The 57,671-nt window shown below is 61.6% G+C and carries 50 protein-coding genes, 1 tRNA gene and 1 pseudogene (1 of these 52 only partly in view); 14 read left to right on the top strand and 38 right to left on the bottom strand.

What is annotated here, in order from left to right; genetic code table 11:
• Both HGSM_RS07140 and HGSM_RS07135 read left to right on the top strand, forming a co-directional pair.
• Positions 1 to 56: the 3' portion of an MFS transporter gene (locus tag HGSM_RS07140; protein ID WP_051009705.1), read on the top strand. It extends 1,285 nt beyond the left edge of the window; 56 of the gene's 1,341 nt are visible here — the last part of the coding sequence; its start codon lies off the left edge, out of view; the stop codon is at positions 54 to 56.
• Entirely contained in the window at positions 53 to 1,885 is a 1,833-nt protein-coding gene (locus HGSM_RS07135; protein ID WP_051009702.1) for a glycoside hydrolase family 2 protein, read from the top strand. The genes HGSM_RS07140 and HGSM_RS07135 overlap by 4 nt, the downstream gene beginning before the upstream one ends.
• A gap of 526 nt (positions 1,886 to 2,411) precedes the next feature.
• On the opposite strand, the gene HGSM_RS13705 is transcribed toward HGSM_RS07135, so the two are convergent.
• The 13 genes from HGSM_RS13705 to HGSM_RS07075 all read right to left on the bottom strand — a co-directional run bounded on the left by HGSM_RS13705 (position 2,412) and on the right by HGSM_RS07075 (position 13,496).
• The gene (locus tag HGSM_RS13705; RefSeq protein WP_195891357.1) at positions 2,412 to 3,194 is read right to left on the bottom strand and encodes a helix-turn-helix domain-containing protein; all 783 of its coding nucleotides are present in this window, start codon (positions 3,192 to 3,194) and stop codon (positions 2,412 to 2,414) included.
• Between the two features lie 151 nt (positions 3,195 to 3,345).
• Positions 3,346 to 3,419 (bottom strand) — tRNA-Pro (locus HGSM_RS07125).
• Between the two features lie 88 nt (positions 3,420 to 3,507).
• Positions 3,508 to 4,893 carry a UTP--glucose-1-phosphate uridylyltransferase gene (locus tag HGSM_RS07120; RefSeq protein ID WP_019148055.1) on the bottom strand — a complete coding sequence of 462 codons (1,386 nt, stop codon included), beginning with the start codon at positions 4,891 to 4,893 and terminating at the stop codon, positions 3,508 to 3,510.
• 17 nt (positions 4,894 to 4,910) lie between these two features.
• On the bottom strand, positions 4,911 to 6,380 hold the full coding sequence (gene der, locus HGSM_RS07115; RefSeq protein ID WP_019148054.1) for a ribosome biogenesis GTPase Der: 1,470 nt from the start codon (positions 6,378 to 6,380) through the stop codon (positions 4,911 to 4,913).
• Positions 6,381 to 6,579: 199 nt separating this feature from the next.
• Positions 6,580 to 7,299, bottom strand: a complete 720-nt coding sequence (locus HGSM_RS07110; RefSeq protein ID WP_154646272.1) for a lysophospholipid acyltransferase family protein — start codon at positions 7,297 to 7,299, stop codon at positions 6,580 to 6,582.
• A 22-nt stretch (positions 7,300 to 7,321) separates the two neighbouring features.
• Positions 7,322 to 8,026 (bottom strand): (d)CMP kinase, encoded by a 705-nt coding sequence (gene cmk, locus HGSM_RS07105; RefSeq protein WP_019148052.1) that lies wholly within the window; start codon positions 8,024 to 8,026, stop codon positions 7,322 to 7,324.
• Between the two features lie 92 nt (positions 8,027 to 8,118).
• Entirely contained in the window at positions 8,119 to 8,916 is a 798-nt protein-coding gene (locus HGSM_RS07100) for a pseudouridine synthase (protein ID WP_019148051.1), read from the bottom strand.
• A 36-nt stretch (positions 8,917 to 8,952) separates the two neighbouring features.
• Positions 8,953 to 9,585 carry an SMC-Scp complex subunit ScpB gene (gene scpB, locus HGSM_RS07095; RefSeq protein ID WP_019148050.1) on the bottom strand — a complete coding sequence of 211 codons (633 nt, stop codon included), beginning with the start codon at positions 9,583 to 9,585 and terminating at the stop codon, positions 8,953 to 8,955.
• Positions 9,582 to 10,538 (bottom strand): segregation and condensation protein A, encoded by a 957-nt coding sequence (locus HGSM_RS07090; RefSeq protein ID WP_230197509.1) that lies wholly within the window; start codon positions 10,536 to 10,538, stop codon positions 9,582 to 9,584. Before HGSM_RS07090 ends, scpB begins: the two co-directional genes overlap by 4 nt.
• 9 nt (positions 10,539 to 10,547) lie before the next feature.
• Positions 10,548 to 11,429 carry a ParA family protein gene (locus tag HGSM_RS07085; RefSeq protein WP_019148048.1) on the bottom strand — a complete coding sequence of 294 codons (882 nt, stop codon included), beginning with the start codon at positions 11,427 to 11,429 and terminating at the stop codon, positions 10,548 to 10,550.
• A 93-nt stretch (positions 11,430 to 11,522) separates the two neighbouring features.
• Entirely contained in the window at positions 11,523 to 12,215 is a 693-nt protein-coding gene (locus tag HGSM_RS07080; RefSeq protein ID WP_154646271.1) for a site-specific tyrosine recombinase XerD, read from the bottom strand.
• A complete protein-coding gene (locus HGSM_RS14380; RefSeq protein WP_154646270.1) occupies positions 12,178 to 12,474 on the bottom strand; it encodes a site-specific integrase in 297 nt (98 codons plus the stop codon). The genes HGSM_RS07080 and HGSM_RS14380 overlap by 38 nt, the downstream gene beginning before the upstream one ends.
• 23 nt (positions 12,475 to 12,497) lie before the next feature.
• Positions 12,498 to 13,496: a heme o synthase gene (locus HGSM_RS07075; RefSeq protein WP_019148046.1), complete on the bottom strand. Its 999-nt coding sequence runs from the start codon at positions 13,494 to 13,496 to the stop codon at positions 12,498 to 12,500.
• Positions 13,497 to 13,900: 404 nt separating this feature from the next.
• On the opposite strand from HGSM_RS07075, the gene tkt reads away from it, so the two are divergent.
• From tkt to pgl, 4 genes are all read left to right on the top strand, one after another.
• Positions 13,901 to 16,021: a transketolase gene (gene tkt / locus HGSM_RS07070; RefSeq protein WP_019148045.1), complete on the top strand. Its 2,121-nt coding sequence runs from the start codon at positions 13,901 to 13,903 to the stop codon at positions 16,019 to 16,021.
• Between the two features lie 342 nt (positions 16,022 to 16,363).
• A complete protein-coding gene (gene zwf, locus HGSM_RS07065; RefSeq protein WP_040594850.1) occupies positions 16,364 to 17,905 on the top strand; it encodes a glucose-6-phosphate dehydrogenase in 1,542 nt (513 codons plus the stop codon).
• Positions 17,906 to 17,927: 22 nt separating this feature from the next.
• Positions 17,928 to 18,851, top strand: coding sequence for a glucose-6-phosphate dehydrogenase assembly protein OpcA (locus HGSM_RS07060; RefSeq protein ID WP_019148043.1), 924 nt, complete (start codon positions 17,928 to 17,930; stop codon positions 18,849 to 18,851).
• Positions 18,848 to 19,600 carry a 6-phosphogluconolactonase gene (gene pgl / locus HGSM_RS07055; protein ID WP_019148042.1) on the top strand — a complete coding sequence of 251 codons (753 nt, stop codon included), beginning with the start codon at positions 18,848 to 18,850 and terminating at the stop codon, positions 19,598 to 19,600. Before HGSM_RS07060 ends, pgl begins: the two co-directional genes overlap by 4 nt.
• A gap of 100 nt (positions 19,601 to 19,700) precedes the next feature.
• On the opposite strand, the gene HGSM_RS14095 is transcribed toward pgl, so the two are convergent.
• The 6 genes from HGSM_RS14095 to whiA form a co-directional block, all read right to left on the bottom strand.
• Positions 19,701 to 20,057, bottom strand: coding sequence for an RNA polymerase-binding protein RbpA (locus HGSM_RS14095; RefSeq protein WP_081581365.1), 357 nt, complete (start codon positions 20,055 to 20,057; stop codon positions 19,701 to 19,703).
• 45 nt (positions 20,058 to 20,102) lie between these two features.
• The gene (gene secG, locus HGSM_RS07050) at positions 20,103 to 20,345 is read right to left on the bottom strand and encodes a preprotein translocase subunit SecG (RefSeq protein WP_019148040.1); all 243 of its coding nucleotides are present in this window, start codon (positions 20,343 to 20,345) and stop codon (positions 20,103 to 20,105) included.
• A gap of 164 nt (positions 20,346 to 20,509) precedes the next feature.
• Positions 20,510 to 21,292 (bottom strand): triose-phosphate isomerase, encoded by a 783-nt coding sequence (gene tpiA, locus HGSM_RS07045; RefSeq protein WP_019148039.1) that lies wholly within the window; start codon positions 21,290 to 21,292, stop codon positions 20,510 to 20,512.
• A 28-nt stretch (positions 21,293 to 21,320) separates the two neighbouring features.
• On the bottom strand, positions 21,321 to 22,520 hold the full coding sequence (locus tag HGSM_RS07040; protein ID WP_019148038.1) for a phosphoglycerate kinase: 1,200 nt from the start codon (positions 22,518 to 22,520) through the stop codon (positions 21,321 to 21,323).
• 139 nt (positions 22,521 to 22,659) lie between these two features.
• Entirely contained in the window at positions 22,660 to 23,664 is a 1,005-nt protein-coding gene (gene gap, locus HGSM_RS07035; RefSeq protein ID WP_019148037.1) for a type I glyceraldehyde-3-phosphate dehydrogenase, read from the bottom strand.
• Positions 23,665 to 24,222: 558 nt separating this feature from the next.
• Complete coding sequence (gene whiA, locus HGSM_RS07030; RefSeq protein ID WP_019148036.1) at positions 24,223 to 25,203, bottom strand: DNA-binding protein WhiA; 981 nt, start codon at positions 25,201 to 25,203, stop codon at positions 24,223 to 24,225.
• A gap of 1,163 nt (positions 25,204 to 26,366) precedes the next feature.
• On the opposite strand from whiA, the gene HGSM_RS07020 reads away from it, so the two are divergent.
• Entirely contained in the window at positions 26,367 to 27,578 is a 1,212-nt protein-coding gene (locus HGSM_RS07020; protein ID WP_154646269.1) for a chymotrypsin family serine protease, read from the top strand.
• A gap of 55 nt (positions 27,579 to 27,633) precedes the next feature.
• Here the strand turns inward: HGSM_RS07020 and HGSM_RS07015 are convergent, their stop codons facing one another.
• From HGSM_RS07015 to uvrA, 5 genes are all read right to left on the bottom strand, one after another.
• On the bottom strand, positions 27,634 to 27,963 hold the full coding sequence (locus tag HGSM_RS07015) for a hypothetical protein (protein WP_154646268.1): 330 nt from the start codon (positions 27,961 to 27,963) through the stop codon (positions 27,634 to 27,636).
• Positions 27,964 to 28,065: 102 nt separating this feature from the next.
• Positions 28,066 to 29,019, bottom strand: a complete 954-nt coding sequence (locus tag HGSM_RS07010) for a gluconeogenesis factor YvcK family protein (protein WP_019148032.1) — start codon at positions 29,017 to 29,019, stop codon at positions 28,066 to 28,068.
• A 2-nt stretch (positions 29,020 to 29,021) separates the two neighbouring features.
• Complete coding sequence (rapZ, locus tag HGSM_RS07005) at positions 29,022 to 29,960, bottom strand: RNase adapter RapZ (protein ID WP_019148031.1); 939 nt, start codon at positions 29,958 to 29,960, stop codon at positions 29,022 to 29,024.
• A 60-nt stretch (positions 29,961 to 30,020) separates the two neighbouring features.
• Positions 30,021 to 32,012: an excinuclease ABC subunit UvrC gene (gene uvrC, locus HGSM_RS07000; protein WP_019148030.1), complete on the bottom strand. Its 1,992-nt coding sequence runs from the start codon at positions 32,010 to 32,012 to the stop codon at positions 30,021 to 30,023.
• Positions 32,013 to 32,071: 59 nt separating this feature from the next.
• The gene (gene uvrA / locus HGSM_RS06995; protein ID WP_019148029.1) at positions 32,072 to 35,023 is read right to left on the bottom strand and encodes an excinuclease ABC subunit UvrA; all 2,952 of its coding nucleotides are present in this window, start codon (positions 35,021 to 35,023) and stop codon (positions 32,072 to 32,074) included.
• Positions 35,024 to 35,227: 204 nt separating this feature from the next.
• Here uvrA and HGSM_RS06990 point away from each other — a divergent pair, with 204 nt between their 5' ends.
• The gene (locus HGSM_RS06990; RefSeq protein ID WP_019148028.1) at positions 35,228 to 35,518 is read left to right on the top strand and encodes a YciI family protein; all 291 of its coding nucleotides are present in this window, start codon (positions 35,228 to 35,230) and stop codon (positions 35,516 to 35,518) included.
• Between the two features lie 176 nt (positions 35,519 to 35,694).
• Here HGSM_RS06990 and HGSM_RS06985 read toward each other — a convergent pair whose 3' ends face one another.
• From HGSM_RS06985 to uvrB, 3 genes are all read right to left on the bottom strand, one after another.
• On the bottom strand, positions 35,695 to 36,693 hold the full coding sequence (locus tag HGSM_RS06985) for a TerC family protein (protein WP_040594707.1): 999 nt from the start codon (positions 36,691 to 36,693) through the stop codon (positions 35,695 to 35,697).
• Between the two features lie 260 nt (positions 36,694 to 36,953).
• On the bottom strand, positions 36,954 to 37,856 hold the full coding sequence (locus HGSM_RS06980; protein WP_019148026.1) for a PfkB family carbohydrate kinase: 903 nt from the start codon (positions 37,854 to 37,856) through the stop codon (positions 36,954 to 36,956).
• Positions 37,857 to 37,858: 2 nt separating this feature from the next.
• Positions 37,859 to 39,937 (bottom strand): excinuclease ABC subunit UvrB, encoded by a 2,079-nt coding sequence (uvrB, locus tag HGSM_RS06975; protein WP_019148025.1) that lies wholly within the window; start codon positions 39,935 to 39,937, stop codon positions 37,859 to 37,861.
• Between the two features lie 108 nt (positions 39,938 to 40,045).
• Here uvrB and moeB point away from each other — a divergent pair, with 108 nt between their 5' ends.
• Genes moeB through HGSM_RS06955 form a run of 4 tightly spaced genes read left to right on the top strand, consistent with a single transcriptional unit; the run spans position 40,046 to position 42,524 of the window.
• On the top strand, positions 40,046 to 41,392 hold the full coding sequence (gene moeB / locus HGSM_RS06970) for a HesA/MoeB/ThiF family protein (protein WP_019148024.1): 1,347 nt from the start codon (positions 40,046 to 40,048) through the stop codon (positions 41,390 to 41,392).
• Positions 41,389 to 42,027 (top strand): molybdenum cofactor guanylyltransferase, encoded by a 639-nt coding sequence (gene mobA, locus HGSM_RS06965; RefSeq protein ID WP_019148023.1) that lies wholly within the window; start codon positions 41,389 to 41,391, stop codon positions 42,025 to 42,027. Before moeB ends, mobA begins: the two co-directional genes overlap by 4 nt.
• Positions 42,020 to 42,268, top strand: a complete 249-nt coding sequence (locus HGSM_RS06960; RefSeq protein WP_019148022.1) for a DUF6457 domain-containing protein — start codon at positions 42,020 to 42,022, stop codon at positions 42,266 to 42,268. The genes mobA and HGSM_RS06960 overlap by 8 nt, the downstream gene beginning before the upstream one ends.
• Position 42,269: 1 nt before the next feature.
• Entirely contained in the window at positions 42,270 to 42,524 is a 255-nt protein-coding gene (locus tag HGSM_RS06955) for a ubiquitin family protein (RefSeq protein WP_019148021.1), read from the top strand.
• Positions 42,525 to 42,644: 120 nt separating this feature from the next.
• Here HGSM_RS06955 and moaA read toward each other — a convergent pair whose 3' ends face one another.
• From moaA to moaCB, 3 genes are read right to left on the bottom strand one after another with little or no spacing between them, the layout of a single operon-like run.
• Positions 42,645 to 43,703, bottom strand: a complete 1,059-nt coding sequence (moaA, locus tag HGSM_RS06950) for a GTP 3',8-cyclase MoaA (RefSeq protein ID WP_019148020.1) — start codon at positions 43,701 to 43,703, stop codon at positions 42,645 to 42,647.
• Entirely contained in the window at positions 43,700 to 44,134 is a 435-nt protein-coding gene (locus HGSM_RS06945; RefSeq protein ID WP_019148019.1) for a molybdenum cofactor biosynthesis protein MoaE, read from the bottom strand. Before HGSM_RS06945 ends, moaA begins: the two co-directional genes overlap by 4 nt.
• Positions 44,131 to 45,207 carry a bifunctional molybdenum cofactor biosynthesis protein MoaC/MoaB gene (gene moaCB / locus HGSM_RS06940; protein WP_051009700.1) on the bottom strand — a complete coding sequence of 359 codons (1,077 nt, stop codon included), beginning with the start codon at positions 45,205 to 45,207 and terminating at the stop codon, positions 44,131 to 44,133. Before moaCB ends, HGSM_RS06945 begins: the two co-directional genes overlap by 4 nt.
• 36 nt (positions 45,208 to 45,243) lie before the next feature.
• Here moaCB and HGSM_RS06935 point away from each other — a divergent pair, with 36 nt between their 5' ends.
• Positions 45,244 to 46,449, top strand: coding sequence for a molybdopterin molybdotransferase MoeA (locus HGSM_RS06935; RefSeq protein ID WP_051009698.1), 1,206 nt, complete (start codon positions 45,244 to 45,246; stop codon positions 46,447 to 46,449).
• Between the two features lie 127 nt (positions 46,450 to 46,576).
• Here HGSM_RS06935 and narI read toward each other — a convergent pair whose 3' ends face one another.
• From narI to HGSM_RS06915, 4 genes are read right to left on the bottom strand one after another with little or no spacing between them, the layout of a single operon-like run.
• Positions 46,577 to 47,305: a respiratory nitrate reductase subunit gamma gene (gene narI / locus HGSM_RS06930; protein WP_019148016.1), complete on the bottom strand. Its 729-nt coding sequence runs from the start codon at positions 47,303 to 47,305 to the stop codon at positions 46,577 to 46,579.
• A gap of 2 nt (positions 47,306 to 47,307) precedes the next feature.
• Positions 47,308 to 48,063, bottom strand: coding sequence for a nitrate reductase molybdenum cofactor assembly chaperone (gene narJ, locus HGSM_RS06925; RefSeq protein WP_019148015.1), 756 nt, complete (start codon positions 48,061 to 48,063; stop codon positions 47,308 to 47,310).
• Positions 48,060 to 49,583, bottom strand: a complete 1,524-nt coding sequence (narH, locus tag HGSM_RS06920) for a nitrate reductase subunit beta (protein WP_019148014.1) — start codon at positions 49,581 to 49,583, stop codon at positions 48,060 to 48,062. The genes narJ and narH overlap by 4 nt, the downstream gene beginning before the upstream one ends.
• Positions 49,583 to 53,305 carry a nitrate reductase subunit alpha gene (locus HGSM_RS06915; protein WP_019148013.1) on the bottom strand — a complete coding sequence of 1,241 codons (3,723 nt, stop codon included), beginning with the start codon at positions 53,303 to 53,305 and terminating at the stop codon, positions 49,583 to 49,585. Before HGSM_RS06915 ends, narH begins: the two co-directional genes overlap by 1 nt.
• A 173-nt stretch (positions 53,306 to 53,478) precedes the next feature.
• Between HGSM_RS06915 and HGSM_RS06910 the strand changes: the two genes are divergently transcribed.
• Positions 53,479 to 54,285, top strand: a complete 807-nt coding sequence (locus tag HGSM_RS06910) for a helix-turn-helix transcriptional regulator (protein WP_195891356.1) — start codon at positions 53,479 to 53,481, stop codon at positions 54,283 to 54,285.
• Between the two features lie 61 nt (positions 54,286 to 54,346).
• Here the strand turns inward: HGSM_RS06910 and HGSM_RS06905 are convergent, their stop codons facing one another.
• The 4 genes and pseudogenes from HGSM_RS06905 to rpsA all read right to left on the bottom strand — a co-directional run.
• Positions 54,347 to 55,684 (bottom strand): MFS transporter, encoded by a 1,338-nt coding sequence (locus tag HGSM_RS06905; RefSeq protein ID WP_019148011.1) that lies wholly within the window; start codon positions 55,682 to 55,684, stop codon positions 54,347 to 54,349.
• A 313-nt stretch (positions 55,685 to 55,997) separates the two neighbouring features.
• Positions 55,998 to 56,633: a dephospho-CoA kinase gene (coaE, locus tag HGSM_RS06900; RefSeq protein ID WP_019148010.1), complete on the bottom strand. Its 636-nt coding sequence runs from the start codon at positions 56,631 to 56,633 to the stop codon at positions 55,998 to 56,000.
• Positions 56,634 to 56,772: 139 nt separating this feature from the next.
• Positions 56,773 to 57,399 carry a pyroglutamyl-peptidase I gene (gene pcp / locus HGSM_RS06895; RefSeq protein ID WP_019148009.1) on the bottom strand — a complete coding sequence of 209 codons (627 nt, stop codon included), beginning with the start codon at positions 57,397 to 57,399 and terminating at the stop codon, positions 56,773 to 56,775.
• A gap of 92 nt (positions 57,400 to 57,491) precedes the next feature.
• A pseudogene (rpsA, locus tag HGSM_RS06890) lies at positions 57,492 to 57,671 on the bottom strand (30S ribosomal protein S1); the annotation flags it as partial.

The raw sequence follows: 57,671 nt of genomic DNA, 5'->3' as shown, positions 1-57,671 counted from the left end.
GCCTCTACCCCGCCTTCCTTGCCCGCCCTGCACTCGAGGAGACCGAACCAGCATGAGCAGAATGACACGGTGGGGCCGCGCCCTCGACCCCGAAAACGTCCTGCCCGAATACCCACGCCCGCAGTTTGTCCGGGACAACTTCCAGATCCTGAACGGGACCTGGGACTTCGCCATCACAGATGGCGAACCCCCCACCACATTTTCGACGATCGTGGTCCCGTTCTCCCCCGAGGCGCCACTCTCGGGTGTGAACGCCACGCTGGAACCTCACCAGACCGCCTGGTATCGCCGGACCGTGACACTTGACTACGACGTGGCGCAACTGGTCGACGCGGGCCGCTCTATCGTCGTTAATTTTGGGGCCGTGGACCAGATCGCGCACGTGGCGATTAATGGCGCCGAGCGTGCCCATCACGTGGGCGGCTATCTGCCGTTCTCCGTGCAGGTACATGCGGACGATCTGCGCGAGGGCGCGGCCGGGCGCGAGTTCGACATCGAGGTGAGGGTGCGCGATTACACGGACACGTCCCACCACTCGCGCGGCAAGCAGAAGAGTAAGCGCGGCGGAATTTGGTACACGCCACAGTCGGGAATCTGGCAGACCGTGTGGCTCGAGGCGCTGCCCGCCGCGCACGTGAGTTCGGTGGAGTACGCGTGCGACGTCGATGCGGGGACGCTCACGGTGACGCCGCACGTGGCGGACGCTGGAACGGATAGCGCAGCAGACGGGGCGCTCGTGAGCGTGCGGGTCAGCCTCGGCGGCGCGCTGGTAGCGGACGGAACCGTGCCAGCGGGCAAGCCACTGACCCTCACCATCCCAGATCCGCAGCTGTGGAGCCCTGAATCTCCGACGCTGTACGACGTGGAGCTGGAACTGCCGGGCGCCGACACGATCGGTTCGTACACGGCGCTGCGCTCTTTTGGCATGGCACCCGACGCGCGCGGCGTCCCGCGCCTGCTGCTCAACGGCAAGCCGTACTTCCACATGGGCGTGCTCGACCAGGGTTACTGGCCCGACGGCCTCTACACGGCACCCTCCGACGAAGCATTTGTGTGGGACCTAGAGCAGATGAAGGCCGCCGGGTTCAACATGGTGCGCAAGCATATCAAGGTCGAACCCATGCGGTTCTACCACCACTGCGACCGGCTCGGGCTCATCGTGTGGCAAGACATGATCAACGGCGGAGGCGACTCCTACAGGTTCGACGTCATCACGCTGCCCGTGTTCGCCCGCTACTCGCGCCGGGACGACACCGAACGAGCGTATAGGGCGTTCGCGCGCGAGGACGCCGAGGGACGGGCGCAGTTCGAGCGGGAGCTCATCGAGATGATCTCGCACTTGAAGCAAGTTCCTTCGATCGGCGTGTGGGTGCCGTTCAACGAGGGCTGGGGGCAGTTCGACTCCGTGCGCATCACGGAGCTTGTCAGAAAACTCGACCCCACCCGGCTCATCGACCACGCGAGCGGCTGGCACGACCAGCAGGTTAGTGACATGCGCTCCCTGCACATCTACTTCAAGGCGTTCCGGATGCCGCGCAACGACGGCACGGGCCGCGCCCTGGTGGTCTCCGAGTACGGCGGTTACCTCTACGAGGTCCCGGGCACCAGACCTGAGGAAAAGAAGTTCGGCTACCGGACGCTCAAGTCCGCCGAGGCGCTGCTAGCGGACTTCACCTCGCTACACCGTGACCAGATGGTCCCGGCGGTTTCTAAGGGCCTCAGTGCGCTTGTGTACTCGCAGGTCAGCGACGTGGAGGGCGAGCTCAACGGGCTCGTGTCTTACGACCGCGATCACGTGAAGATGCCCGCTGAATCGGTGGCTGTCGTGCTGCGGGAGGTCCTCGACGAGTTCACCAAATCCACCCGCTCTGCACGTGGCGACTAGGACCTTGGGCCCGCTCGCTGATCTCAATTTCTGAGACAATTGAGGTACCTCCACACCCCCGGAGGTACGCATGGTCAACGGAGATCGTGAGAACGATGAACCGTTTGCCTAAGTGACACGATTGCTCAGGTAAAGCGAGGTTAAAGAGATGTTCCCCTGGATCCTAAAGGAAGACAAGACTCGGTCATGGCGCTTCGGACGTACACACGTCAGAAAAACCGCCTACCAGGAAGTCCACCCCATGTTCTTCTTCAGATAGGCCTCTAGCCGACCCTCAGTTGGCACGCCGCTAACCTCGCAGGATTAGCTCCCGCCGCCGGTGCGCACACTTCGTGCGCACCGGCTTTTTTGTGCCGCTTCTTTAGTCCTGCCCCTCAACCGAACCCGACCTGTTCGCGATTCTGGGCCGAGATTGGACCGTCCACTCCGCGAGTTGGGCGCCAGGACTGCGAGATCCCCGTGCGGACTGGCAATCTCGCAGTCCTCGCGCCCATCTCGGCGGGTACTTATTTACGACGATTGTGGCTCAGTTGCGTTTCTTGCCTCGCTTGAACAGCGTGGACGAGGAGATGCGTGCAATATCCCGCTCGATCGAGTACCCGGCGCTCGCGGGGCTGGACTTGGGTAGTTTGCGTGGACGTGGGGTGGCCGCTGGGTCTGTGGTTGTGGGGGTTGCTGGAGTGTCGGACTCGACGTTTGCGGTGGCTGCTAAGTCTGTGGTGGCGCCCGATGCGGGCTTGTGGCCAGATCCCCGCCCTTGGACGCTGGCCTCATCGTGCTCAGCCGCTGAGCGCGGGAGCCTGAGCCCGGCCAGGGCGTCGCGGGAGCGCAGCATGTTACGGCGGTCCCTGCCGGAGCCGGCCTTCTTCTTTGCCGCAGCCTTGGGCTCCCCAGTAGGCAGGCTGGGTGCGGGCTCAACCGATAGAGGAGTTGTCCCAATGGGGACCGGCTCGGGTTTTACGGCTTGCGATTCGACAGGGGCCGGATCGAGCAAAACTGACATGTTCTGCACCTCGACTGAATGCGCATCATCGGGTGTCGAGTGTTCCGCGGCGACAGTGATTTCGTTTCCCTCGCTCACCAAGGCGCCAGGCGCTGGAGCGTCGGTGCGCGCAGTGAGTTCGATGTCTAGTGCTGAGAGGATCTCAAAAACGATGGCTAGGGACACGTCGTTGTTACCCTGCTCGAACCGTGAGAGCCACTGTCGGGTTGTCCCCACCAGCTCCGCCAGATCACTCTGTGAGAGCCCGTACTCCACGCGCTTGGCGCGCACGATCGCCCCCAACTCGACCGCATTTGAAACAACCATGTGAAAGCCCTCCCCCGCGTGCGCCAACCGCACTCTGCGAGTGTAACGTTCGCGTTCCATCACCCGCACTGCCTCCTCGGCGTGTTGGCGCCTTCACCCCACAGAAAGCACAGAAGGCGACACCGTTACGGTGTCGCCTTCTGCATTATTGTCGGGCTAGCGGGATTTGAACCCACGGCCTTCCGCCCCCCAGACGGACGCGCTACCAAGCTGCGCCATAGCCCGATGTTGCGCTTCACATGCGTGAACGCAACTCCTCAATACTACCTCAAGAGGTAGCAGATTGAAAAAACAGCGACGCCCTGTGGCGTACCTATTCCCCTACCACCGTGCCGTCAGCAACGGTGCGTTCCTGGCCATCCTGGCCGTCGAGAGCCGCATCCCCGCGCACAGAAATGTCCGCACCAAACGTCCACGGCCCGGTGACGGTGAGGGATTTCGCATGGACCAACGAGGGCGCACCGGCAGGGAAACGGCCCTCAAAATCGTCGATAAGCCCGAAATGCGCTGGGTCAAGAGTGATCAGCGGCTCCTCGGCCAGCGCCTCCAAGCGGAAGCGGTCCGTGAGGTCGTACACGTCCGAGCGGACCAGCAGGAGGTCGTTCGTGGTCTTGACGGGCAGGAAGCGGGAGCGGTCAATCCGCAGTGCGGCAGCGCCTGGGAACAACTCGATCGCGGCGCCCATCGCGCTCTCCAACTGAACCACCTTCTCGGTGGTCGGATCCGAAGGATCCGCTGTCTTCTCATTGCGAATGAGAGGAAGAGGCATGACACCGTTATGCTCGGCCAAGACTTCGCGCAGCGCGGACACCTTGATCCAGAGGTTGTTGGCGTTGAAGAACTTGTGCTTGGAGATGTCCGAGGCCTGAGCCTCGTCCTCGGCGTTAATCTGGGCGGTCTCGCGCAACGTCAGCTGGCCGTCGCGGACCACGATGTGCCCGCCCTTGCGATCGGCGGGCGTACGACGGACGACCTCTGCAACGAACGGAGCGTCGGAAGCCTCGAACCAGGATGCGATCGACGCGGAAGGGTAGGCGCCAAGGTTGTCGGCGTTTGAGATGTTGAGGATCTCGATGCCCGCGGCCTCAAGCGCGTCCAGCATGCCCGAGGTCTGGAGAACGGTGTACAGGTCACCGTGGCCAGGAGGGCACCACTCTAGCTCGGGATCCGCAGGAAACTCGAGGGGCTCGAGCGTGTCCGCAACGATCTTAGGCTCTTGGTTCTGCAGCATCGAGAGCTCGATGCCTTCGACCTTGAGTTCGGGGTACCTCTCGAGCGCCGCCATGGTGTCGGCCTCGGTCCTAAAGCTGTTTATGAACACCAGAGGAAGCGTGACCCCGTAGCGCTCACGCGCCTCGAGGACCTGGCGCGCGATGATGTCCAGGAACGTGAGGCCGTCACGGACAGGCAGGAGCGACTTGGCCTGCTGCATGCCCATGGACGTGCCAAGGCCACCATTGAGCTTGATAATCGCAGTCTTGGAAAGCGCGGTGGGGTCGAGGTCCTCCCCCGCGTGCTCGGCGAACACGTCACCCAGCTCCATGACGTCGACGAGTGGGGACACGTCAGCCTCGTGGATGATCGCGTCCACGTCCCGCTCAAGCAGATCGTAGAAGCGGGCGAACACGTCGATAGCGATCTCGTGCACTCCGGCACGCGCCATCTTCGTCTTTGCGTGGATTAAACCCTTTTCAGACATACGGCTACCCTAGCCGATCAGTGTTTCCGCTTCTCACGGATACGCACCGAAATCTCGATCGGGGAGCCCTCAAATCCAAACTCTTCGCGCAGGCGACGCTCGATAAACCGGCGGTAACCAGCCTCAATGAAGCCTGTGGCAAAGATTACAAAGCGGGGTGGGCGTGTCGAGGCCTGGGTGGCGAACAGGATACGAGGCTGCTTACCGCCGCGCAGTGGGTGTGGGTTGGCCGCAACGAGCTCTCCCAGGAACGAGTTGAGTCGTCCCGTGGGGATTCGAGAGTCCCACGAGTCGAGTGCGGTCTCAAGGGCCGGCACGAGCTTGTCTATGTGCCATCCAGTTGCCGCCGAGACGTTGACGCGTGGAGCCCATTGCATCTGCACGAGATCCTTCTCGATCTCACGCTCAAGCATCGGTCGACGGTCCTCGTCAACCAGGTCCCACTTATTGAAGGCAAGAACCACGGCGCGGCCTGAGTCGATCGTCTGGGAGACCACACGCTGGTCCTGCTCAGTCAGTGGCTGCGAGGCGTCGAGAAGGACAACTGCAACCTCGGCCTTTTCAATAGCGGCCTGCGTGCGCAGGGAAGCGTAGAAGTCAGCGCCACGAGTCTGGTGGACGCGGCGTCGGATGCCTGCGGTGTCCACAAACACCCAGGGCTTGCCCTTGAGCTCGATGAGCTCGTCAACTGGGTCACGGGTGGTGCCAGCAAAGTCGTCAATGACCACGCGGTTCTCGCGGGCAACTTTGTTCAGGAGCGAGGACTTACCCACGTTTGGCCGTCCAACGAGAGCTACGCGGCGAGGACCTTGCGGGCGTGCGACGCCGTGCTCAGACTCCCGCGGCAAGACTGCCATCGCAGCGTCCAGCAGGTCACCAGTTCCGCGACCGTGGAGCGCCGATACTGGATGGGGCTCACCTAGGCCGAGGCTCCAGAGTTCTGCAGCCTCGATCTCGAGGCGAGCAGAGTCAACCTTATTGGCGCAGAGCACGACTGGCTTCTTGGCGCGGCGGAGCAGGCGTACAACCTGCTCGTCCGTTGCCGTCGGACCAACCGTTGCGTCCACAACAAAGATAATGGCGTCAGCGAGCGAGATTGCGATCTCGGCTTGGTCGGCGACGCGAGCGTCAATTCCCAAAACGTCTGCTTCCCAACCGCCGGTGTCCACGAGGTTGAAGTCGCGGCCTGCCCATTCAGCGGGGTAAGTAACGCGGTCACGGGTGACGCCCGGCTTGTCTTCCACCACGGCCTCACGGCGACCAAGAATACGGTTGACTAGGGTGGACTTACCCACGTTCGGGCGGCCGATGATTGCGAGCACTGGCAGCGCATGCGCGGGCTCAGCGTGTTCGCCGTCCTCGAACTCCTCGGCGAGGATCGTGTAATCCTCAGCGTCAAGGTCGTACTCCTTGAGGCCTGCGCGCAGCGCAACTTCGCGCTCAACATCAAGAGAGTCGTCGTGTTCGGGGGTGTTCTCGTTGGTCATACCTCTATTGTTCCAGCAAGAGGGCCGATTCACCTGAGAATTAGGGCACTAAGTGGCGGAAAGCACGTTACTGAGTACCCTTTTGTGGCCGTTTCAGTATCAGGAACCTGTCCTCGGACGCCGCTGCTCCTGCCTAAGGATGGCCAACGAACTCTCTGGCTCGCCTCGGCTACAGCGACAAGTCCCGTCAGCCCAACGCCTACTTGGCTCCAGCTCTTGGGTCGTCTTCTGGTAGGCGCACCCCGTAGGTGACCTCTGATTGCGCAATCAGTGTTTGGAGTGCCGTCCCAACTGCGGTTGTGGTGAGCCGCACGGACTCCGCGTCGTCAACCCCGCGCACCGGGGCGACCGGTTCGCCGCAGACCAAGACGATGCGTCCTCTAACACGCGGAAGTGCGGAGACGGACTTTCCTGTGCCGCGCGTTCCCAAGACGGCAATGGGGATGACCGGGGTGTCGGTGTGCACGGCCAGCCAGCCCACGCCGTGATGAAGCCTTGCAGCATCGCCTCGACCTCGTGTGCCTTCCGGGAAAATTCCCACGGCATCGTTGCGCTCGAGTATCGCACGAGCCATCTCCAAGGTTGTCCGGCCCTCGCCGCGGCGCACGGGAATCTGGCCCGCCGCCCTCATGAGAATACCTAGGGCCCCCTTGAAGAACGCGCCCTTGACCAAAAAGTGTGCGCGCCTAGGCACGCATCCGAAAACGAGCGGGCCGTCAACAAGACCTGCGTGGTTAGCAGCCATAATCGTGCGCCCGAACCGAGGCACGTTGTGGGCACCATGCACCTCAACGCGCCAGAGCGTCCTACTGAGAATCCAGCCCACTGGTTTTGCCCAGTAGGTTCCCCACGGACGTGGCACCCTGTGTGCAGTGACGTGTTCCGAACTGGCCATCGCGCCCTCGCTACGTACGATCAACTCGCCTAAGTCGGGTGGAAAACTAGTTTCCGGTGACGTTTTCCACGACCTGAAGCACAGCCGCCACTGTCTGTTCGAAGTCAAGGTCGGAAGAGTCGATCGTGACCACACCGTCAGCTGCGACCTGGAAGGAGGACACTGTCGAGTCGTCTGCGTCGCGGCGCAGCACTTCGTCCTTGGTGGCCTCGACTGCCTGTGCGTCGGCTACACCGTGCACGTCTTTTGCGCGGCGTGCCAAGCGAGCTTCCTCGCTGGCCACTAGGAGAATGCGCACGTCAGCATCAGGTGCCACCACGGTGGTGATGTCACGGCCCTCAGCCACGATTCCGTTCCCACGTGAGAACCCACCGGTGCGCTCGGCCTCGATGCGTGCGCGCTGCATGCGGCGCAGGATGTCGCGCACCTCAAGGTTCGTGGCCACGGCGGAGACCTTGGACGAAATGTTGGTCTCGCGGATGATCTCCGTGATGTTGACGTCGTCTAGGCGGATCGTCTGGTCGTCAGGGTTGGTGCTCATTGACAGTGGCATCGTGTCCACCACAGCGGTCACGGAGTCGGCGTCGGTGAGCTCCACACCCTCACGCAGGCACCACCAGGTTGCCGCGCGGTACATTGCACCGGTGTCCAGGTAGCCCAGTTCAAGTCGGCGTGCGACCTCCTTGGAAACGCTGGACTTCCCTGAGCCGGAAGGTCCATCGATCGCAATGGTGATGGGCTTGATGGTCATGAGCTTTCCTTCCGTGGCGCGTGGGCGCGCGCCACTAACAACAGTGCGGGCGGAGCGGGTGGAACTGGTGATACTGCGGGCGCAGCCAGTGTTTAGAGGTCGACGGCCTTCATGAGGGTGCCGAGTTCGACCTTGCCAAGAATACGGTACTTGCCCTGCTTGAGGTCACCGATCTTGATAGGTCCGATCTGGGTACGCACGAGGCGCTCAACAGGGTATCCGACCTCGTCGAACATGCGTCGCACGATGCGGTTGCGGCCGCTGTGCAGGGACACCTCAATGAGGGTTTCCGACGCGGTGTGGTCGATGATCCGGAAGCGGTCGAGTTCAGCGTGTCCGTCCTCAAGCTCGATTCCCTTGAGCAGCTGCGAGCCCACGCCGTTGGCTACCTTGCCGCGCACAGTGACCATGTAGGTCTTCTCGATTTCAAATCGAGGGTGCGCTAGGCGGTTGGCGAGCTCGCCATCGTTGGTGAGGATGATGATGCCCTCGGACTCGTAGTCGAGTCGGCCCACGTGGAAGAGTCGCTCGGAGCGTCCGGCAACGAGTTCCGCGATGGTTGGGCGGCCCTGCGGGTCGCTCATAGTGGAGACCATCTTGCGTGGCTTGTTAACCACGAGGGTGACCTTGGACGTGTCAGTCTGGATGCTCAGTCCGTCAACTGCAATGCTTGCGGTTGCGGGGTCAACGCGGACACCCAGCTCGTACACGAGCTGTCCGTCCACTTCGACGCGGCCGTCCGCGATCAGGTTCTCGCACTCACGGCGCGATCCGATTCCAGCGTCAGCGAGCACCTTCTGCAGGCGCACGCCCCCCTCGACGTGAACGTCGTGGACTGGCTTCTTGGGTTGGGCCATTGGCTTCTTGCGTCCGCCTCTGGTGTGCCCCATGGGTTTCTCCTTAATGTGCCGGCTCAGGCCGACAGGTCAATCGTGTGTGTTCGTGGGCACTGCACGCATCGTCGCGGACCGGGCGATCTCGTCGATCTCGTCCGCGTCATCGATTGGTGGCAGTGCGGGAGCCAGGGAGGGCAGCTCCGAGAGCGACCCAATTCCCATCTTCTCCATAAAGTATCGCGTAGTTTCGAATCTTATGGGGCCAGATTCGCCAACTACTGCCACTTCTGTGATCAAATCGCGTGCTAGGAGCGTTCGCACGACCCCATCCACGTTGACGCCGCGGATCGCCGCGATCTCGCTCCGGGAAACGGGCTGGCGGTACGCGATCACCGCAAGGGTTTCGAGCGCCGCCTGCGAAAGCCGCGAGGTGCGCCCCGCCGTCACAAACTGTGAGACCACATCAAAGTGCTCCGGTGCGCTGTACACGCGCCACCCAGCACCGGACTCCCTCAGCCGGAAACCCCTGCGCGGCCCCTCCCCTTTGCCCTCGTACTCGGCCGCGAGATCCCGCAGTTCCTGCTCGATCCGCGCGGGCTCAACGCCCAGCACCTCACCAAGTAGCGTTGCCTCAACCGGTTCGTCGGTGACCATGAGGATCGCTTCGAGCTCCTGACGGAGCTCCGCTTCAACTGATTCACGACGATTGTGGGCGCCCGTCATACGACCTCTCGTTCCGGTGTGGGTGCGGTGGGTTGGTGTGCTGCGCCGAGGTACTCGTCAGTGAGGCGCGCGGTATAGCCGGATGGCCCTTCCCACGTGAGCGTGAGTTCTCCCAGGGTGGTTTCCTGCGTAAACGAGATCACGGAATCTCGAAACAGTTCGAGCAACACGAGAAACCGGACGATTGCGACTAGCGGATCAGAATCGTCGGAAATCAATTTGGTGAACGTGAGCGTGCCGGCGCGCTTCAGCGCGGCGACTACCTTGGGTGCCTCCTGCGCGATCGAGACACGAGGGGCATGCAGGTGCGTGACCGCGACGCGGGGCGGCTCCGGGACGACCACCGGGCCGAAGGCCCGTGCGGCGAGTGCGTGCAACTTCTCGGGGTCCAGTTTCCACACGAGCGGCGGCAGCGCCGCTGCGAGCTGGGGCTCTAGCGCAACGCTCCGCGGAATCAGTGCGGACTGGAAAGTCAGGCGCTCCTCAAATGCCGCTGCGAGATGCTTGTACGCGCGGTACTGCAGCAGCTTGGCAAACAGGAGGTCGCGGGCTTCGAGCAGCTCGATGGCGTCTTCGTCGTCGGTCTCGTGGGTTGGAAGCAGGCGCGCGGCCTTCAAATCCAGGAGGGTCGCCGCGATGACGAGGAACTCGCTGGCAACGCCAAGGTTCTTGCGCGGGTCGCCCGCCACGTAGGAGTCGCCCGATGCCTCGTCTTCCACGGCATTGCGGATGTACGAGATGAACTCGTTCGTGACTTCGCCCAGCGCCACCTCGGTGATGTCGAGCTTGTGCTTGGCAATGAGGGAAAGTAGCAGATCGAACGGGCCTTCGAAGTTGTCCAGGTGAACATGGAAGCCGTCGCGGACGGGCGTTTCAGGGTCGGGCATCATGCCACCGGAGGTAACGTCCGGTGGCGAGGCCGCCGAGGCGAGCCGGGAAGACTGCGCCGTCACCGACATCGATCAGGCAGCGTCCCCACGCGAGATGAGCTCGCGTGCAAGCTGGCGGTATGAGGCCGCACCGCGGTGGTTTGGCGCGTAGGTGATGATCGGTTCAGCGGCCACGGAAGCGTCCGGGAACTTGATGGTTCGGCCGATGACCGTGTGCATGAGGGTGTCGCCGAAGGCCTCGTACACGCGGGAGATGACCTCGCGGGCGTGCAGGGTCCGGGAATCAAACATGGTCGCGATGATGCCGTCCACCTCGAGGCGTGGGTTCAGGCGGTCGCGGACCTTCTCGATGGTCTCAACGAGCAGCGCAACACCGCGGAGCGCAAAGAACTCGCATTCAAGCGGGATGAGGACACCGTGAGCGGCCGTCAGCGCGTTCACCGTGAGCAAGCCGAGCGATGGCTGGCAGTCCACGAGGATGACGTCATATTCGTCAATCACGGGGCGAAGTACCCGAGCGAGAATGGACTCGCGGGCCACCTCTCCCACCAGCTGAACCTCAGCGGCCGACAGGTCAATGTTGGCGGGCAGTACGTCGAGACCATCCACCTCTGTGCCCACGATGACCTCGTGCACGTCGATTGTGCGGTCAACCAGAACCGAGTACACGGTGGTTTCGAGCTCGTGTGTAGGGACGCCGAGGCCCACCGAGGCGGCACCCTGAGGGTCAAAGTCAACAATGAGGACGCGACGGCCTAGTTCTGCAAGGCATGCTGCGAGATTGATCGTGGTAGTGGTCTTACCCACACCACCCTTCTGATTGCACATAGCAATAATGCGTGCGGGGCCATGTTCCGCAAGCGGGGCAGGGATGGGGAAATCTGGCACCTCGCGGCCAACTGGGTCTAACAGTTTGGGCTCGCTGGCCAATCCAAACAACGCGTCGCTAGTCACAAAATCACGTTACCCCACGCATAAGCCAAATCGGCGTAACCACGGCGCGGAAGCGGTGTGATTCGTGGATGTGCACTGAGCCAGCGGGCGCAGTTAGCCGGAGATCGCGCGCGGGTGGCTACTCATGTAGACCTCGCGCAAGGAGTCCACCGTGATGTGTGTGTAGAGCTGCGTCGTGGTCACAGACGCATGCCCCAGGAGTTCCTGGACCACGCGCACGTCCGCCCCACCGCTGAGCAGGTGAGTGGCAAACGAATGCCGCAGCATGTGCGGGGAGATCTCTGCGACCTCCGTCAACTGAGCACGCTCGGCAGCATTGCGCAGGATTGTCCAGGCACTCTGGCGAGAGAGCCGGCGACCGCGAGAGTTCAGAAACACCGCCGGGGTACCGGTCCCCTTGGTTATGAACTCTGGCCGCACGCGCACGAGGTAAATCTCCAGTGCCTTGCGGGCGTAGGTTCCTACTGGGACGAGTCGCTCCTTGTTTCCCTTACCCAACAGCCGAACGAACCCCTCCGCATCGATCGTGGCCAAGTCATCAATGTCGAGCCCGACTGCCTCTGAAACGCGTGCACCGGTGGAGTAGAGGAACTCAAGAAGCGCACGGTCACGCAACCCGGCAGCGGTCTCTGGGTTGGGTGCCGAAAGCAGCCTTGCCACGTCCTCAACGGACAGCACCTTGGGAAGGCGTTGTGGAGCCTTGGGGGCCCGCAGGGAAGCGGTCGGATCAACCTCGATCTTGCCCTCGTCAACCAGAAACCTGTAGAGCCCTCGAACCGTGGCGATGAGCCTCGCCGCCGAGGTCTCCGAGAGGGCCGTACCGCCGAGTTCCCCCCGTGCGCGCCGCGATGACTAGCGCGTCTAGATCGTTGCGGTCAAGGTCCTTGATGCCGCGACCCCGGGCTTGCGCAAACAGCGTGAGCTTTTCGAGGTCGCGCTTGTACGAGGCGATCGTGTTCTTGGATCGCCCCTTCTCCACAATGAGGTGGTTGAGAAAAGCGCGAGTATGCACAGCGGCATCTCGCGCAATCTCAGGATTCGTCATCGAGTGAACCTAGCTAGATAGAACTAGAAGGGAAGGAATACGTCTACGGCCACGGCGATGAAAAGAAGTGTGAGATAGGTGATGGAGGCGTGGAACACCTTCATCTCGCCAATCTTCTTCTCGCCAGCTGCGGCCTTGCGGTACATCTGCACGCAGCTGAAGAGGAACCAGGCACCAAGTACGAGAGCCACGATCGGGTAGACGATTGTCATCTTCTCGTGCTCAAACACGTAGACACCTAGCGAGGCGGCGATCATCGCGAGGGTGTAGAGAATCATCTCAACTGCAACCCGCTTGTCTGCAGCCACAACAGGAAGCATTGGAACGCCGGCGTTTGCGTAGTCACGCTTGAACTTCATGGACAGCGGCCAGTAGTGAGGCGGGGTCCAGAAGAAAATGACGAGGAACAGCATGACCGCTCCCCAGCTGAGGTCACCGGTGACAGCGGACCAACCGATGAAGACAGGCATGCAACCTGCGAGGCCGCCCCAGACGATGTTCTGGGCAGTACGACGCTTGAGAATGATGGTGTAACCAACGATGTAGATCGCCATAGCGCCGGCAGTCAGTACTGCGGACTGCCAGTTGATGAACACCAGGAACCAAGCGAGCGAGACAACGGTCAGAACCCAACCGAAGATGAGCGCGTTGCGAGGGCTAATCTGCCCCGTAGCAAGCGGACGGCGCTTGGTGCGGTTCATGACCTTGTCAATGTCGCGGTCCACATAGCAGTTCATGACGCCTGAAGCACCCGCGGCGAGGGTTCCACCGATCATGGTCATCAGGACCAGCCACAGGTCAGGCATGCCGCCCTGGGCGAGGATCATTGACGGGAACGTGGTGACGAGCAGAAGCTCAATCACTCGCGGCTTGGTCAGCGCAACGTACGCGCCAACCGTCTCACGAACACGAGCAAAGGTGCTCACCTGTTCGTTCGCCGAGTTTTCGACCTGCGCCGAGGATGCCGCGACTGCAGAGCCGAGGTCGGCTGGAGTTGCCGAAGCTGATTGTGAGTTGTGCACGCGAGTTCAGGTTTCCGTTCCGAATGCTGGGTGGGGCCACCCCTCCAGTGCCCGCTATGGCACCTCTGCTCGCATGGCGAGAAGTGGGGCAACACTCTAAAACGCTTTTCGCATTCAATACTAGTGGCCAAAGGGCCTATAGCACCTGGAGCGGAGTGTGATGTTGGCCTGAACGCGCGTTTGTGAACGCTAACATTTTTCGCTTGAAGACAGGTAGAATGATCCCGTCACGACCTCGGGCCGGGCATGCGTCATATTTGCGACGCGTTGCACACTGCCCGGAAGCAACCGAGGCCATTAAATCTGATTTGTTATTCTGTACCCGTCAGATGCGCCTCGCACGCGCACGCTCCGACTGGTTCAACCAGCAAATTCCGGTGCGCAGCCGGAAGGAATGAGGATCGGTGAACGCTTTCACCCCAGCAGCAAAGCCGCTCGAGTGGTCAGCCCTAGACGACCGCGCAGTTAAGACGATTAAGGCTCTCGCTGCCGATGCAGTAGAAAAGGTCGGAAACGGCCACCCAGGAACCGCCATCTCGCTCTCCCCCGCGGCCTACCTCCTCTTCCAGAAGGTCATGAGGCACGACCCAGCTGACCAGCACTGGGTAGGACGCGACCGCTTCGTCCTCTCGGCCGGACACTCTTCGCTGACCCTGTACCTCCAGCTCTTCCTTGCCGGTTACGGTCTTGAAATGGAAGACATCGCATCGTTGCGCACGTGGGGATCCAAGACTCCAGGCCACCCAGAGTTCGGTCACACCGATGGTGTCGAGATCACCACCGGCCCACTGGGCTCGGGGCTCTCCTCCGCAGTCGGAATGGCCATGGCGGCCCGCCGTGAGCGTGGACTGTTCGACCCTGAGACCGCCGATGGCGAGTCGCCCTTCGACCACAACGTCTACGTTATCGCTGGCGACGGCGACCTCCAGGAGGGCGTAACCTCCGAAGCTTCCTCGCTCGCTGGCCACCAGGAACTGGGCAACCTTGTAGTCATCTACGACCAGAACCACATCTCGATCGAGGACGACACCGACGTGTCCTACTCCGAGGACGTCTTGAAGCGCTACGAGGCCTACGGCTGGCACGTGCAGCGTGTTGACTGGACTAACGGTGGCTCGCAGTACACCGAAAACGTTGAGGAACTTTACGCAGCAATCCAGGCAGCGAACGCCGAAACTGGCAAGCCTTCGATCATCGCCCTGCGCACCATCATCGGCTGGCCTTCGCCAACCAAGGCAAACACCGGTGGCATCCACGGCTCCGCACTGGGTGCGGCCGAGGTAGCTGGCCTCAAGGAAGCTCTCGGCCTCGACCCAGAGCAGTCCTTTGCAATTGATGAGGACGTGCTCGCATACACCCGCAACGTCGCGTCCCGCCAGGCCGATGAGCGCGCCGCATGGGACGCAGCCTTTGCTGCATGGAAGACCGCGAACCCATCCAACTTCGAGTTGCTCGAGCGCATCACCAAGCGCGAACTCCCAGAGGGCTGGGACTCAGTACTTCCCGTCTTCGAGGCTGGCTCTTCGATCGCTACCCGCGCTGCTTCCGGCAAGGTTCTTAACGCACTGGCTCCTGTACTTCCTGAGCTGTGGGGTGGCTCTGCCGACCTCGCAGGTTCGAACAACACCACCATGGCGGGCGAGCCCTCGTTCATCCCTGAACACCGCTCCACCGCGATGTGGAAGGGCAACAAGTACGGCCGCACCCTCCACTTTGGTATCCGCGAGCACGCCATGGGTGCAATCCTTAACGGAATCGTCCTGCACGGTGGAACCCGCGCATACGGCGGCACGTTCCTCGTGTTCTCCGACTACATGCGCCCATCGGTACGCCTTGCGGCTCTCATGCAGATCCCTTCGATCTTCGTGTGGACGCACGACTCCATTGGCGTCGGCGAGGATGGACCAACACACCAGCCAATCGAGCACCTCGCGGCGCTTCGCGCGATCCCTGGTCTTGACGTAGTGCGCCCAGGTGACGCAAACGAGGTTTCCTACGCCTGGAAGTCGATCCTCGAGGTCACCAACCGCCCAGCAGGCATTATCCTCACCCGCCAGAACATCCCAACGTTCGAGCGTGGCGAAGGTGCGGCAACGGCCACGACCTTTGCATCGGCCAAGTACGTGGCACAGGGTGGTTACACCCTCATTGACTCCGAGGGCACCCCTGACGTGCTCCTCATTGCGACTGGCTCCGAGGTGCAGCTCGCAGTTGCAGCTCGCGAGGCACTCGCCGCAGAGGGTATTGGCGCTCGCGTCATCTCGATGCCTTCGGTCGAGTGGTTCAACGCCCAGAGCAACGAGTACAAGGAATCGGTCATCCCTGCAGGCGTGAAGGCACGCGTATCGGTCGAGGCTGGCCTCGCACTCGGATGGCGCGAGTTCGTTGGCGACGCCGGCCGTTCCGTCTCGATCGAACACTACGGTGCCTCCGCTGACGCGAACACGCTCTTCCGCGAGTTCGGCTTCACCGCCGAGGCAGTGGTCGCAGCAGCCAAGGAATCGATCGCGGCAGCAGGTGCCTGACCTCCGAGTTCTAGAACGATTGTTCTAGTTCGAAGTTGCTGATGGGGTGCGACCTCCCAAGAGGGGGTCGCACCCCATTTCACTGTGAGAGATCAACAGACGGTGGCGCGTGATCTTACACACGTCGCGTTCCGCGCGCGAACTAGCCAGACCTCCCGCGCACAGCAGGAATATGCTGTGAAGAGTATCCGATTTGCGCTGTGTCACTCCCTCCCGCGATGTGGCCACCGAATGTCTCTGGGGACCAGCGCTTATATGATCGAGTGAAAAGGTATGCCCGCGACTGAGTAGACGTGTATTCCACGTCAGGGCGCTTCCAACTGAAGAATGGTGAATATCGACGTGCCTTCAGCATCACAAGCGAATGCGAGCAATCCGCTTCGCGACGCCCGCGATATCCGGCTCCCCCGCATTGCCGGCCCTTCTGGGCTCGTGATCTTTGGCGCCACGGGTGACTTGGCGCGCAAGAAGCTCATCCCCGCCGTCTACGACCTCGCGAATCGTGGCCTGCTGCCTCCGGGATTTGCGCTGACCGGCTTTGGCCGCCGCGAATGGTCGGACGCCGACTTTGCTGAGTACTGCCGCAAGGCTGTCATGGAGGGGGCTCGCACCAAGTTTCGCGAATCCGTGTGGACCGAGCTTTCCGCTGGTATCCGCTTTGTGCAGGGCACATTCGATGACCCTGAGGCGTTCGAACGCCTGAGCCAGACGGTCAAGGACCTCGATCAGTACCGCGGCACGGGCGGTAATCACGCCTTCTACCTTTCCGTCCCTCCAAGTGCATTCCCTGGCGTCTGTAAGCAGCTGGCTAACTCAGGACTCGCTACCTCAGAGGAGGGCGCTTGGCGCCGCGTCGTTATTGAGAAGCCATTTGGCCACGACCTCGAATCCGCTCGTGCTCTCAATGACGTTGTCGCAGAAGTCTTCCCACCCGAGGCTGTGTTCCGCATCGACCACTACCTTGGCAAGGAAACCGTTCAGAACATCCTCGCGCTCCGGTTTGCCAACCAGATGTACGAGCCGCTCTGGAATTCCCACTACGTGGACCACGTCCAGATCACTATGGCCGAGGACATCGGAATTGGCTCGCGCGCGGGGTATTACGACGGCATCGGGGCTGCCCGTGATGTCATCCAGAATCACCTCTTGCAGCTCCTCGCCCTGACCGCAATGGAGGAGCCCGCGTCATTCTCCGCTCAGGACCTCATCGCCGAGAAGATCAAGGTCCTCTCCGCAGCAAAGGTCCCGGACGACTACGAGGCTCACACAGCGCGTGGCCAGTACCTTGCAGGCTGGCAGGGCGGCGAGCAGGTGAACGGTTTCCTTGAGGAAGACGGCATCCCTGCCTCGTCCGTGACCGAAACCTTTGCCGCGCTCCGCGTGGACATCGAGAACCGCCGCTGGGCCGGTGTCCCGTTCTACCTCCGTGCAGGCAAACGCCTCGGCCGACGCGTCACAGAAATCGCGATCGTGTTTAAGAAGGCTCCGCACCTACCATTCGAACACACCTCGACCACCGAGCTCGGCCAGAACGCTCTCGTGATCCGCGTCCAACCTGACGAGGGCGTGACACTTCGCCTAGGCGCCAAGGTTCCCGGAACCGCCATGGAAATCCGAGACGTCACAATGGACTTCGGATACGGGCACGCGTTCACCCAGTCCTCTCCTGAGGCGTACGAACGACTCATCCTGGACGTCCTGCTGGGCGACCCACCCCTCTTCCCCCGTCACGAGGAGGTCGAGCTGTCGTGGAAGATCCTCGACCCGATCACTGAGTTCTGGGCGGGCAATGGGCAGCCGGACACGTACCGGGCTGGAACCTGGGGCCCACTTTCCGCGGACAAGATGCTCGAGCGCGACGGCCGCCTCTGGCGCCGACCATAGGTCAAGGTAAGGACTTTCACACATGATCATCGATATTCCAGACACCACGGCAAGCAAAGTAGCCAAGGGCCTTGTCAAGATCCGTGAAGAAGGCGGCCAAGTTGCATTGGGCCGCGTTCTCAACCTCGTTGTGATTGCACGCCCTGAGGAGATCGAGAGTTCGATCCAGGCAGCAAACGCCGCATCAAGCGAGCACCCCTGCCGCGTGATCGTTGTATCGGACAGCGGGCCCTCCGAGTCGACCGCGCTAGACGCTCAGATTCGCGTAGGCGGGGACGCCGGCGCGAGTGAAGTCATCGTGCTCAAGGCTGCCTCGGAAGTTGTGCGCCACACCGACACGCTTGTGATGCCGCTCCTGCTCCCCGACGCACCGATCGTGGCATGGTGGCCAAGCATCGTCCCTTCTAAGCCTTCCGCCGAGCCAATCGGCGCGATGGCACAGACCCGCCTAACGGACTCGGTCAACTCGGACTCCCCCGAAGCCAACCTACGCACCCTGCGGGACAACCACGTCCCAGGCGACGTCGACCTCGCCTGGACTAGGGCCACCGTCTGGCGCGGACTCCTAGCTACAGCTCTGGACCAGCCACCGTTCGAGCCTGTTCAGTCAGTTGAGATTGAAGGCGATTCGTCGCACCCTTCGCTCGACCTGCTGGGGGCATGGCTTGGCAAGGCACTGGATGTCCGGGTGACGATCACCGGAATCCCCGGTGCACAGGGGCTCACTCGCGTTCTTCTGCGCCGTGCAAGCGGGGACATCGAGTTCAGCCGTCCCGATGGCAAGCGCGCGACACTCCGTCAACCCAACATGCCTGAACAGCACATCAACCTACCCATCCGCAGCCTTGAGGAGTGCCTCGCGGAAGAACTTCGCAGGCTCTACCCCGACGTGTTCTACTCCGAGGTTCTCATCGATGGCCTGCCACGAGTGGAGACAAAACCATGAGCGAACGCCTCGTTGTAGTACATCCGGACGCTGAAGCAGTCGCAGCAGGTGCCGCCGCGCGCCTCCTGACCCTTCTGCTTGATCGTCAATCGGTCAGCGCGACCACGCACATCGCGCTCACAGGCGGAACCGTGGGCATCGCGCTTCTGGCTCATGTCGCACAGTCTCCACTCGTTGCGGCAGTTGACTGGACGGGTGTGCACCTGTGGTGGGGCGATGAACGTTTCCTCCCCGAGGGTGACGGCGATCGCAATGAAGTCCAAGCGCACAAGGCGCTGCTCGACTCGTTGACACACCTGCCCTCAGAGAACGTCCACACAATGCCTGCTGCACGTGACGGGCTCTCCGTCGAGCACGCAGCGCTCGAGTACACCCAGGAGTTGGCGCAGTGGGCCCCGGAGGGTTCAACAGTTCCGCCGTTTGACCTGATTCTGCTGGGCATGGGACCCGATGCACACGTCGCGTCTCTGTTCCCGAATCATCCAGACGCGCTCACCGCGGGTATGGGCGCCATTCCGGTTCACAACTCCCCCAAGCCCCCTGCGCTGCGCGTTTCGCTAACCTTTGAGACCATCGCATCATCAGACCAGGTGTGGATCGTTGCAGCGGGCGCAGAGAAGGCCGCAGCGGTCTCGGCGGGACTCTCAGGCTCTGACCCAGTCAACACCCCTGTAAGCGCCGCTCGTGGCCGCTCTAGGACCCTCTGGCTCGTCGACGCTGCGGCCGCTGGTGAGGCGCAGCCTGCTTAGGCTACTACCACGCCAAAATATGAAAAGTGCCTGTCCCCAGATGAGCTGGGAACAGGCACTTTTTGCTATTGGGAGCGATGCTTTGCGGCGCTCGGGGAAGTTAAGATTCTTGCTGGCCCCGACGGGCGCGCAGGTTACGAAGCGCCTCGTCGAGTAGCTCCTGGCCTTGGCTTTCACTCCGCCGTTCTTTGACGTAGGCGATGTGTGTCTTGAAGGGTTCGACGCGAGAGGGCACCGGTGGATTCTCTCGGTCCCGCCCTGCCGGGAAGCCACAGTGCGGGCAATCCCATTCGGAGGGGACGTCCTCCTGCGCATCGCTGGCAAAGTTCCGCGCGACCCCATGTCCGTTTTGACACCAGTAGGTGACAGAAACCTTGGGAGTTGGCTCTCCGTGCTCAGTCTCCCCAAGTGAGACATAACCGAGCCGCGTACCCTTCACAGCATTGCCGCGCGCCATACGAACGCCTTTCAAGTACCCGCCATTGGGCACGGTGTGTCGTGACTAGCCGACCTTCTGGATGAGACCCAAAAGTACGATGGAGACGAACCAGACCAAAGCAAACGTCACGGTGATCTTGTTCAGGTTTGATTGCGCGTTTCCGGCGTTACCAATGGAGGTGGAAACACCGCCACCGAACATGTCGGAAAGTCCGCCGCCCTTACCCTTGTGCATGAGGATGAGCAGGATCAAGAAGACGCTCGTGAGAACGAGAAGTACCTCGAGAACGATTTTGAGGATATCCACCGGTTGACATTCCTTTGGGTCGGCGACCGCCTGCACGAGGTGCTGCGGCTTTGTGAGAGGAACCGAAACGGCTCCGAGGTTTAGGTTAGTCGAAAGTGACTACTAAATGCCACATGGCCCACCGAACGGCGAGCGCCATTCGGTGGGCCATGTGGTTGAGGACATCAGCCCTTGTAGTTCACGATCTTTGCGAACTCTTCTGGGTCGAGGCTTGCGCCACCGACGAGTGCGCCATCGACGTCTTCCTCAGCCATCAGTTCGACGATCGAGGAGGACTTCACGGAACCACCGTAGAGAACGCGGACTGCGTCTGCGACCTCTGCGGAGTACAGCTCAGCCAGGCGCGCGCGGATCGCCGAGGCGACCTCCTGTGCGTCTGCTGGGGTTGCAACTTCACCGGTTCCGATTGCCCATACTGGCTCGTACGCAATGACAACCTTAGCCGCGTCGTCAGCAGAGATGCCCTCAAGGGCACCGTCTACCTGGGTCAGCGTGTAGGAAACCTGCTCGCCGGCCTTGCGGATCTCGAGTGGCTCTCCCACGCAGACAACTGGAAGCAGCCCGTGTGCGAGTGCGTTCTTGGTCTTTGCGTTGACGAGTGCGTCGTCTTCGCCGTGGTACTGGCGGCGCTCGGAGTGACCGATCGCAACATACTTTACGCCGAGCTTGGACAGGAATACTGGCGAGATTTCACCGGTGTATGCACCGGAAACCTGTGCGGAGACGTCCTGAGCACCGTAAGTGACGCCAAGGCCGTCAGCGTCAACGAGGGTCTGAACGGAACGAAGGTCAGTGAAAGGAACCAGAACGGTTGCTTCTACTGCCGAGTAGTCGTGTCCAGCATCCTTGAGCGCCCAAGCCAACTTCTGAACGGTGTGGATAGCCTCAGTGTGGTCGAGGTTCATCTTCCAGTTGCCCGCGATCAGCGGGGTACGTGCGTTTGCCACGTTATCTACCTTCTGTTGTGACGTGTAATCAGGCGTCGAGGATAGCGATGCCTGGGAGTTCCTTACCTTCAAGGAACTCGAGGCTTGCGCCACCACCGGTCGAGATGTGGCTGAAGCCAGCCTCATCAAATCCAAGGATACGGACTGCAGCGGCAGAGTCGCCACCGCCAACGACCGAGAAGGCGCCAGCAGCGGTTGCGTCGACGATGCCCTGAGCAACTGCACGGGTACCGCCTGCGAAGGCGTCGAACTCGAATACGCCGGCAGGACCGTTCCATACGATGGTCTTAGCGTCGCTGAGCTTCTCTGCGAACAGCTTCTGGGACTCCGGACCAATGTCCAGACCCATCTGGCCGTCTGGGATGGAATCTGCAGCAACGATGGTTGCTGGTGCGTCTGCCTTGAACTCAGGCGCAACGATGATGTCGACTGGGAGAACGATTTCAACACCGTTCTTCTCAGCGGTCTCAAGGTAGCCCTTGACGGTGTCGATCTGGTCCTCTTCGAGCAGGGAGCTACCGACCGAGTAACCCTTTGCTGCGAGGAAGGTGAAGAGCATTCCTCCACCGATAAGCAGGCGGTCTGCCTTGCCCAGGAGGTTGCCAATGACGCCGAGCTTGTCGGAGACCTTGGATCCACCGAGCACTACAGCGTATGGGCGTGCGGGGCTGTCGGTTGCCATCTTGAGCGACTCGACCTCCTTGAGCACGAGGGTTCCAACTGCCGATGGAAGCTTCTTTGCAATGTCGTAGACCGAGGCCTGCTTGCGGTGCACAACACCGAAACCGTCGGACACGTAGAAATCAGCAAGTGCAGCGAGGTCGTCGGCGAGCGATTCGCGCTCTTCGTCAACCTTCGAGGTCTCGCGAGCGTCAAAGCGGATGTTCTCAAGGAGAGCAACTTCGCCGTCAGCCAGGTTTGCCACGGTTTCCTTGGCGGAGTCACCGATGGTGTCCTTGGCCAGGGTTACCTTTGCGCCGAGGAGTTCCTCAAGGCGCAGTGCAACTGGTGCGAGGGAGTACTTGTCCTCAGGAGCGCCCTTTGGGCGACCGAGGTGAGCGGTGATGATGACCTTCGCGCCTGCATCTACAAGGCCCTTGAGGGTTGGCAGAGCGGCACGGATGCGGCCATCGTCGGTGATGGTGGAGCCATCGAGTGGGACGTTGAAGTCCGAACGAACGAGTACGCGCTTGCCTCGGAGATCGCCGAGGTCCTCGATTTTCTTCATCTGATTTCTCCTACAACTGGCAGGTGGGGGCATAAGAACGCCCGCGGGAGCCGCTGGCCGGTTGGCCAGCTGCTCGCGCGGGCGATCTCATGTACATCTTCGGGATCAACCCGGGTTATCGCAGAAGCGATGTGCTAAATCAGAGCTTCTCACCGACGAGTACGGTGAGGTCAACGAGGCGGCAGGAGTAGCCCCACTCGTTGTCGTACCACGAAACAACCTTGACCTGGTCGCCGATTACCTTGGTGAGGCCAGCGTCGAAGATCGACGATGCTGGGTCGGTAACGATGTCCGAGGAAACGATTGGGTCTTCGGTGTACTTCAGAATGCCTGCGAGTGCGCCCTCAGCTGCTTCCTTGATTGCTGCGTTGACTTCTTCAACGGTTACCTCGCGGGAAGCGGTGAAGGTGAGGTCGGTTGCAGATCCGGTTGGGGTTGGTACGCGGAGTGCGTAGCCGTCGAGCTTGCCCTTGAGCTGTGGCAGTACGAGCGAAACAGCCTTAGCAGCACCGGTCGAAGTTGGAACGATGTTGATGGCAGCTGCGCGTGCACGGCGGAGGTCGCGGTGTGGACCGTCCTGGAGGTTCTGGTCTCCGGTGTATGCGTGGATCGTGGTCATGAGACCGCGAACGATGCCGAACTTCTCGTCCAGGACCTTTGCCATTGGAGCAAGGCAGTTGGTGGTGCAGGAAGCGTTCGAGATGATGTGGTGCGCTGCTGGGTCGTACAGGTCGTCGTTCACACCCATGACGAAGGTTGCGTCTTCGTTCTTTGCAGGTGCGGAGATGATGACCTTCTTGGCGCCAGCTTCGATGTGTGCCTTTGCCTTCTCTGCATCGGTGAAGAATCCGGTGGACTCGATCACGATGTCAGCGCCGAGCTCGCCCCATGGGAGGTTTGCTGGCTCGCGCTCAGCGAGAGCGCGGATCTTCTTGCCGTCAACGGAGATCGACTCGTCGTCGAAGGTGACGTCGTGCTTCAGGACGCCGAGAACGGAGTCGTACTTGAGCAGGTGCGCAAGAGTCTTGTTGTCGGTGAGGTCGTTGACGCCAACGATCTCGATGTCTGCACCCGACTCAAGGATGGCGCGGAAGAAGTTACGGCCGATGCGGCCGAAGCCGTTGATTCCGACGCGGATGGTCACAATGCCCTCGTCTCTGAGCGCGCCGGGTTCACCGACGCACACTAGGTTAGTGTCTGGAACGATGTACGTACGCCGACGTACGCTGAGATTGTCAGATTGTTTTCGACGTACGCTCACGCGCTCACCGGTGATTCGCCCTGTCGCACGTGCAGTCGGGCGGTTGGTCTGACAAGTAAAACTCTATACCGTTTTTGCCAGGCCCGTGGGGACAATGGTCCCTGAGTAAACAATTTTTTGCCGTTTTCGTCAGATAGAGCCACGGCGTTGCCACTAATTTACCCGCTGTTTGGCATCCCATGAAGTGGCTCAAACTGGGTTTATATCTGATTTTTTAACGCTTCTCGACGATCAACCTCGCCCCAGCGTCGCACTAGTTCTCCTGTGGCGAACAACGTGTCAGAATCCTCTCAACAGGCGAGACGGCTGACCAAGGGCAGAACACAGCCGCCGCGCCCCAATGGGACGCGGCGGCCGAAAATGAAGAAATAGCCAACTTTTGAGGGGCTCACCTCGTTGTCACGAGCGCATCGAGAACTCGAGCGTGGCCCTGGCAGGTAGCTAGAGATCTAGCAGATCAGAGGATAGGCCAGCTTCGGTGTCAGCAATACCTAGTTCCTTTGCCCGCTTATCGGCAGTGGCCAACAGTCGGCGGATGCGTCCCGCTACGGCATCCTTGGTCAACGGCGGTACCGCAAGTTGCCCAAGCTCCTCAAGCGACGCTTGCTTATGTGCCAAGCGCAGTTCACCCGCTTGACGCAAGTGATCAGGGAGGTCTTCGCCGAGGATCTCGAATGCACGCTCGACACGAGCCCCAGCCGCAACTGCTGCCCTTGCGGAGCGGCGCAGGTTGGCATCGTCGAAGTTTGCAAGGCGGTTGGCGGTGCCGCGGACCTCACGACGCTGCCGTCGCTCCTCCCACACGCCTACGACATCGGTGGCACCAAGTCGCACTAGGAGTGAGCTAATCGCTTCACCGTCCCGAATGACTACTCGGTCGACGCCCCGGACCTCGCGCGCTTTTGCAGTGATTCCCAAGCGACGCGCGGCACCGACTAGCGCAAGCGCAGCCTCGGGCCCCGGGCAGGTGACTTCAAGGGCTGAGGAGCGTCCTGGCTCTGTCAGAGATCCATGGGCGAGGAACGCTCCACGCCACGCAGCTTCAGCCTCTGCAACGCCCGCTGAGACGATCTGTGGTGGGAGTCCTCGAACTGGGCGTCCACGGGAGTCCAACAAGCCCGTCTGGCGAGCCAAAGACTCCCCGTCCTTCACTACTCGAACAACGTAGCGCGCTCCCCTGCGCAACCCGCCACCGGAAACTGTAATGAGTTCACTAGTGTGGCCATACACATCAGCAATAGTCGTCCGCAACCGATTGGCAGCGATTGCGGTGTCAAGTTCTGCTTCGATGACGATACGGCCAGAAATAATGTGCAATCCGCCCGCGAACCTCAGCGTCGCAGCTACTTCAGCCTTGCGACAGCTCGTCTTTTCGACTTTGAGGCGCGCAAGTTCATCTTTTACTTGTGCCGTGAGTGCCATGGTGCAATCTTGCCATCTTCTGCGCAGGCGTGTGGCCAGTTACGAGGAGAAGTTTGTCATAGCCACCCTGAGCAGGGTGAACACTCGCGATGGACGCTCTGTGGACGCTGCGAAGACAGTTTCCGCGATTGACGCCATCTTCGCATGGTCATCCGGCCATAGATGAGAGTACGTTCTCAACGTCTCAGTAGCATCCTTTTGCCCCAACCGTTTCGCCACAGCGACAGGTGACATTCCATCCGTGATGAGCAGTGACGCATGGAAGTGCCGGTTCTCACGCCAGCCGGTCACATGCTCGAGACACGCCCGTGTGCGCGCGGTAGCCCACACCTTCGCGAGCCCTTCAATTTCGAAGGGGTTACCCATCCTGTTCGTGAAGACGAACCCGGACCCTCGCTCCCCTAGCTCGCTCCTCACTTTGGGGCCGATCAGCAACCATCGTTCGGAGTACACCGTCTCGAGAGGAACACGCTCTCTCCCCGCGCATCGATCGCCGTCATGGCCATTCCAGGCGTCATCGACTGGCTTGAACGTTTCATTCCGTGGCTCGCCCCCCGGCTCGGACGCCTGAGTAGCCACGTTGACGTGCAGGCGGGCGCAGTTGGCGCGGCGCCAGCAGCTTCGAGCAAGCTGTCGTTACCTGAAAGACCCCTTCCCCCGTTTAAACCGGATCCTTGACTCCGGCTCTAATTGCCCTTCTTAAGCGCATGTTACGGTGGAACTGGCACCGTCGCCCAGAGATTGAGAGAAACGTGCGCCGCCATGTATTACTAGGACTCAGTCTTGTCCTAGTCTCGAGTGTCCTCAGTTCATGTAGTGAAAATATGGTTTGCAGCGCTGAGGCCCGCCAAACTGAAGTTTCTGTGGAACTGGTTGACTTCGATCCCGACGTTTCACTCAGCGTAAGTTGTGGGCACTCCCAGCCATGTTTCCCTTTCCAAAGGTCTCCAACCTCCTGGAGTGTAATCGTTGCTTCACCGTTACATGTTGATGAACTGGAGTACACCATCCTGGCGAAAGACTCGTCTCTCGTTAAGAGCGGGGATGCCGATATCACTTGGAAGGAGGCGACAACAACGGGGCAGTGCCCCGAAACGTACATGCATGCTACTTTGACAATCCTCAATGACGAGACGAGGTAGGCACGAAAGAACTCACATTATGTGAAGATCCCATTGGTTTTGACTCTAGTTGGAACCCTTTTGACATCGATGGTGCCAGCAAACGCTAGAACACTTGCAAAGGAACCATCAGAGCCCCACGGCATTGCGGATGCGACGCTCTCGCTCCCTCCCGTTCCAAATGATATGCGGCTTTTTATTGATGAGCTCAACGAACAACTCTCCGAAGAGATTTCTTTCTCCGCGATCGAGCTCAACGACGGCCGTGATGGCTTTGCAGTCTATTGGCACGGAGATCTAGAACCTTTAGAGGGTCATCTACGTGATTTGCCAAAACAATACTCGGTTGAAGTAAAGCCCACCAAGTTCGTTCCCGGTGAACTGAAAGACGAGGCGCGAAGGCTCGTCCAAAGCGGACAGGTAATCGGAGCTGGTGTCAATGTTGACGCCTCTTCTATCCACGTAACAATTCCGGACAGCGGTGCCCGTTCAGCAAAACCAGTAGTTTCGCGTTTCCCGATCGTCTCTGATACAGGGGACATCCTGCCTTCCCTATCGCGCAATGATGACACCATTGGGCACGGGGGTGCTTGGATCGCGATTCCAGCCAAGAACTTTAAATGTTCAACAGCTTTCGGCGTGACTAACAATGTAGTCACAGGAATGCTCACGGCCGCGCATTGCGCAGATGTTGGCGATGCCATTCAGACTGCGGCCGGAAGAAGCTACGGCACCGTAAATCAACGAAGCGTCACCCATGATGCCGCCCTAATCATCGGAAAGCCCGGCGGGTACGCAAGCGGTTTCTACCAAAACGATATCGGAACAAACCCCAATGACGACCCCTATGACATACCTGTCTTTGGGAGTCTAAACCCAGTTGTCAATGATGAAGTGTGCTTCTCTCCTGCATTCAGAGGGCTATCTTGCGGACACATCGTTACCTATGCGGGTTACACGTGGAGTTTTCCCGATAGTGGAATGAACTATATCCAAGGATTTCAAACTACTCATGCCAATAGCAAGAGATACATTGGGAAAGGAGATAGTGGAGGCCCAGGATTCGTCCTTACCTTTGATGATTACGGAGTTGCGCCCTATGCCGCGACAATCGTCTCTGGCATTCAGCAGTCCGCCCCTCCAGGGAACTGCGATTCTGGCCTGCTAGAACATCAAACAGATTGCTCACACATCGTGCTCTCGACTGGGGTCCGTGGAGCACTCTACTCCTTCGGCTTTGAGATCCTAGACTAACGCTATTCTCACAGCTCAAGCACGCCGAAGAGTACCTTGGGACAACACCTGGAAGCTATTGGGTTAGGTCACGAACTCGTTTACGGACGGCCGCATAGAGGAGCTCATCGAACTCTTGTATGCGAGGTTCCGCCACGACATGCATGAGCGTGGTGAGGGGCGGCCAGTCGCGTTTCCCCCTCCATGCTTTGCGTGCTTGCAGGGTGTACATGATGACGGTCTTGTCGACGCCAGCACGGATGAGCTGGTCGATCCCGGCAGCAGATTTGAGAACTTCTTCTTGGGTGCGATGTCCTGGTAGTTCAGGGCCGGTCATGGAGACTCGTTTCTGGACGCTGTGGGACGCTCTGGAACCTAGTGAATCGTTGTAAGTTGTTGATTTCATGCGGGTTACGGTGCACATGATAAAACGTCCCCGGCCACTATAAGCCCAGATGTTTCCCCAGTTCACGCAGCATTTCCTCCGTGAAAACCCACGGAAGGCAATTTAGGAGGAGATAGTTCCCACATCACCCAAGAAGTCGTCGAACACATCGCGGTAGGCAGCCGCAAGACGCAGGGAGTCATGGCGTGCGGTCCCATCGCCTCGCTTGACCTGCCGGAACAGGACACGAGCACCAAAGCCAGCAGCCTCGTCGAGAAGCGCATCAGCATTTTCCACTGCGGACGGGTCCGCAAGGACCGCGTCAATGCGCAGATCCGGGGCGTGATGCCGCAAAGCGGCGAGCAGGTCCGCAGCGTCCATTCCCAGCGTTTCCGAGACCGACGTGCCCAGATTCATGGTCAGGCAACGACGAGCCGGAGTCTCGTGCAGGGCGCGAGCCAAGTCCGGAACCAGCAGGTGCGGCATGACGGAACTAAACCACGAGCCCGGGCCAAGTACGATCCAGTCGGCTTCCATGACCGCCTCAACCGCCTCCTCACACGCAGGAGGATCACTCGGAATGAGACGCAAGTTCTCAACCTGGCCGGGAGTCGAGGCCACCTTAGACTGGCCCCTGACCGTCACCGATTCACCACCGAATAGCATGTCCGCCTCAATCGATAGTGGCACCGAAGACATTGGGAGAACGCGACCGCGGGCGCCAAGCAAACGCCCCACCCAATCAAGGCCCTCAACGGAATCACCGAGGATCTCCCACAGGGCGACAATCAGAAGATTGCCCACTGCGTGGTTGTTGAGGTCACCCGAGGAAGTGAAGCGGTGCTGCAGCAGATCACGCCAAGTCCTCCCCCACTCGGAGTCGTCACAGAGTGCAGCCAGGGCCATGCGTAGGTCACCCGGAGGCAACACATCGAGTTCGCTGCGGAGCCGCCCCGAAGAACCGCCGTCGTCTGCAACTGTCACAACAGCGGTCAGCTTCTCCGTCATCAGCCGGAGTGCAGAGAGCGAGGCCGCAAGCCCGTGCCCACCGCCCAAGGCTACGACGGCCGGCTGCATCGTCACTCCTTACCAAGATCGCGCGCGGTGACCGTCACGCCAAATCCAAGTGCCCTTAGGCGCTTGCCGATCTCCTCGCTGATCGCAACGGAGCGGTGCTTACCGCCCGTGCAGCCAATCGCGATGGTAGCAAACCGCTTTTCTTCGTTGAGGTATCCCGCGAACACGGGCTGGAGCGCCTTCACGTAGTTCTCGATGAATTGTTGTGCCCCAGGCAGAGATAACACGTAGTCGGATACAGGCTCGTCACGACCAGTCAGGTGGCGCAGCTCATCGATCCAGAAGGGGTTGGCAAGAAATCTCATGTCGGCCACGTGATCAGCGTCGAGCGGGATTCCGTACTTGAATCCGAACGACATAACGTTGATGCGCAGCTGGTCCTGGTGATCGTCGGAAATAGTCGAACGAACCACTCTCGCAAGGTCGTGCACGTTGCGCTCGGAGGTGTCGATGACAAAATCGGCACGTGACTTCAGGCCTGTAAGAAGAGACCGCTCAACCGTGATGCCATCGAGGATCCCGCCATCAGCCTGGAGAGGGTGCGGCCTACGCACCTGCTCAAAGCGGCGAACCAGAACCTCATCCGACGCATCGAGGAACATGATTCGGTATGAAACGCCGACAGTCTCAAAGTGCTGAAGCACCTCGTACAGATCGTTGAAGAACTCGCGTCCACGCACATCAACCACGGCGGCGAGGCGATAGATGCTCGAGCCGGCGTGCGTCATCATGCCTACGAGTGGCATCAGCATCTTCGGAGGGAGGTTGTCGACTACGTACCAGTCAAGGTCCTCAAGAACCGCGGCCGCGCGTGAGCGACCCGCGCCTGACATGCCAGTCACAATCAAGACCTCAGAAAACTGCGCCTTGGGGGTGTGCGCGGCCTGATCAACAGCGGGGATACCTTGGGGAACGGTTAGGGGGTCTGGCTCGATAGTCATGCCTTAAGCATGCCAAACTTTGAGCGGCCAGGCGCGCTCCGCCACTCGCCAAGCACCAGATCAGGCCTCGCCCGCCGGCGTTCCGGGGTGCAGCTGTGCATGCAACTTAGTGGCCGAGGGAAGAGCGTAGCCCTTGACCGCGGCAATCTCCTCAATCGAGGCGGCCTTGAGCTTCTTGAGAGAGCCAAAATGCTTGAGCAAGTTCGCGGCCTTGGCAGGCCCGAGCCCCGGGATAGCGTCGAGTTCCGAGACAATCATGCCCTTGGACCTGCGCTTGCGGTGCGCAGTAATGGCAAACCTGTGGGCCTCGTCGCGCAGACGTTGCATGAGGTACAGGCCTTCGGAGGACCTACGCAGGATTACCGGATAGTCGTCGTCCGGGAGCCAAATCTCCTCAAGCCTCTTGGCAAGACCACACAGCGCCACATCGTCAATGCCCAGATCGCTCAGGGCACGGGCTGCCGCGGCAACCTGCGGCTGGCCGCCGTCCACAATTACGAGACTCGGCGCATACGCGAACCGGTGTGGGTCGCGGGCGAGCGTGGCGTCATCGTCCTCAGTGATCTCTCCCGAGGACAGGATGAGTTCCTCCTGCGAGGCGGAGTCCTGGTCTTTGAGGTAGCGCTTGAACCTGCGAGTGATGACCTCGTACATTGCCGCGGTGTCGTCCCGGGCCCCCTCGCCCTCGGGTCCTCGGACGTTGAACACGCGGTACTGGTTCTTCTTGGCCATGCCGTCCTCGAATACGACCATTGAGGCGGACTGGTAGGTGCCCTGGTTGTGGGAGACGTCGTAGCACTCAATGCGCAGTGGAGCTGAGTCAAGGTCGAGTGCTTCCTGGATCTCCCGCAGCGCCTGGCTGCGGCTGGTCAGGTCCGAGGATCGGCGCGTGCGGTGCAGTTTGAGCGCCTGCTCGGCGTTGGCCAGAACAGTCTTGGCGAGTTCCGCCTTTTCCCCGCGCTGCGGGATGCGGACGGAGACGGCGCTTCCGCGGAGCTGGGTAAGCCACTGCGTTGCGTCTTCTACATCCTCAGGGAGTATTGGGACAAGCACTTCACGTGGCACCGCGTTCCTGCGCTCGTGCTGCTGATCGCGAGTGAGTTCCTCAAAGGGAATCTCCTGCGCGTACACCTGCTGAATGAGCCGGTCCACCAGTTGCTCGTCGGAAATGTCCTCGACCTTTTCCACGACCCAGCCGCGCTGACCACGGATGCGTCCGCCGCGCACGTGAAACACCTGGACCGCAGCTTCGAGGTCGTCCCCGTAGATGCCAAAGATGTCGGCGTCGGTGGCGTCCGAAAGCACCACGGCGTTCTTCTCGAGCGCGCGCTTGAGCGCCGTGATGTCGTCGCGCATACGTGCCGCCGTCTCGAAGTCTAGGTCCTTGGCGGCAGCCTTCATGCGGTCCTCGATGTTGCGGATGAACCGTCCGGTGTCACCCTCCATGAAGGAACAGAAGTCCTCCGCAAGCTCCCGGTGTTTTTCTAGGGTGATGCGCTCAACGCACGGCGCGGAACACTTGTCGATGTAACCGAGGAGGCACGGGCGGCCCGAGCGCTTGGCGCGGTTGTAAACACCCGCTGAACACGTGCGTATCGGAAACACGCGCAGCAGCAGGTCAAGGGTTTCTCTGATCGCCCACGCGTGACCGAACGGACCGAAGTAGCGGTTGCCCGCCTTCTTGGAGCCTCGCATCACCTGGGCGCGCGGCACTTCCTCCGACATGGTGACCATCAGGAACGGGTAAGACTTATCGTCCTTGAGCTTGACGTTGAAGCGAGGCTCGAACTCCTTGATCCAGGTGTACTCGAGGGCCAGCGCCTCAACTTCGGTGCCCACGATTGTCCACTCCACAGCGCTTGCCGTGGTGACCATGGTTTGAGTTCGCGGGTGCAGCGCCGAGAGGTCCTGGAAGTAATTGGACAGCCGGCTGCGCAGATTCTTGGCCTTGCCCACGTAGATGACCCTGCCCTCGTGATCACGAAAGCGGTAGACCCCGGGGTTCGTAGGGATCTCCCCGGGTTTCGGGCGATAGGTGGATGGGTCAGCCATGGTGCGACTATGTCACTTTCCGGGTACTCGAACAACTGAAGTGGTGCCGTGGTGGCGCGCTAGTCCTTCTTCTTGATTCGGGTAGCGCGCGAGGAGGTTGCCTTCTTCTTAGCAGCGGTCTTGGCGGGTACCTTTCCTACAGGAACAGGATCAGCAACCGGCACTGCCGGGTGCGCATCCAGCAGTTCCTTGAGGTACTTGCCCGTGTGGGAGGCCTTGGTCGCCGCGACGAGCTCGGGGGTCCCCTCGGCTACAACCGTTCCACCACCGGAGCCTCCCTCAGGGCCCATGTCAATGACCCAGTCGGAGCTCTTAATGACGTCGAGGTTGTGCTCGATGACCAGTACCGTATTGCCCTTGTCCACTAGGCCCTGGAGCACCAAGAGCAGCTTGCGAATGTCCTCGAAGTGGAGGCCCGTGGTGGGCTCATCAAGGACATAGATGGTGCGTCCCGTGGAACGCTTCTGGAGTTCGGCGGCGAGCTTAACACGCTGCGCCTCTCCACCCGAGAGTGTCGGAGCAGGCTGGCCAAGACGAACATAGCCGAGTCCTACCGACACGAGCGTATTAAGGTGACGTGCAATGGCGGGAATGGCGGCGAAAAACTCCGCTGCTTCCTCGATGGGCATCTCGAGGACATCCTGCACAGACTTGCCCTTGAACTTGATCTCCAGAGTTTCGCGGTTATACCGCGCACCCTGGCATACCTCGCACGGGACGTAGACGTCCGGCAGGAAGTTCATCTCGATCTTGATGGTTCCGTCACCCGAGCATGCCTCGCAGCGTCCACCCTTGACATTGAACGAGAAGCGTCCGGGACCGTAGCCACGAACCTTGGACTCGTTGGTCTCCGCAAAGAGCTTGCGGATGTTGTCCCACAGGCCCGTGTACGTGGCAGGGTTCGAGCGCGGTGTGCGGCCGATAGGACCCTGGTCAACGTGAACCACCTTGTCGAGGTGTTCGAGACCCTCTACACGCCTGTGCAGACCTGCTACGCGCCGCGCGCCGTTTAGTTTGTTGGCAAGCACCGTGTACAGGATTGAGTTCACCAGGGTCGACTTACCCGAACCAGAAACACCAGTGACTGCGGTCAGCACGCCGAGTGGGAAGTCCACGTCCACGTTCTGGAGGTTGTTCTCCCGGGCCTCAACAACGCGGAGCATGCGTTCCTTGTTCACGCCGCGGCGGGAGGCAGGAAGCTCGATTTCCTTGGCGCCGGAGAGATACTGCCCGGTCACGGACTTCTTGTTCTTGAGGAGCTCCTTGTAAGAGCCGGAGTGCACCACGTGTCCACCGTGCTCGCCAGCGCCAGGACCGATGTCCACGATCCAGTCGGCCATTCGGATGGTGTCCTCGTCGTGCTCAACAACGATGAGGGTGTTTCCGAGGTCCCTCAGGCGGGTCAGGGTATCAATCAGCCTGCGGTTGTCGCGCTGGTGTAGTCCGATCGACGGCTCGTCGAGCACGTACAGCACACCCACCAAGCCCGAACCAATCTGAGTGGCGAGGCGGATGCGCTGGGCTTCTCCACCGGACAGGGTTCCCGCTGCGCGTGACAGTGTCAGGTAATCCAGACCAACGTCGAGGAGGAAACCGAGGCGGTCTTGGATCTCCTTGAGGACTGCAGCGGCAATCTGCCGCTCACGGACGCCGAGTTCAAGTGCGTCGAGGAATGGCTTGCAGTCCTTGATGGAGAGTGCGCAGACCTCGGCAATCGACTTGCCGCCGACTTTGACGGCGAGAACCTCAGGCTTGAGGCGCGTCCCGTCACACTCAGGGCAGGGCACCTCGCGCATGAACGCCTCGTACTTTTCCTTTGCCCACTCCGAATCGGTCTCGTTGTGGCGGCGCTCGATCGAGGCGATAACGCCCTCGAAGCCCGTGGAGTACGCGCGTTCGCGCCCCCATCGGTTGCGGTACTTTACGTGCACCTTGTGGTCCTTGCCATGCAGGACCGCGTCCTGGATATCCTGTGGCAGGTCCTTCCACGGCGTGTCGAGTGAGAAGTCAAGCTCGTCGGCGAGTGCGGTTAGCACACGCTCGTAATACTCCGAGCTCGAGCTCGCCCACGGGGCGATGGCGCCCTGGGAAATTGACTTCTCGTCATCCGGGATGACCAGTTGCGGGTCGATCTCGAGGCGGTTGCCGAGTCCAGTACACACGGGGCACGCACCGTACGGGGCGTTGAAGGAGAACGTGCGGGGCTCGATCTCGTCCAGAGTCAGCTCGTGGTCGTTCGGGCAGGCGCGCTTCTCCGAGAAGCGGCGCTCACGGGTGGGGTCATCTGCGTCAAGGTCAACCATGTCGACAATGACGAGCCCCTCTGCTGTAAGTAGAGCGGTCTCCACGGAGTCGGTCAGACGCTGCTTGATCGAATCCTTCACCACGAGGCGGTCAACGATGACCTCGATCGTGTGTTTGATCTTCTTTTCCAAGGTTGGCGGCTCAGACAGCGAGTGCACCTCTCCGTCCACGCGGACACGCGCAAAGCCCTTGGCCTGGAGCTCGGCAAAGAGCTCCTGGTATTCGCCCTTGCGTCCGCGGATGACTGGGGCAAGGATCTGGAAGCGTGTGCCCTCTGGGAGTGCAAGCAGGCGGTCAACGATCTGCTGCGGCGTCTGTGCGGTGATCTGCTCGCCGCAGGTTGGGCAGTACTGTGTTCCGGCGCGGGCGAACAGCAGGCGCAGGTAGTCGTAGACCTCGGTGATCGTTCCCACGGTCGACCGAGGGTTGCGGTTCGTAGACTTTTGGTCGATAGACACGGCCGGCGACAGGCCCTCGATGAAGTCCACGTTGGGCTTGTCCATCTGCCCAAGGAACTGGCGCGCATACGCGGACAGCGACTCAACATAACGGCGCTGACCCTCCGCAAAAATGGTGTCGAACGCCAGGGAGGACTTTCCGGAACCTGATAGACCCGTGAACACTATGAGTTGATCGCGGGGCAGATCAATGTCGATGTTCTTGAGGTTGTGTTCGCGGGCGCCTTGCACGATAAGTCGATCAGTCACCCGACCATCTTATGCGTAAAGTAGGCCGTCGTACACGTGTTCGAATCGGTGTGGCGGGACACATTTTTTCGGCCCTTCCCAACTAGCACCACCAATCCGACAGGACCGCTGGTCCGCGCCTCACGCCGGGAGCGGTCGCTCGCCTTGTCCAAGTCGTGATGTTGGCATGACCACTTTTTCCTTGCCACCTGGTTAGAATCTGGCATGCAGACTTTCGCAATCACGTACGTGTACTCCCCCAATGTTGCAGCCCTCGACGAGCACCGCCCCTCGCACCGCGCCTACCTGACCGCACTTGCGGCGGCTGGTTCCGTCATGGCTTCTGGCCCCGTCCGCCAAGAAGACATGAGCGGCGCGCTTATTATCGTCCGCGCCGCCGACGCTGGCGCCGCCTTGGGCCTTCTCGAGCAAGATCCGTTCTGGCAGGCTGGCCTCGTTGTTGACCGTGCCGTTGTGGAGTGGAACATCGTGGTCGGCCCGTGGGCCACTGCCTGACAAAGGCATAGCGAGCGCCCAGCGATCCAACACTGATCGTCTGCCGACCGCACCCGAACACCAAAATGTTCATCTAGGTCTCGTTGACCGACCAGTCGACACACACAAGCGGGGTGGGTTTCACCAGAAGAATCTGGTGAAACCCACCCCGCTTTGTCATCCTATTCAGCAGCCAATCAGCCCTGAACGGACTCGAGTTGCTTCTTGCGGTCGGACTTGTCCTTGATGAGCGATGCAATCGTGGTGACAACGAGCGTGCCCACGATGACGGCCATCGACGTACCGATCGTGATCTCCGGCGCTCCGAGAACAGGCTGGCCACCGTTGATGAATGGCAGTTCGTTCACATGCAGTGCGTGCAGCACAAGCTTCACACCGATGAAGCCGAGGATGACGGCCAGACCGTAGTTGAGGTACACAAGGCGCTCAAGCAGACCGTCTACAAGGAAGAAGAGCTGGCGAAGACCGAGCAACGAGAATGCGTTGGCAGCAAACACCAGGTATGGGTCCTGGGTGAGTCCGAAGATTGCAGGAATCGAGTCGACTGCGAACAGCAGGTCGGCGGATCCAATTGCGATCATGACAATGATCATTGGGGTCACCATGCGCTTGCCATCAACCTTGACGAACACGCGGTCGCCCACGTAGGAGTCGGCCAGAGGAAGGACGGTGCGGAGCTTACGGATGAGCGCGTTCTCGTGGTACTCGTCCTCTTCCTTGCTTGGAAGAGCCTGGTGGATTGCGGTCCACACTAGGAACGCACCAAAGATGTAGAAGACCCACGAGTAGTTCTCAATGACAGCTGCACCGAGCAGGATGAAGATGGTGCGGAAGATCAGCGCAACCACGATTCCGAACAGCAGAACCTTCTGCTGGTCTTCGCGGGGGACCTTAAACGCGGCCATGATCAGGATAAACACGAACAGGTTGTCGAGCGAAAGTGACTTCTCAGTCAGGTAACCGGCAAAGTACTCGGTTCCCATCTGGCTGCCGTACACGCCCCAGATGATGCCGCCAAAAATCACTGCGATGGCGATATAGATTGCCGACCAGACTGCGGCTTCCTTGATCGTTGGTGCGTGCGGCTTGCGCACGTGTCCCACGAAGTCGACGGTCAACATGACCAAAATTAGGGCTACTGTGACGATCCACAGAACGATATGAACGCTATCCACCGATAAACCTCCGGCACGTAGGTGACCGAAGGTCTCTCCCGCCTCACGCCTTACGCGTATTCCAACGTTCGCTTTGACCCAAGCGTTCGTAGTAGGCCCGCGACCCCGGGTCCGTCATGGGACGACCGTGATGACGACATCGCAGTTGGTGGGATACTCCCCTTCTCCATCGTCCATTATCGCCTATGGGCACCGGAACTTTCGTCTTGTACGCCTCTAGTCACAGGCGAGATGCGTCACGTTCCACGCATTTTGGCTTGTCATCCTAGGTATTTGAGCCAGTTGCGTGGACCCACATGGGACACTCGCGTGGCCGCCACGCGCGCGGCAAGCCCCAAATTTTCGACGATATTGCCGGGTCCCGTCAGCGCCACGCCGTACGCGTACCCTCCGTGGAAGGCATCTCCTGCGCCAAGCGTATCGACCGCCCGCACGCTGTGTGCGGGGACCTCTCCAGTGGCGCCGAATGCGTGCCAAGCGATTGGCCCCGCCCCGTGGGTCTGCACGACAACGCCGCCGGCGAGCCGCCCGCTCGGGGTGTTTCCGTCCGAGGGCATCCATCCGTGCGGGTCTGTGAAGTCCGCAGACGCCACAATGTGACGATCTGGCTCGAGGATCCATTCAAACTGGGGCTTCCAGCGGCCCGCATCAACTACGACAGGGATGTCCGAGGGCACCAGAGCCAGCACCGCGCGAAGCATCTCGGGGTGATGCCCGTCAGCTAAAACAACACCCGCCCCAGACAGACCCTCGCTCACCGCAGCGGCGGCGTCCGACTCAAGTTCAACCACCACCGACCCGCCATCCGTGGACACCACGGAACGGTCGCCGTTCCCGTCGATGACGGTGATGCTTGAAAGTCCGAGCGCAAAGCTCGGCGGTGCGCAGTCGATGATCCGCACGCCGTGGGACTCGAGGTCCGCGCGCGCCAGATCCGAGGGCGCGCCCTCCCCTAGCGCTGTAACAAGCACGGCCTCGCCGCCGAGCGCCGCGAAAGTCACTGCAGCATTGGCAGCAGGACCGCCCGCCGCTATATCTTGGCGCAGCGCCGTGACCTTCTCGTTCTGCGCGGGGGCGTGCTGCACCCTGCTCAGGATGTCGAGCACTGTCAGGCCCACGAACACGCCGCGCGGACGCTCCACACCGGTGAGAAAACTAGTCACGGTTACTTGGTTGCCTCGTTCATCTGACGCAGTTCCTTTTTCAGGTCGGAGAGCTCATCACGTAGACGGGCCGCAAGTTCGAACTGGAGGTTCTCTGCGGCCTCGTGCATCTGCGCGGTAAGCTGCTCGATCAGGCTCGCGAGGTCCGTGGAAGCGCTCACGGTAAACGCCTTTTCTACCGCTGAAGTAGCTGCGCTGCGGTCGGCCTCTCGTCGGTAGCCTCCCTTGAGCAGGTCCTGAGTGTCGATGTCCTCGCGGGCGAGCATGTCCGTGACGTCCGCGATCTTTTTGCGCAGAGGCTGAGGGTCAATCCCGCGCTCGGTGTTGTATGCGATCTGCTTCTCGCGGCGGCGGTCGGTCTCCTCGATCGCGTGGGCCATTGCGGGCGTGATCGAGTCTGCGTACATGTGAACCTGGCCGGACACGTTACGTGCGGCACGGCCGATGGTCTGGATGAGGGAACGTGGCGAGCGAAGAAATCCCTGCTTGTCCGCGTCCAGGATTGCCACGAGCGACACCTCGGGAAGGTCGAGCCCCTCACGCAGGAGGTTAATTCCCACGAGAACGTCGTACTCGCCGAGGCGAAGCTCCCGGAGGAGCTCAACGCGTCGCAGCGTGTCGATGTCCGAGTGCAGGTATCGCACGCGCACGCCCTTGTCCAAGAAGTAGTCGGTGAGGTCTTCTGCCATCTTCTTGGTCAAAGTGGTGACAAGCACGCGCTCGTCCTTGGCCACGCGTTCGTTGATCTCTCCCAGCAGATCGTCAATCTGTCCCTTGGTGGGCTTGACTGTGATCTGCGGGTCGACGAGTCCGGTGGGCCTGATGATCTGTTCGACGTAACCGTCCGAGAGCGCCATCTCGTAGTCGCCGGGGGTCGCGGAGAGGTAGACGGTCTGGCCGATGCGGTCCACGAACTCCTCCCACTTGAGCGGGCGGTTATCCATAGCGCTCGGGAGACGGAAACCGTGCTCCACGAGGCTCCGCTTGCGGGACATGTCGCCCTCATACATCGCGCCGATCTGCGGGACGGTCACGTGGGATTCGTCAATGATGAGCAGGAAATCGTCTGGGAAGTAGTCGAGCAGCGTGTTGGGTGCACTCCCGGACTCGCGGCCGTCGATATGCCTCGAGTAGTTTTCAATCCCTGAGCAGCTCCCCACTTGGCGCATCATCTCGATGTCGTAGGTGGTGCGCATGCGCAGGCGCTGGGCTTCCAGCAACTTGTTCTGCCTCTCGAGCTCATCCAGGCGCACCTTGAGTTCCGCCTCGATCGAGTTGATGGCGCGTTCCATGCGCTCAGGGCCGGCCACGTAGTGGGTCGCCGGGAAGATGTGGATGCTGTTGACCTTGGACACAATCTCGCCGGTGAGCGGGTGCAGCGTGTAGATGGCGTCAACCTCATCCCCAAAGAACTCGAGCCGGATGGCGAGTTCCTCATACACAGGAATGATCTCCACCGTGTCTCCGCGCACACGGAACGTCCCGCGCGTGAAGGCCACGTCGTTTCGGGCGTACTGCATGAGCACAAACTGGCGCAGCAGTTGGTCGCGGTCGATCTCGTCGCCTACATCGATCCTGACCATGCGGTCCACGTATTCCTGCGGGGTTCCCAGACCATAGATGCAGGACACCGAGGCCACCACGACCACGTCTCGGCGGGTTAGCAGGTTGTTGGTGGCGGAGTGTCTGAGCCTCTCAACTTCCTCGTTAATAGAGGAGTCCTTTTCGATGTACGTGTCCGTTTGGGCGATGTACGCCTCTGGCTGGTAGTAATCGTAGTAGGACACAAAGTATTCGACAGCGTTGTTGGGCAGGAGTTCGCGGAACTCCGTGGCCAGCTGGGCCGCGAGCGTCTTGTTAGGTGCCATCACAAGCGTGGGGCGCTGCAACTCCTCAATCAACCAGGCACTCGTTGCCGACTTTCCGGTACCCGTGGCACCCAGCAGAACCACGTCCTTTTCGCCTCCTCGAATGCGCTCCGCAAGCTCGGCGATAGCAGTGGGCTGGTCACCGGCCGGGGAGTACTCGGAGACGACTTCGAAGGAGTTCTCGGCACGTACGAGGTCTGTTACTGGACGCATGCTTCTACCTTAATTCCGCCCACTGACATTGTGCGCATCAGTCTCCCCACAAAACGCTGGGACCTTTTTCTCAAGAACCATGGTTTTTAATATGGAACACTGAACCCTATGCTGAAGTCCTCTGGGTCCGAAACCTCTTCCACGGGCACTCCTGCCGCCGACACGGCAGTCGACACACCGGTCGGCACCACAGTAGGAGCCGTGGCAGACACTGCAGTCACCTCCACCGCGAGCACTCCCGACCTCACTCCTGCCGAGCGGGTCCGCTATGCCCGGCACCTCACCCTTCCCGGCTTCGGCGTGCCTGGCCAGCTTGCCCTGCGTAGCGCGCGAGTTCTGGCGGTCGGGGCTGGCGGGCTCGGCTCCCCCGCTCTCCAGTACCTCGCCGCGGCGGGTGTCGGTCGGATCACGGTGATAGATGATGACGTTGTTGACGTGTCCAACCTGCAGCGCCAGACCATTCACGGGTCCTCGAACCTTGGCCAACTCAAGGTGGACTCTGCGGCCGCAACAATGCGGGACATCAATCCTCTGATCACGGTGAACACCGTGAGTGAGAGGCTCACTGTAGAGAACGTCGCAACCTTGGTTGCCGGCGCGGATCTGGTGCTCGATGGCACGGACAATTTCTCCACCCGCTATCTTCTCAACGACGTGTGCGTTGCGCTGGGCGTCCCGTACGTGTGGGCCGCGATTTTCCAGTTCGATGCGCAACTCTCCGTGTTCGCCGCCGAGCACGGCCCGTGCCTGCGCTGTGTATTCCCCTCGCCTCCACCGCAGGGTTCGGTTCCGAGTTGCGCCGAGGGCGGGGTACTTGGTGTCTTGCCGGGCCTCGTGGGTACTACCCAGGCCTTCGAGGCCATAAAGATCCTCGCTTCGTTCGGCGAGCCGCTCGTGGGCACGATGGGCGTCTTCGACGGACTGAGCGGCCAGTGGGAGTATGTCCCGGTCGCTCAGCGCCCCGGGTGCGTGTGCTCCCCGTCTGCCCGAACCTCGGTTGCGGAAGCGCTCGCCCGGTCGGTCGAGGAGTCGGGCGCTGACTCAGCAGCCGCCTGCGCCTTCCCCGCCACCTCGCACTCCACCCCCTCGCACTCCACAAGCCAAACGCCACACTCAGAAGACCCGGAAACCACACAGATCCCCGAGGCATCCGCCGTCCAACTCATCGCCGGCGAGTTTGAGGACTCCATCGTGCTCGACGTTCGCACGGCGGCCGAGCGCGCAGCAGGTTGCATCCCTGGTTCCGAGCACATTCCACTCGACCACATCCTCACGCTCGACCTATCGTCAGCCGAATCCCTCGGCCTCGAGTCGTCGCGGCCGGTCCTGCTGTACTGCGCCGCCGGCATGCGCTCAATGACCGCCGCCCAGCATCTGGCTGCGCTCGGCTTCGAGCGCGTCACGTCCTTGCGCGGCGGCATCGCCGCCTACTGGGAAGCGCTGGCCGCCTCGTGATCCCCGCGCTCAACTCGATCGTGCTGGCGGGCGGCGCCTCGCGCCGCTTTGGCGGCCGCGATAAGGCGCTCCTGGACGTTGCAGGCCGCCCGTTTGTGCAGGTGATTATCGACGATTTGGCCGGCTTCTCTCCGCACGGCCAGCGGGTGGTAGTTGGCCCTGTGCGCGATGGTGTCCGGGGCACGGACTGGACCATGGAGGATCCTCCCGGCGGCGGGCCGCTCACCGGGGTCTCCGCGGGAGTGCAAGCGCTGAGGGACCCCACTGAGTGGACGTTCGTGCTGGCGTGCGATGCGCCGTTTTCTGCCCGCGCTCTTCCGGCGCTCTGGCAGTTAGCCGAGGCCGCCATATCAACCGTGGATGTGGTTGCGGCCGTCGATGGTGACGGCAGGTTTCAGCCGCTCGTTGCCCTCTACCGCACGGGAAGCCTGGACCAGGCCCTCGAGTCGCTGCGGGAGGGAGCGCAGGGAGACGCACGTCTCCAAGGGCTCCCGCTGCGCGCTCTGACCGCCGAGCTCACACGGGTGGAGGTTCCAATCCCTGCACACTTAGTTGCCGATTGCGATACGCCCGAAGACTTTGCCGCACTTATGACCGCTATACACACCGAGAACGCTGGAGGAAAGAATGACTGACCTTACGCAGTGGGCCACGCTCGTGGCCGAAGAGTTGGGACTCGACGCGCAGGCCGCGACGGATCCCGCAATCAAGGAACTGCTGGACCTGACGCGCGAGGTGGCGCACAACGTCACGCGCCCGGCAGGCCCCATCACCACATTCCTGATCGGATTGGCGGTTGGCCAGGCGGGCGGCGACAACGACATGGTGAAGGCGCTCGTGGAGAAGATTAACGCGCTCGTGCCGCAGGAGCAGTGACGTGGCCCAGGTAACTTTCGTGTACTACGCGGCGGCCCGGGCAGCGGCATCTGGCGTAAAGGAAGAATCATTCGAGGCGGGGACGATTGCCGGCGCTCAAGCGCAGTCAGCGGCCCGCCACGGCTCCGAAATGGAGCGGCTGTTCGGGCTCTGCTCGTTCCTCGTGGCCGGGCGCGCCGCCGACCCGCAGGAGTTCTCCGCTCTGCTTGGAGGCGACGTCCGGGTAGACGTCCTGCCGCCGTTCGCGGGCGGTTAGGCCACTACGCGCCACACAGCGCCGACGTCCATCATGCGCGAAGCCCGGGACCTCCATAGAGGTCCCGGGCTTCCTGCATTCCGCGTGTACGCGGGCTTGACCGCCGTACCCAGCGCGAGTTCAGCCGCCGATGGCGGACATGCCCCGCTCTGGTTGGATGAACCCCGGGTCGTTGATCCCGTGCCCCGGAAGCTTGGCGGCAATCGACACGCCGAGTGCGTGGGCAATGTCGGCGTCGCTTCCACCACCCCTGATCAGTGCGCGTACGTCCGACTCTGTGCGGGCAAACAGGCAGTTGCGCAGTTGACCGTCCGAGGTCAGGCGAATCCTGTCGCACGCACCACAGAACGGCCGGGTTACGGACGCGATGATGCCCACGGTCTGCTCGGTCCCGTTGACGTACCAGCGCTCCGCCGGAGCCGCCCCGCGCGCAGGCACGGGCGCGAGGTCAAACTCACCGGCAAGATGTGCGTAAATCTCGTCGGCGGTGATCATGTTCTCGCGCGTCCAGGTGTGCCCTGCATCCAGCGGCATCTGCTCGATAAACCGCTGCTCGTAACCACGGTCCAGGGCGAAGCGCAGAAGGGACGCGGCCTCATCGTCGTTAATAGAACGCATGAGAACAGTGTTGATCTTGGTGCCGGTGAAACCGGCACCATCCGCCGCGTCAAAGCCGGCCAGGACGGCGTCGAAGCGGTCCCTCCGGGTCAGCTCTTTGTAGCGCTCCGGAACGAGGGTATCGAGCGACACGTTGAGTCGAGTCAAGCCGGCGTCCCGCAGCGGCTGCGCGAGCGCATTGAGGCGCAGACCGTTCGTGGTCATCGAGATCTCGGGGGCCCCCGGCAGTGAGGCCAGACGTGAGGTGATCTCAACGACGTCGCGGTGCAGGAGCGGCTCACCGCCCGTCAGGCGGATCTCAGTGACGCCGTGGTCCACGGCAACAGCTGCTATGCGCACGAGTTCGTCCACCGTGAGTTGCTGCGAGCGCGCGAGCCACTCCATGCCCTCCTCGGGCATGCAGTAGGTGCAGCGCAGGTTGCATTTGTCAGTGAGTGAGATGCGTAGGTCGCGATGGCGGCGCCCGTAGGAGTCGACTAGGAGGCCGTCGGGCGCGGTGGCGGGCGCTTCTCCGGGCTGCACGTTCAATCGCGTGCCGGGTGCGCCGAGGCTCGTGATCATAGCGATCCCACCCATTCCGTGTGGCCATCGCTGAAGTACTGGTTCTTCCAGATGGGAAGCTCCTTCTTGACGCGTTCGACGAGTTCCGCGCAGGCTGCGAATCCCTCGGCGCGGTGCGCGGAGGCCACTGCCGCAGTGAGGGCGACGTCGCCGATGGCGAGCATGCCCACGCGGTGGCTGATCGCGATGCGCACGCCGTCGAACTCACCCGCGATGTCTTGGGCGATCTTTGCTAGGACCTCTGGGGCGTGTGGGTGGCCCTCGTAGAAGAGTTTGTCCACCTGCTCGCCTCCGTCGTGGTTGCGTACTACACCGCAGAACGAGACTACTGCACCCATGTGCTCGTGAGCGGCGAGGTCCTCGTGCTCCGTGATGGAGATGGGTGTCTCGGAGATGGAAGTGAAGACGACCGTGGACGGATAGCTGCTCATCGGGCCAGCTCCTTTGTGCTGTGGGCGGGGTGATCGGCGCCCGCGAGTTGTGCGGCGAGGTGTTCGCGTACCTGAGCGAGCACGTCCATGCCGTCGCGGACGGCTCCGGGCGAACCGGGTAGCGCCACCACGGCGGTACGGCCGATGAGGCCGGCTAGGCTGCGGGTCAGTAGCGCGCCGGGCGCTTTGCCGATGCCTGTGGCCTGAAGAGCCGTGGTGAGTGCGGGAAGTTGGGTGGTCAGGAGGGGCTCTAGAGCCTCTGGCGTGACGTCCTGGGGTGTGATGCCCGTGCCGCCCGTGGTCACGATCAGCCAGGCGCCGTCCGCCTGAAGCTGTTGAACGGCAGCACGGATCGCAAAGACCTCGTCGGGGACGGTGGCCCGCACGGTGGCATAGCCCCAGTCCTCGGCCGTGGCGGCAATGTAGGGACCGGTCTCGTCCGCACGTTCGCCCCGCGAGCTGCGATCCGAGATCGTTAGGACCCCGACGCTGGTGCGCGGGCCCGCCGCGTCTGCGGGCACAGCCGGACCCGCTGGGTCTTCGGGTGCGGGCGTACTGGCGGCAGAATCGTCGTGAATCATTTCCCCGTCCGCGGACCGGGACCAGGTGCCGGACCGCCCGCCCTCCTTGTGCTCGATGCGAGCAAAAGCGATGTGCGCGCCGCGGTCGACGGCCTTGATCATGTCTACGATGTTGAGCGCGCCCACGGTCACGGCGGTGAGCGCTTCCATCTCGATGCCTGTGCGGTCCGCGGTGCGGACTGTGGCAACGATGTCCACGCCACCGGTCACGACCTCGACGGACACCTTGACGCCCGTGATCGCGATCGGGTGGCACAGCGGGATCAAGTCCGGGGTTTTCTTGACCGAGGCGATCGCGGCGATGCGGGCGATGGCGAGCGCGTCGCCCTTCTTGAGCTCGCCACGGGCGAGCAGACCGAGAGCATGGTCGGAAGCGGACACGCGGGCGTGGGCGCGGGCCGCACGGGCGGTGACATCCTTGGCACCGACGTCGACCATGTGCACCTTGCCGGACTCGTCAACGTGCGTGAGTTCTTCGGATTTCCCAGTCAATTTACGTTTCTCCACATTGCTTGGCAGGATGTCTATGTGACCCCACAGACAACACTGATTGAACCTGATTGGCACACCGCCTACACAACAGCCTACGGGTGTGCAGAGCGTCTTGGCGCAGATTTGGTCCCACTCGACCAAGCAGTTGGCCGTGTACTGGCCCAAGACCTGACCGCCCCCATGGACCTCCCCCGCGACACCACGTCCGCGATGGACGGGTGGGCCGTGGGAAGCGACACGGGGCCGTGGACGCTTGTGTCCGCGCAATCCCTTGCGGGACACCCGTCGAACTACCACCTGGCCCCTGGCGAGGCCATGCGCATCGCCACGGGCGGTGTCATCCCGCCCGGGACTTTCGGGATCATGCGCTGGGAGTATTCCTCCCTCGACGCCTCCGGGGTTCACCTCACGGCAACCAACCCCAAGGAGCCTACCGCCAACTCGCATGTGCGTCCGTCCGGCTCGGAGGCGCGAGCCGGGGAGGTCGTGCTGACCTCCGGCACCCGGCTCTCCCCTGCCCATGTGGGGCTCGCCGCGATGCTGGGATATGACGAGCTGACGGTTGCAGCCCATCCAACGTGCCAGATCTTCATCCTCGGAGACGAAGTGCTCCGCAACGGCGCTCCCGGACCCGGACAGGTACGGGACGCATTTGAGCCGCAGTTCCCCGCCTACGCCAGGATGCTCGGCCTTGACGTGGTGAGCGTCGAATTCGTGCCTGACACCCTCGAGGGAACAACCGCCGCCCTATCGTCCGCGAGCGCCGACGTGGTCATCACAACTGGGGGCACTGCCGCCGGTCCCAAGGACTTCCTGCACCGCGCCCTCGAGTCCGTGGGTGCGGAGCTCGTGATCGACTCGATCGCGATGCGCCCCGGCCACCCCAACCTGCTTGCCCGCAGGGGCTCGCAGTTCGTGGTGGGCCTGCCAGGTAACCCGCTCTCGGCAAGCTTGGGTGGGATGCTGACCCTCGTGCGCCCGCTGGCCGCGGGGCTAACTGGTCAGGTTTTGCCCGAGTTTGGTCAGGTACGGTTCGAGGCCGACGCATTCGCGCCTGCCGCCGACTCGCGCCTGGTACCGTTCACGCTGCGCCTGGCAGATGCCACGGCGTATGCCACCGAAACCGCGTGGCTCAACTCCGGGATGCTGCGCGGGTTCGCCACGTGTGATGGAGTCGCGGTGGTCCCTCCCGGTGGCGTCACGGCCGGTGACCTAGTACCGACGATCGAGTTGCCTTGGTAGGTGCCACGCACCCTGGGTGGGTGGTGGCGCTTTGCTGCGTGCTTGAGCGCCGATGGTTTCGGACCGTTCGCACCTAGGTGCTGCTATGGGTGGTGCGCCGAGTGATCGGCGCACCACCCACCTGCGTTTAGCGCGAACTGCGAGCACCCTCACGCTCGCGTGGGGTCGGCTTGTCCACCGCGTAGCGGCGGCGGTAAACCACGTATGGCCGCGCGAGGTACGCAACAGGGATCGACCACACGTGGACGAGCCTTGTGAACGGCCAGATGGCGAGCAGCACACACGCGAGGATTGCGTGGAGCTGGTACCACATGGGCGCGCCCGCCATGAGCGAGACGTCCGGCTGCAGGATGAAGAGCTGGCGGAACCACACGGAGATGGTGCCCCGGTACTCGTATCCCTCGCCGAACACGTTAATCGCGACGGTCTGCCACATGCCCACGAAGATCTCCGCTGTGAGCACGATGTACAGCACGTAGTCCCACTTGGTGGTGACGACCTTGACCCTGTCAGAGTAGGCGAAGCGCCTGATCAGCAGGATGATGAGGCCCGCGCACAGGACGACGCCCGCAACAGTTCCGGCCGCCACCGCAATGGTGTGGTAGAGGTGGTCGGAAATCCCGAGGGCGCGGGTCCAGGACTGCGGGATGAGCAGTCCGCCCACATGCCCGAGAATCGCGAACAATGCTCCAAAGTGGAACAGGGGCGAGCCCCATTGCAGCCACTTCTTTTCCAGTGTTTGACTGGTCCGGGTGGTCCATCCGTACTGGTCAGCTCGGTAACGCCAGATGTGCCCCACGATGAAGATGGCAAGGGCGATGTACGGAAAAATCATGAACCAAAAGTTGTTCCACATGGCTAGTGCCCCTTCGTATTGCAGGTGAATTCTGGCGGGCCGAACGGTGCGTCGGGTCCACTCATCCCGTACGGGGTGAGCGATGACTCGAGCCCGATGGTCTCCTGCGGAGGCCCGGCCAGCACGAGTTCGTCGATCTCGGCACGTTGCTTGGCCGTAACTGGGCCGAGAACCTCGCTGATCGCGTCGAAGACGAGGAGGTACATCGTGTCCCTCGCCTTGAGCGCGTCATGGATGGCTTCCAGCCCGTTGCGGTGCATACGCAGCAGCCCCTCTCCCACGCCCGGCCCCGTGTTCGCCGCGAACTCGAGGACCATCGGAAGATAGTCCGGCAGCTCGTTCTCCGGCGGATTGAACCCGTACGCCCGATACCGCTGCTTGAACATGAGCAGCGACATTCCACGCTGGCGGGTGTCCCCGTGCAGGTAGTACGTCAGGAACAGGGAGCACTGGCGGCGCATGTCGAACGTGGCCACGTAGTGTCGCCGCGCATCCGACCTGCTCTGCCCGGAGAACTGGTCCCAGAACTGAGCGAGCAGCTTTGCGGGTTTGGACGGCGAGAGGCCGTCGATCGCCTTGGAAATGTCGTCACGCAGGAAGTCGAACTCGTCATCCGGATAGCCCAGGAGCAGCGCGCACAGTGCGAGGATGTCGGAGCGGTCGGGCACCTCCACCAGATCCTTGCGCTTGGAGCGCCGGAACAGCGGGATCGAGACCGGACCTTTTCGACCCTGGGCCTTCAACGCTTGGGCGTTCATTCTGGCCTCCGGCGCTGCAGTGTCAGGGACACCTTGCCGCCGCGGGTGCTCGCTGCGCTCATGCCCGGACCGCCGGGACCATCCAGAGAGCAACCCGAGGCCCACGAGGCCATCTCGGCGGCGCGCTCGGTGTGCGCCTGAGGGATCACATAGCGGTCAGACATCTTGGCGATCGCGAGGAGGCGGTACATCTCCTCGACCTCGTCGCCCGTCATGCCCATCTTCTCTAGGACCTCCTCGCGGACCGTGCCGTCAATCGTGAGGTCACGCATGTAGGTACGCATTCCCGCGAGCTTCATGAGCACGCCCGAGACCACGTCCACGTCTCCCGCCGTGAAGATCGAGGCGAGGTACTCCATCGGGATGCGCAGTGAGGAGATCGTGTGGAACACGTCGTCGGCGTTGGTGTTGTCCTTACCCAGCTTCTCGGTCACGTCGAGCACTGGAGACAGCGGCGGCACGTACCAGACCATCGGCATCGTGCGGTATTCAGGGTGCAGAGGAAGCGCGATCTTGTAGGTGTGAATCATCTTGTAGATCGGCGATTCCTGGGCGGCCTTCAACCAGTCCTCAGGGATCCCCTGACGGCGCGCCTCACGCAGGATCTCCGGGTCAAACGGATCCAGGATCAGGTCACGCTGGGCATCCAGGAGCTTGGTCTCGTCCTCGATCGAGGCTGCGGCTTCTACGCCGTCGGCGTCGTACAGGACGATGCCGATGTAGCGCAGACGGCCCACGCAGGTCTCGGAACAGACCGTGGGGATACCGGCCTCAATGCGGGGGAAGCAGAACGTGCACTTTTCCGCCTTGCCCGTCTGGTGGTTGATGTACACCTTCTTGTACGGGCAAGCCGAGACGCACATGCGCCATCCGCGGCACTTATCCTGGTCCACCAGGACGATGCCGTCCTCGACCCGCTTGTACATTGCTGACGATGGGCACGCGGACACGCACGCCGGGTTGAGGCAGTGCTCGCAGATGCGAGGCAGGTGGAACATGAAGGTCTGCTCGAACGACATCTGGACTTCGCTCGACATGTTCTTCAGGTTGGGGTCGAGGTGTGCGATGTCCGGGGACCCACCGAGGTCATCGTCCCAGTTGGCGCCCCACTTGATGTCCATGTTCTTGCCCGTGATCACCGACTTGGGCCGTGCCACAGGGAAGTCGTCCTGTGCCGGCGCGTGCACCAGCTGGTCGAAGTCGTAGGTTGCAGGCTCGTAGTAGTCGTCGATCGTGGGTAGATCTGGGTTGGCAAAAATAGTGGCCAGGCGGCGCAACCTCGAACCGGAACGCAGGCGCAGGCGACCCTTCTTGTCGAGTTCCCACCCGCCCTTCCACCGCTCCTGGTCCTCGTACCCGCGAGGGTAGCCGAGACCCGGCTTGGTCTCGACGTTGTTGAACCACACGTACTCGACACCGTCGCGGTTGGTCCACGTTTGCTTACACGTCACGGAACACGTGTGACACCCGATGCACTTATCGAGGTTCATCACCATCGCGACTTGGCTCATGATGCGCATCAGTACTCGACCTCCTGGGAACGGCGGCGGATAACGGTCAGCTCGTCGCGCTGGTTACCCGTGGGACCGTAATAGTTGAATGCATATGTGAACTGGCCATACCCGCCCAGCAGGTGCGTGGGCTTCATCATGATCATGGTCAGTGCGTTGTGGATACCTCCGCGCTTTCCGGTGGTCTCCGTCTTAGGAACATCGATGTTTCGGTCCTTGGAGTGGTACATGTACACCGTGCCCTTAGGCATGCGGTGAGAGACCACCGCACGGCACGTGACCACGCCGTTGCGGTTGACTGCCTCAATCCACTCGTTGTCCTTGATGCCCGCCTCCTCGGCGTCCTCCACGGACATCCAGATGACGGGTCCACCACGGGACAGGCCGAGCATGTACGGGTTGTCCTGGTACTGCGAGTGGATAGACCACTTGGAGTGCGGCGTCAGGTAGCGCACGGTCACTCCCGCACCCTTGCCGTCCTTGAACCCCTGGTCGCCAAAGTGACGCGCCATGTCGAGCGGCGGACGATATGTGGGCAGCTGCTCGCCCACCGCCTGCATCCAGTCGTGGTCCACAAAATAGTGCTGACGGCCGGTGATCGTGTGCCACGGCTTCTCGCGCTCGAGGTTGATTGTGAACGGCGAATATCTGCGTCCGCCCTTCTCCGAACCTGACCACTCGTACGTGGTGAAGACTGGCTGAGGTCCAGACAGTGCCTGAGCAAACGTGATTGCGCGTTCCTCGTTCTCCTCGGCGAGGTCGTGCATCTTCTTGCCCACGCGCTTTTCAAGTTCCTTGAAGCCCGCCACGGACACTTCGCCGTTGGTCGCACCGGACAGCGCGAGGATCGCCTCACAGAAGTGGTAGGCGGTATCGAGGCGCGGACGCCCCGCTCCCACTCCGGTCTTCTGCACTCCGTTGAGTTTCTTGAGAGTCTCCACCGCCTTCTCCGGCACGATGGTGACACCCTTGATAGAGGTTCCCGCACTCGAGATCAGTGGGCCGACTGCCCTCATCTTCTCGCCGATCAGCGTGTAGTCGCGCTCGATCGTGACAAGCTTCGGCATGGTCTTGCCCGGAATCGGGTCGACGTCCCCGTCCTTCCAGTCCAGCACCCGGCCGTGCGGCTGGGCCATCTCGTCCGGAGTGTCGTGGGTCAGAGGAGCCGCGATCACGTCCGTGCGGGTGCCCAGGTGTGTCTCGGAGAGCTCGGAGACTCTATCTGCGAGCTGCAGGAATGCGTCGTAGTCCGTGCGCGACTCCCAAGCCGGCGTGATGGCCGCGTTGAGTGCGTGCACGAACGGGTGCATGTCCGTGGTCGAGAGGTCCTGCTTCTCATACCAGGTGGCGGCAGGGAGCAGGACGTCCGAGAACAGCGAGGTTCCCGTCATGCGGAAGTCGATGTTAACCAGCAGGTCAAGCTTTCCCTCCGCGCCCTTCTCACGCCACACTACGTCCTTGGGGCGCTTGCCTTCGGGGGTCTCGCTGCCGCGCACGGCGTCCGTGGTACCCAGTAGGTGCTTGAGGAAGTACTCGTTGCCCTTTGCAGAGTTACCAATCAGGTTGGAGCGCCACAGCGTCAGTACGCGGGGAAAGTTTTCCGGAGCGTCCGGGTCCTCGGAGGCAAAGCGGAGTTTACCCGTCTTGAGCTCGTCGACCACGTAGTCGGCAACGGACTGCCCCGCCTCGCTCGCCTGGTCGCAGATGTCCAGCGGGTTGCGGTTGAAGCCGGGGTGGCCCGGCGTCCAGCCGAGCCGCTGCGCCTGGGTCAGGCAGTCGGCAAAGGTGGATCGGGTGAGGCCCTTGTCCGCGGCTGGGGACTCTAGTTCCTCGCCGTCGAACCCGTCGTATCGCCACTGGTCCGTTGCGGTGTACCAGAACGACGTGCCCGCCATGTGTCGGGTTGGGCGCTGCCAGTCTAGGGCAAACGACATGTGCTGCTGCCCGGTCACTGGACGCGCCTTCTCCTGGCCCACGTAGTGCGCCCAGCCGCCACCGTTCACGCCCTGGCAGCCGGTGAGCGTCAGGAGCGTGATGAAGGTGCGGTAGATCGTGTCGGAGTGGTACCAGTGGTTGGTTCCAGCGCCCATGATGATCATGGACTTTCCACCGGAACGCTCGGCGTTGCGGGCGAACTCACGGGCGATGCGGGTGCATTGCTCGGCCGACACGCCGGTGAGTTCTGCCTGCCAGCCCGGGGTTCCCACCACGGAGGCATCCTCAAAGTCGGTGGGCCATTCACCGGGTAGGCCGTCACGGCCCACGCCGTAGTTGGCCATGAGGAGGTCCAGGACCGTGGTGACAACGTGACCGTCGACCTCGATCGTGGGCACACCGCGCACCATCGTGGAGCCACCCTCGGATGCGCCCTCGTCAAAGCGCGGCAAGACAACCTGGACGCCGCGCGCGGCCACGCCCTGGTAGTTCTCCCCCAGCAGCGTGAGCACGGGATCCTGGCCGTCGAGGTCTAGGTTCCAGCGGCCTTCCCCCTCCGGGGTCCAGCGGTCCGCGAGCGTCCCGTTGGGTACCGTGAGTTGGCCGGTCACAGAGTCGAGGTACATGGGGCGGAAGTCCGCACGCTCTCCGGTGGCCCCCGCAGGCTCTGTTGACGTCAGGTCCGAGGCCATCAGGAACTTGCCCAGGCGATAGTTTCCGTCCTCGTCCTCGGTCAACTGAACCAGGAACGGCGAGTCGGTGAACTGCTTGCCGTACTGGGCGAAGTACTCCACCGGGCGGTCGCGGTAAAACTCGGCCAGGATCACGTGTCCCATGGCCAGGGCGAGCGCACCGTCAGTTCCAGGTGCCGGCGCAAGCCAATCGTCGGCAAATTTGACGTTGTCCGCGTAGTCCGGGCTGATCGCGACCACCTTGGTGCCCTTGTAGCGCGCTTCCGCAAGGAAGTGCGCATCCGGGGTACGGGTGACCGGGATGTTGGAGCCCCACATCATGATGTAGCTGGAGTTCCACCAGTCGCCCGATTCGGGAACGTCGGTCTGATCTCCCCAGATCTGAGGGGACGCCGGAGGTAGGTCCGCGTACCAGTCGTAGAAGCTCAGGAGCGTGCCACCGATCATCGACAGGAAGCGTGTGCCGACACCGAAGGACGCCATGGACATGGCGGGGATGGGGGTGAACCCGACGCAGCGGTCGGGTCCGTACTTCTTGATCGTGTACACGTGCGCCGCGGCCATGATCTCGATGGAGGTGTCCCAGTCGGAGCGAATAAACCCGCCTTTTCCGCGCGCGCCCTTGTACAGGGTCGCCTTGAGCGGTGCCTCGACGATTGAGGCCCACGCGTCCACAGGGTCGGGGAACTCCTCCTGCGCCTGTTCCCACATTTCGAGCAGCACGCCACGGATGTAGGGGTACTTCACGCGGCCGGGTGAATATGTGTACCAGGAGAACGAGGCGCCACGGGGGCAGCCGCGTGGCTCGTACTCAGGAGAGTCGGGGCCGGTGGTTGGGTAGTCCGTTCCCTGGTGCTCCCAGGTGATCAGACCATCCTTGACATACACGTCCCAGGCACAGGAACCCGTGCAGTTCACGCCGTGCGTGGACCGCACGATCTTGTCGTGTGACCAGCGGTTTCGGTAGAACTCGTCCCACTCTGACGGATCGGTTTCCACGAACGCGTGGGAGTCGTCGAATACCTCCGTCCCGGGCAACAAGCTGCGTGTTCCCAGCAGCTTTTTGACGAGTGGCGACAGTGCCTCTCGTTCTGATGTACTCATCTGTATCTCCTTCGCTTCCTCTAAGCTCCAACAAACTTTATGGGGCTAATGGGTCTTAAGTCGGCTATCCGTGTGACCTTCAGCAGGTAGATTGGCAATAAAAACGATTTTCCTTGTCAAAAACTAATTTGTCCTGCTGGGACAGACACCGAGTTTCAAATGGGAGGGCTATTTTGCCTAAATCGATCGGCCGCTTCGGCTTCGACGGGACCACAGGCCGCAGCGACTACGGCGGACGCCGCACGCACATCATTCAGTTGCTTCGGGATACCAGGAAGCCCCTGTCCGTGTCCGAGGTTGCGGACGCGGTGGGGATTCACATCAATACCGCGCGCTTCCACCTGGAGTCCCTCGTCGACGCGGGACTCGCGCAGCGCAGCGCCCAGCCTCGTTCGACCCCGGGCCGCCCCCGTGTCCTGTACGTGGGCACTCTGCCCAACCAGACTCACGAGCGCGCTCAAGGCTTCCGGCTCCTGGCCGAAACCCTGACGCAGACCGTGTGCGCCTCGGTTCCCGACCCGCACCGCACCATGTACACCGTGGGTGTGGAGTGGGGCCGCAAACTCGCAGAGTTCACCGCCGACATCCCGGAGTCCGAGGAGGACCGCATCGCGCTCCTGCTCTCCAAACTCGAGGCTCTGTGGTTCGCTCCAGAACTGGTCTCCAAGGGAGCTTCCACGTTGGGCGCCTTTCGCGAGGACAGCCCCGAGCTCACGTCCGAGGTCACTGCGGCCCTCGACTCCGCGGGTTCCGCAGTGGTGTTCCACCACTGCCCGTTCGTTTCGGTCACCGCAGACGCCACAAGCGCCGTCTGTTCCCTGCACGCGGGCCTCATGAACGGGCTTCTCGACGAGATGGGCTCGACCCAGCGCACCCTTGCGATTCATCCGTGGCTCGGTGAGCATCAGTGCCTCGCTCCTCTCGTGTCGTCGTCCAAGGACGGAACAGACGTTCTTCCAGTCGTTGTCGCGCCCAACTAACTCGACGCGGTAATACATGAATGCGGGGTGCGACTAAGCCGCACCCCGCAAGGTTTGTTTGTCAGCTCTTCGCTTCTGCGTTAGGTCGGGCGTAGTAGTGCCACGCGACCGCTGCGCAGGCAAGTGCGTAGACGATGATGATCGAGAACACCTGGGTGCGGGTCAGGAAGTTGAACGCCATCGAGAAGATGAACGGACCAAAGGCTGCGATTGCCGCTGTCCAACCGATGACACCTCCTGCTTGGCGTGCGTTGAAGATCATGGGCATCTGCTTGAACGTGGAGGCGTTGCCGATTCCCGCGAAGAAGAAGATCATGAGCATTCCGGTCATGAAGACTGCGAAGCTTGGCTGGCCGTCACCGGCTGCGAGCTGGCCTGCAAGCACGACTCCCGCAGAGATCGCCATGCCGACGCCCGAGACGAACGTCCAGATTCCGCCACCGAACTTGTCACACAGAGGGCCCCACGACATGCGCACAAGGGATCCAACGAGTGCTCCCAGGAAGACCCACTTGAGGTAGCCGGGGCCAAACTGCGACTTGAGCAGCATGCCGAACGTTCCCGCGAGACCGGAGAAGATTCCGAAGGTCAGCATGTACTGCATGGTCATGAGCCAGGTGTGCTTGTTGTTGAAGATGTCAAACTGTTGGCGCAGGTTCGCCTTCATGGGCACGGACTTGAGCATCGACCAGGCGAGCACCACACCGATGACGGCGAACGGAATGAAGATCAGGCCTGGGTTCTGGAGCCACACCTGGGTGGTCTCGGTCTCGGTCTCGGAGACTTGGCCCGCCATTCCGAACATGCCGAATCCGATGGCCCAAGGAACGATGAACTGGACTACGGAAACACCGAAGTTACCGATTCCAGCCTGCAGGCCAAGCGCAGTGCCCTGCTTGGACTTGGGGAAGAAGAAGGACGTCGAAGGCATGTAACCCGAGAACACGCCTCCACCAAGACCGGCGGCAAGAGCGAGCGCTACGAGCAGTCCGTACGAGGGCTGGGTTGGCAGGGTAACCACCCAGGTCCATCCGATGAACGGGATGAGCATGAGCGCGGACGACAGCACAAGCATCTTTCGGGTGCCGATCATCGGTGGGAGCATCATCCAGACGAGCCGCAGTGCTCCACCGGTCAGACCCGGCATGGCGAGCAGCCAGTAGGACTGGCTCTCAGTGAGGTTCCATCCGGTCAGCGTTCCCAGCGTCGGGATAAGCGCGCCCGGCAAATACCAAATGACAAACGCGAGCACCAAGTTGAAGGTGGTGACCCACAGCGTCGTCCACGCCACGCGCGAACTCCAGGTTTGTGGCTGGTTGGGGTTCCAGCCATGGATGTCCCTGCGCGCGTCATTCGAGATGGTGAGCTCGAGCGGCGCAGCATTGGTTGATGCAGCCATTGCGCTTACTCCGATGTGTCGTTGGGTGTTGCTGACACACTCACGATATGAACCGGAGTTTGCGTTCTCGCGGGCCCTAGGTCCCAGTGGCATTCATGACAGATTTATTGCAGTGATCCGCAAAATATCAACGATTCGGCCGCCGAGTCATTGATGTAAAACTAAGCCGAGGGAGACGAGAATATTTATCTGACACCAGTGATTTTCCGCGCCGCTGCAATGAACCACCAGGACATGCGCTCGCATTACTGTGAAAAAACAGCACACCCGATCCCCACCGAATGACAGTCGCACGGAGAGGTCCGGAGCATAATTACTCCGTATCTTGTTGGTCACTCCGCGTGTCTGATGCGGGCATTTCCACGATCTTTGACCACGCACGTGCAATCCGAGCATGCAGCTGCTCGAAGTTCGAGTCGTTCACAATGATCTGGCTTGCGATCGAACGCCGCTGCTGGTCACTGGCCTGTGCGGCGATCCGGGACTCTGCCTCACCCCTCGTCATCCCCCGGTCGCGCACCATGCGCTCAATCCGGGTCTCCATAGGGGCCTCGACCACGAGTACCGCGTCGAACTCAGAGCCCTGGGAGGTCTCTGCGAGCAATGGGATATCGTGCAGGATGACTGGCTCCCCCGCCGCACGCGCCTCGACATCGGCAAGTGCCGCGAGGCGCTTTACCTCTGGGTGCACGATCTGGTTGAGTTGTTCGAGACGCGCCGGGTCCGAGAACACAATCGCGCCCAGAGCCTGGCGGTTCAGAGCTCCCTCCTCATTGAGGACACCTAACCCAAACGTCTGCACGATGCTGCCAAGGCCTGCGCTCCCCTTAGCCACCGCGTCACGCGCGAGCACATCGTGGTCAATCACACGGACGCCGTGCTCGCGCAGGTAGGTGGAGACTGCGGACTTGCCGGAGGCGATTCCGCCTGTCAGAGCAACTCGGATCATGGTTCTCATTCTGCCTATCTAGTGTGTGAGTATCAGTAAGAACTGAGGTCGATGCCGTGGCTCCCAGCCAGCGTGCGAACGACCGCGCGTGGGCCTGGACAGCAGCGGCTCAGCGGGCCGCTGCGAACATTACACACCGCTAGTGCTCGGCACCCATGGGGTGCACGGCGTCGCTGCGCACCTCGGCGCTCGCGGTCACAATGGCACGTAGAGCGGTCACCACGTCTTCTAGCGACAGCACAGAGTCCTGTGCGTAGACATCAGGCACGTGGATGAACCCCGCCCGAGTCCCACTACCCTGCGTGGCATCGAGCGCGTGATACATGGCGGCATTACACACGTACGTGCCCGCTGTGTTGGATATCCCCGCGGCCACTCCCGCTGCCCGCGCCGCAAGCACCGCGGACTTGATGGGTAGCGTAGAAAAGTATGCCGCGGGACCGCCCGCAACGAGCTCCTCGTCCACGGGCTGTGCTCCCCCGTTGTCGGGAATGCGTGCGTCGGCCACGTTAACGGCAACTCGTTCAACGCTCACCTCGTTGCGGCCAGAGGCGAGGCCCACGCACACTACGACATCTGGCTCGCACTGCGCGATCAGCTCCCGCAGCCTCTGCGCGCCAGCCGCGAACTCCACCGGCAGCGCCCTGCCCACGATATCAATCGCAGGCAGCCTCTCGTCCGCCAGCAACTCGACAGCATCGATGGACGGATTGGAGGAGGCGCCATCAAATGGTTCAAAGCCGGTCAGCAATACGCGAGTTGTCATGCTCAAAATGATACGCAAAGGGCCGACTGGAAAGTTCCAGTCGGCCCTTTGGCGAGATCACACGGTGGCCGCTAAGCGGTCACCAATTGAAATCAGTTTCCGGTGAGCTTCTCGCGCAGTGCTGCGAGAGCCTCGTCGGATGCGAGGGTACCCTCGGCAGCTGGCTCGTCAGCTGGTGCTGAGGAGTACGAAGCAGGTGCTTCTTCCTCAGCAGCGTCGCCAGCGGATGCTGCAGCCTCGGCGTCAGCCTTAGCAGCCTCAGCTACCTGCTT

The sequence above is a fragment of the Timonella senegalensis JC301 genome, from assembly GCF_000312125.1.
Classification (GTDB): Bacteria; Actinomycetota; Actinomycetes; order Actinomycetales; family Cellulomonadaceae; genus Timonella; species Timonella senegalensis.
The sequence above is the reverse complement of the archived record's forward strand: the minus strand, read 5'-3'. Positions and strand labels throughout refer to the sequence as shown.

Coding starts and splice junctions, on each gene's coding strand:
- HGSM_RS07135 (WP_051009702.1), top strand. CDS start 53: ATGAGCAGAATGACACGGTGGGGCCGCGCCCTCGACCCCGAAAACGTC.
- HGSM_RS13705 (WP_195891357.1), bottom strand. CDS start 3,194: ATGGTTGTTTCAAATGCGGTCGAGTTGGGGGCGATCGTGCGCGCCAAG.
- HGSM_RS07120 (WP_019148055.1), bottom strand. CDS start 4,893: ATGTCTGAAAAGGGTTTAATCCACGCAAAGACGAAGATGGCGCGTGCC.
- der (WP_019148054.1), bottom strand. CDS start 6,380: ATGACCAACGAGAACACCCCCGAACACGACGACTCTCTTGATGTTGAG.
- cmk (WP_019148052.1), bottom strand. CDS start 8,026: ATGACCATCAAGCCCATCACCATTGCGATCGATGGACCTTCCGGCTCA.
- HGSM_RS07100 (WP_019148051.1), bottom strand. CDS start 8,916: ATGGGGCACACCAGAGGCGGACGCAAGAAGCCAATGGCCCAACCCAAG.
- scpB (WP_019148050.1), bottom strand. CDS start 9,585: ATGACGGGCGCCCACAATCGTCGTGAATCAGTTGAAGCGGAGCTCCGT.
- HGSM_RS14380 (WP_154646270.1), bottom strand. CDS start 12,474: ATGACGAATCCTGAGATTGCGCGAGATGCCGCTGTGCATACTCGCGCT.
- HGSM_RS07060 (WP_019148043.1), top strand. CDS start 17,928: ATGATCATCGATATTCCAGACACCACGGCAAGCAAAGTAGCCAAGGGC.
- pgl (WP_019148042.1), top strand. CDS start 18,848: ATGAGCGAACGCCTCGTTGTAGTACATCCGGACGCTGAAGCAGTCGCA.
- HGSM_RS14095 (WP_081581365.1), bottom strand. CDS start 20,057: ATGGCGCGCGGCAATGCTGTGAAGGGTACGCGGCTCGGTTATGTCTCA.
- HGSM_RS07040 (WP_019148038.1), bottom strand. CDS start 22,520: ATGAAGAAAATCGAGGACCTCGGCGATCTCCGAGGCAAGCGCGTACTC.
- whiA (WP_019148036.1), bottom strand. CDS start 25,203: ATGGCACTCACGGCACAAGTAAAAGATGAACTTGCGCGCCTCAAAGTC.
- HGSM_RS07015 (WP_154646268.1), bottom strand. CDS start 27,963: ATGAAATCAACAACTTACAACGATTCACTAGGTTCCAGAGCGTCCCAC.
- HGSM_RS07010 (WP_019148032.1), bottom strand. CDS start 29,019: ATGCAGCCGGCCGTCGTAGCCTTGGGCGGTGGGCACGGGCTTGCGGCC.
- rapZ (WP_019148031.1), bottom strand. CDS start 29,960: ATGACTATCGAGCCAGACCCCCTAACCGTTCCCCAAGGTATCCCCGCT.
- uvrC (WP_019148030.1), bottom strand. CDS start 32,012: ATGGCTGACCCATCCACCTATCGCCCGAAACCCGGGGAGATCCCTACG.
- HGSM_RS06990 (WP_019148028.1), top strand. CDS start 35,228: ATGCAGACTTTCGCAATCACGTACGTGTACTCCCCCAATGTTGCAGCC.
- uvrB (WP_019148025.1), bottom strand. CDS start 39,937: ATGCGTCCAGTAACAGACCTCGTACGTGCCGAGAACTCCTTCGAAGTC.
- moeB (WP_019148024.1), top strand. CDS start 40,046: ATGCTGAAGTCCTCTGGGTCCGAAACCTCTTCCACGGGCACTCCTGCC.
- HGSM_RS06960 (WP_019148022.1), top strand. CDS start 42,020: ATGACTGACCTTACGCAGTGGGCCACGCTCGTGGCCGAAGAGTTGGGA.
- moaA (WP_019148020.1), bottom strand. CDS start 43,703: ATGATCACGAGCCTCGGCGCACCCGGCACGCGATTGAACGTGCAGCCC.
- HGSM_RS06945 (WP_019148019.1), bottom strand. CDS start 44,134: ATGAGCAGCTATCCGTCCACGGTCGTCTTCACTTCCATCTCCGAGACA.
- narI (WP_019148016.1), bottom strand. CDS start 47,305: ATGTGGAACAACTTTTGGTTCATGATTTTTCCGTACATCGCCCTTGCC.
- narJ (WP_019148015.1), bottom strand. CDS start 48,063: ATGAACGCCCAAGCGTTGAAGGCCCAGGGTCGAAAAGGTCCGGTCTCG.
- narH (WP_019148014.1), bottom strand. CDS start 49,583: ATGCGCATCATGAGCCAAGTCGCGATGGTGATGAACCTCGATAAGTGC.
- HGSM_RS06915 (WP_019148013.1), bottom strand. CDS start 53,305: ATGAGTACATCAGAACGAGAGGCACTGTCGCCACTCGTCAAAAAGCTG.
- HGSM_RS06905 (WP_019148011.1), bottom strand. CDS start 55,684: ATGGCTGCATCAACCAATGCTGCGCCGCTCGAGCTCACCATCTCGAAT.
- coaE (WP_019148010.1), bottom strand. CDS start 56,633: ATGATCCGAGTTGCTCTGACAGGCGGAATCGCCTCCGGCAAGTCCGCA.
- pcp (WP_019148009.1), bottom strand. CDS start 57,399: ATGACAACTCGCGTATTGCTGACCGGCTTTGAACCATTTGATGGCGCC.